This window comes from Bradyrhizobium sp. LB11.1 (assembly GCF_040549385.1).
Classification (GTDB): domain Bacteria; phylum Pseudomonadota; class Alphaproteobacteria; order Rhizobiales; family Xanthobacteraceae; genus Bradyrhizobium.
The window spans coordinates 1-57,671 of record NZ_JBEPTH010000019.1; the positions used below are offsets into that span (position 1 = coordinate 1).

At 62.4% G+C, this 57,671-nt stretch carries 40 protein-coding genes and 2 pseudogenes (1 of these 42 running past the window's edge); 17 read left to right on the top strand and 25 right to left on the bottom strand.

The window, feature by feature from the left end; translation table 11 throughout:
- Nucleotides 1–332: 332 nt before the first annotated feature.
- Both ABIA96_RS32405 and ABIA96_RS32410 read left to right on the top strand, forming a co-directional pair.
- Nucleotides 333–629: a hypothetical protein gene (locus tag ABIA96_RS32405; protein ID WP_354140983.1), complete on the top strand. Its 297-nt coding sequence runs from the start codon at nucleotides 333–335 to the stop codon at nucleotides 627–629.
- Between the two features lie 421 nt (nucleotides 630–1,050).
- Nucleotides 1,051–7,590, top strand: a complete 6,540-nt coding sequence (locus ABIA96_RS32410) for a beta strand repeat-containing protein (RefSeq protein ID WP_354140984.1) — start codon at nucleotides 1,051–1,053, stop codon at nucleotides 7,588–7,590.
- A gap of 846 nt (nucleotides 7,591–8,436) precedes the next feature.
- On the opposite strand, the gene ABIA96_RS32415 is transcribed toward ABIA96_RS32410, so the two are convergent.
- The 4 genes and pseudogenes from ABIA96_RS32415 to ABIA96_RS32430 all read right to left on the bottom strand — a co-directional run bounded on the left by ABIA96_RS32415 (nucleotide 8,437) and on the right by ABIA96_RS32430 (nucleotide 15,301).
- Nucleotides 8,437–9,592, bottom strand: a protein-coding gene (locus ABIA96_RS32415; RefSeq protein WP_502918868.1) for an IS3 family transposase whose coding sequence is annotated in 2 segments (ribosomal slippage) — nucleotides 8,437–9,375 and nucleotides 9,377–9,592 — 1,155 coding nt in all. Because the reading frame shifts where the segments join, the coding sequence is not laid out codon by codon here.
- Nucleotides 9,593–9,656: 64 nt separating this feature from the next.
- Nucleotides 9,657–10,328, bottom strand: a pseudogene (locus ABIA96_RS32420) (IS3 family transposase); the annotation flags it as partial.
- Between the two features lie 2,879 nt (nucleotides 10,329–13,207).
- Nucleotides 13,208–13,789, bottom strand: coding sequence for a TetR/AcrR family transcriptional regulator (locus tag ABIA96_RS32425; protein WP_354140985.1), 582 nt, complete (start codon nucleotides 13,787–13,789; stop codon nucleotides 13,208–13,210).
- Between the two features lie 45 nt (nucleotides 13,790–13,834).
- Nucleotides 13,835–15,301: an amidase family protein gene (locus tag ABIA96_RS32430; protein ID WP_354140986.1), complete on the bottom strand. Its 1,467-nt coding sequence runs from the start codon at nucleotides 15,299–15,301 to the stop codon at nucleotides 13,835–13,837.
- A 482-nt stretch (nucleotides 15,302–15,783) separates the two neighbouring features.
- On the opposite strand from ABIA96_RS32430, the gene ABIA96_RS32435 reads away from it, so the two are divergent.
- Nucleotides 15,784–16,116, top strand: coding sequence for a hypothetical protein (locus ABIA96_RS32435; protein ID WP_354140987.1), 333 nt, complete (start codon nucleotides 15,784–15,786; stop codon nucleotides 16,114–16,116).
- 434 nt (nucleotides 16,117–16,550) lie between these two features.
- On the opposite strand, the gene ABIA96_RS32440 is transcribed toward ABIA96_RS32435, so the two are convergent.
- Both ABIA96_RS32440 and ABIA96_RS32445 read right to left on the bottom strand, forming a co-directional pair.
- Entirely contained in the window at nucleotides 16,551–16,913 is a 363-nt protein-coding gene (locus ABIA96_RS32440) for a hypothetical protein (protein ID WP_354140988.1), read from the bottom strand.
- A 199-nt stretch (nucleotides 16,914–17,112) separates the two neighbouring features.
- The gene (locus tag ABIA96_RS32445; RefSeq protein WP_354140989.1) at nucleotides 17,113–17,301 is read right to left on the bottom strand and encodes a hypothetical protein; all 189 of its coding nucleotides are present in this window, start codon (nucleotides 17,299–17,301) and stop codon (nucleotides 17,113–17,115) included.
- Nucleotides 17,302–17,971: 670 nt separating this feature from the next.
- Between ABIA96_RS32445 and ABIA96_RS32450 the strand changes: the two genes are divergently transcribed.
- Nucleotides 17,972–19,261, top strand: a complete 1,290-nt coding sequence (locus ABIA96_RS32450; RefSeq protein WP_354140990.1) for a hypothetical protein — start codon at nucleotides 17,972–17,974, stop codon at nucleotides 19,259–19,261.
- A gap of 366 nt (nucleotides 19,262–19,627) precedes the next feature.
- Nucleotides 19,628–19,819, top strand: coding sequence for a hypothetical protein (locus tag ABIA96_RS32455; RefSeq protein ID WP_354140991.1), 192 nt, complete (start codon nucleotides 19,628–19,630; stop codon nucleotides 19,817–19,819).
- 75 nt (nucleotides 19,820–19,894) lie between these two features.
- Here ABIA96_RS32455 and ABIA96_RS32460 read toward each other — a convergent pair whose 3' ends face one another.
- Nucleotides 19,895–20,473, bottom strand: a complete 579-nt coding sequence (locus ABIA96_RS32460; RefSeq protein ID WP_354140992.1) for a TIGR00645 family protein — start codon at nucleotides 20,471–20,473, stop codon at nucleotides 19,895–19,897.
- Between the two features lie 108 nt (nucleotides 20,474–20,581).
- On the opposite strand from ABIA96_RS32460, the gene ABIA96_RS32465 reads away from it, so the two are divergent.
- Both ABIA96_RS32465 and ABIA96_RS32470 read left to right on the top strand, forming a co-directional pair.
- Nucleotides 20,582–20,869: a hypothetical protein gene (locus tag ABIA96_RS32465; RefSeq protein ID WP_354140993.1), complete on the top strand. Its 288-nt coding sequence runs from the start codon at nucleotides 20,582–20,584 to the stop codon at nucleotides 20,867–20,869.
- A gap of 834 nt (nucleotides 20,870–21,703) precedes the next feature.
- Nucleotides 21,704–22,627, top strand: coding sequence for a septal ring lytic transglycosylase RlpA family protein (locus ABIA96_RS32470; RefSeq protein ID WP_354140994.1), 924 nt, complete (start codon nucleotides 21,704–21,706; stop codon nucleotides 22,625–22,627).
- 21 nt (nucleotides 22,628–22,648) lie between these two features.
- Here ABIA96_RS32470 and ABIA96_RS32475 read toward each other — a convergent pair whose 3' ends face one another.
- Nucleotides 22,649–23,605: an alpha/beta fold hydrolase gene (locus tag ABIA96_RS32475; protein WP_354140995.1), complete on the bottom strand. Its 957-nt coding sequence runs from the start codon at nucleotides 23,603–23,605 to the stop codon at nucleotides 22,649–22,651.
- Nucleotides 23,606–23,757: 152 nt separating this feature from the next.
- Here ABIA96_RS32475 and ABIA96_RS32480 point away from each other — a divergent pair, with 152 nt between their 5' ends.
- The 6 genes from ABIA96_RS32480 to ABIA96_RS32505 all read left to right on the top strand — a co-directional run bounded on the left by ABIA96_RS32480 (nucleotide 23,758) and on the right by ABIA96_RS32505 (nucleotide 30,429).
- Nucleotides 23,758–25,020: a D-alanyl-D-alanine carboxypeptidase family protein gene (locus ABIA96_RS32480; RefSeq protein WP_354140996.1), complete on the top strand. Its 1,263-nt coding sequence runs from the start codon at nucleotides 23,758–23,760 to the stop codon at nucleotides 25,018–25,020.
- Nucleotides 25,021–25,022: 2 nt separating this feature from the next.
- Nucleotides 25,023–25,709 (top strand): dTMP kinase, encoded by a 687-nt coding sequence (gene tmk / locus ABIA96_RS32485; RefSeq protein ID WP_354140997.1) that lies wholly within the window; start codon nucleotides 25,023–25,025, stop codon nucleotides 25,707–25,709.
- The gene (locus tag ABIA96_RS32490) at nucleotides 25,706–26,752 is read left to right on the top strand and encodes a DNA polymerase III subunit delta' (protein WP_354140998.1); all 1,047 of its coding nucleotides are present in this window, start codon (nucleotides 25,706–25,708) and stop codon (nucleotides 26,750–26,752) included. Before tmk ends, ABIA96_RS32490 begins: the two co-directional genes overlap by 4 nt.
- A 109-nt stretch (nucleotides 26,753–26,861) precedes the next feature.
- The gene (gene metG, locus ABIA96_RS32495) at nucleotides 26,862–28,829 is read left to right on the top strand and encodes a methionine--tRNA ligase (RefSeq protein ID WP_354140999.1); all 1,968 of its coding nucleotides are present in this window, start codon (nucleotides 26,862–26,864) and stop codon (nucleotides 28,827–28,829) included.
- A 12-nt stretch (nucleotides 28,830–28,841) separates the two neighbouring features.
- Nucleotides 28,842–29,618: a TatD family hydrolase gene (locus ABIA96_RS32500; RefSeq protein WP_354141000.1), complete on the top strand. Its 777-nt coding sequence runs from the start codon at nucleotides 28,842–28,844 to the stop codon at nucleotides 29,616–29,618.
- A 13-nt stretch (nucleotides 29,619–29,631) separates the two neighbouring features.
- Nucleotides 29,632–30,429 carry an MBL fold metallo-hydrolase gene (locus ABIA96_RS32505; RefSeq protein WP_354141001.1) on the top strand — a complete coding sequence of 266 codons (798 nt, stop codon included), beginning with the start codon at nucleotides 29,632–29,634 and terminating at the stop codon, nucleotides 30,427–30,429.
- 86 nt (nucleotides 30,430–30,515) lie between these two features.
- On the opposite strand, the gene ABIA96_RS32510 is transcribed toward ABIA96_RS32505, so the two are convergent.
- The 13 genes from ABIA96_RS32510 to ABIA96_RS32570 all read right to left on the bottom strand — a co-directional run bounded on the left by ABIA96_RS32510 (nucleotide 30,516) and on the right by ABIA96_RS32570 (nucleotide 47,808).
- A complete protein-coding gene (locus tag ABIA96_RS32510) occupies nucleotides 30,516–32,162 on the bottom strand; it encodes an acyl-CoA synthetase (RefSeq protein WP_354141002.1) in 1,647 nt (548 codons plus the stop codon).
- A 21-nt stretch (nucleotides 32,163–32,183) separates the two neighbouring features.
- Entirely contained in the window at nucleotides 32,184–34,067 is a 1,884-nt protein-coding gene (locus ABIA96_RS32515) for a TRAP transporter large permease (RefSeq protein ID WP_354141003.1), read from the bottom strand.
- 24 nt (nucleotides 34,068–34,091) lie between these two features.
- Nucleotides 34,092–35,111: a TRAP transporter substrate-binding protein gene (locus ABIA96_RS32520; RefSeq protein WP_354141004.1), complete on the bottom strand. Its 1,020-nt coding sequence runs from the start codon at nucleotides 35,109–35,111 to the stop codon at nucleotides 34,092–34,094.
- Nucleotides 35,112–35,585: 474 nt separating this feature from the next.
- The gene (locus tag ABIA96_RS32525) at nucleotides 35,586–37,784 is read right to left on the bottom strand and encodes a Nal1-like putative serine protease (RefSeq protein WP_354141005.1); all 2,199 of its coding nucleotides are present in this window, start codon (nucleotides 37,782–37,784) and stop codon (nucleotides 35,586–35,588) included.
- Nucleotides 37,785–38,336: 552 nt separating this feature from the next.
- Nucleotides 38,337–38,795: a hypothetical protein gene (locus ABIA96_RS32530; protein ID WP_354141006.1), complete on the bottom strand. Its 459-nt coding sequence runs from the start codon at nucleotides 38,793–38,795 to the stop codon at nucleotides 38,337–38,339.
- Nucleotides 38,779–39,696, bottom strand: a complete 918-nt coding sequence (locus ABIA96_RS32535; RefSeq protein WP_354141007.1) for a DUF2950 domain-containing protein — start codon at nucleotides 39,694–39,696, stop codon at nucleotides 38,779–38,781. Before ABIA96_RS32535 ends, ABIA96_RS32530 begins: the two co-directional genes overlap by 17 nt.
- Complete coding sequence (locus tag ABIA96_RS32540; protein ID WP_354141008.1) at nucleotides 39,693–41,378, bottom strand: DUF3300 domain-containing protein; 1,686 nt, start codon at nucleotides 41,376–41,378, stop codon at nucleotides 39,693–39,695. Before ABIA96_RS32540 ends, ABIA96_RS32535 begins: the two co-directional genes overlap by 4 nt.
- A 106-nt stretch (nucleotides 41,379–41,484) precedes the next feature.
- Nucleotides 41,485–42,477: an ABC transporter substrate-binding protein gene (locus tag ABIA96_RS32545; protein WP_354141009.1), complete on the bottom strand. Its 993-nt coding sequence runs from the start codon at nucleotides 42,475–42,477 to the stop codon at nucleotides 41,485–41,487.
- Nucleotides 42,478–42,588: 111 nt separating this feature from the next.
- Nucleotides 42,589–44,499 (bottom strand): sensor histidine kinase, encoded by a 1,911-nt coding sequence (locus ABIA96_RS32550; protein ID WP_354141010.1) that lies wholly within the window; start codon nucleotides 44,497–44,499, stop codon nucleotides 42,589–42,591.
- A gap of 86 nt (nucleotides 44,500–44,585) precedes the next feature.
- A complete protein-coding gene (locus ABIA96_RS32555; RefSeq protein ID WP_502918866.1) occupies nucleotides 44,586–44,870 on the bottom strand; it encodes a hypothetical protein in 285 nt (94 codons plus the stop codon).
- Nucleotides 44,867–45,667, bottom strand: a complete 801-nt coding sequence (locus ABIA96_RS32560) for a DUF2092 domain-containing protein (RefSeq protein WP_354141011.1) — start codon at nucleotides 45,665–45,667, stop codon at nucleotides 44,867–44,869. The genes ABIA96_RS32555 and ABIA96_RS32560 overlap by 4 nt, the downstream gene beginning before the upstream one ends.
- Nucleotides 45,668–46,169: 502 nt before the next feature.
- Nucleotides 46,170–47,402: an HlyD family secretion protein gene (locus tag ABIA96_RS32565; RefSeq protein WP_354141012.1), complete on the bottom strand. Its 1,233-nt coding sequence runs from the start codon at nucleotides 47,400–47,402 to the stop codon at nucleotides 46,170–46,172.
- Nucleotides 47,395–47,808 carry a hypothetical protein gene (locus ABIA96_RS32570; RefSeq protein WP_354141058.1) on the bottom strand — a complete coding sequence of 138 codons (414 nt, stop codon included), beginning with the start codon at nucleotides 47,806–47,808 and terminating at the stop codon, nucleotides 47,395–47,397. The genes ABIA96_RS32565 and ABIA96_RS32570 overlap by 8 nt, the downstream gene beginning before the upstream one ends.
- A gap of 163 nt (nucleotides 47,809–47,971) precedes the next feature.
- On the opposite strand from ABIA96_RS32570, the gene ABIA96_RS32575 reads away from it, so the two are divergent.
- The gene (locus tag ABIA96_RS32575; protein WP_354141013.1) at nucleotides 47,972–48,424 is read left to right on the top strand and encodes a hypothetical protein; all 453 of its coding nucleotides are present in this window, start codon (nucleotides 47,972–47,974) and stop codon (nucleotides 48,422–48,424) included.
- Between the two features lie 25 nt (nucleotides 48,425–48,449).
- On the top strand, nucleotides 48,450–49,250 hold the full coding sequence (ppk2, locus tag ABIA96_RS32580; protein ID WP_354141014.1) for a polyphosphate kinase 2: 801 nt from the start codon (nucleotides 48,450–48,452) through the stop codon (nucleotides 49,248–49,250).
- Between the two features lie 70 nt (nucleotides 49,251–49,320).
- Here ppk2 and ABIA96_RS32585 read toward each other — a convergent pair whose 3' ends face one another.
- Both ABIA96_RS32585 and aspD read right to left on the bottom strand, forming a co-directional pair.
- On the bottom strand, nucleotides 49,321–49,755 hold the full coding sequence (locus tag ABIA96_RS32585; protein ID WP_354141015.1) for a hypothetical protein: 435 nt from the start codon (nucleotides 49,753–49,755) through the stop codon (nucleotides 49,321–49,323).
- A 61-nt stretch (nucleotides 49,756–49,816) separates the two neighbouring features.
- The gene (gene aspD, locus ABIA96_RS32590; RefSeq protein WP_354141016.1) at nucleotides 49,817–51,436 is read right to left on the bottom strand and encodes an aspartate 4-decarboxylase; all 1,620 of its coding nucleotides are present in this window, start codon (nucleotides 51,434–51,436) and stop codon (nucleotides 49,817–49,819) included.
- Between the two features lie 307 nt (nucleotides 51,437–51,743).
- Here aspD and aspT point away from each other — a divergent pair, with 307 nt between their 5' ends.
- Nucleotides 51,744–53,432, top strand: coding sequence for an aspartate-alanine antiporter (aspT, locus tag ABIA96_RS32595; RefSeq protein ID WP_502918867.1), 1,689 nt, complete (start codon nucleotides 51,744–51,746; stop codon nucleotides 53,430–53,432).
- 42 nt (nucleotides 53,433–53,474) lie between these two features.
- Nucleotides 53,475–53,858 (top strand): aspartate-alanine antiporter-like transporter, encoded by a 384-nt coding sequence (locus ABIA96_RS32600; RefSeq protein ID WP_354141059.1) that lies wholly within the window; start codon nucleotides 53,475–53,477, stop codon nucleotides 53,856–53,858.
- Nucleotide 53,859: 1 nt separating this feature from the next.
- On the opposite strand, the pseudogene ABIA96_RS32605 reads toward ABIA96_RS32600, so the two are convergent.
- Nucleotides 53,860–56,551: pseudogene (locus tag ABIA96_RS32605) on the bottom strand (decarboxylase).
- Between the two features lie 136 nt (nucleotides 56,552–56,687).
- A protein-coding gene (locus tag ABIA96_RS32610) for a SulP family inorganic anion transporter (protein WP_354141018.1) crosses the window boundary here: on the bottom strand, nucleotides 56,688–57,671 show its 3' portion. The gene runs 720 nt beyond the window's last position; 984 of the gene's 1,704 nt are visible here — the last part of the coding sequence; its start codon lies off the right edge, out of view — the gene reads right to left on this strand; it ends in the stop codon at nucleotides 56,688–56,690.

Below are 57,671 nucleotides of genomic sequence, written 5' to 3' on the forward strand. Positions count from 1 at the left end.
ATTCCGTACCCACCGGAGATCCTCCAATGCAGCAAGGAACCCGATATGGAACGACTACGCACTCTCGGAAAGTCGTGCAGGATTCGGACGCTTACCAATTATCGAAAGTCAGAGGATATCCACTCCTCCGTGCCATCCGTCGCAAGATACTGTGAAGGCGACACTTCTTGGCGGTTTAACGAAGCGGCGCGCAGATAGCTACGGTGGTAAGCTACGAATCTGGGTGCTGATTAGGGTCTGTACTCAATAGGGATTCCATCTGAAATTAGCTTGTGCTTTAAGCTTCTCAGCGAAGGAGGCTTGAATGGCAAAGCAGGTCTACTGGCTCAGCGATGTGGAATGGTGTACGCATCCGGCCAGCACCCCGGCCAGGCGCGCCGGTCTGCCGTAGCGCTCAGGCGGCAGCCGCTTTGGACCTTCGGTCCGCCTTCCAAATCCACGGGAGGGGGTATTATTGGCTGACGATCATGGCGGTGAGGGCGGCGCGAACGGCCGCGGGAGATTTCCTGGCAGGCCGTCACGTACTGGGACTTGCGACGAGTACGCTCGTCACGGGCATTTCGTTCGCCGCGTTGCTCACGGCGTGGAAAGAACCGGCTGAGCCGCAGCGGGCGCGGACAGGCTCTTGACCGGCCACTTAGCGGCAGCGGCCGAGTATGCCCAAACTCGACTTCCGCTTCGGGGCAATTTGCGCCAATCCATCCTTGGAATCGCTGTCTTTCGGGCAGGCTCACCCAAGGTGCGGCTGTTCTGCTCCAGGATGGCGAGAGATCTAGCACGGCGCGGCAAAGTTGGCGTCGAGCGGACACTCGGATCCGGTAGGGGTACCCCCATTGAGGCCGCAAAATGCTCCGCCGTGCTGCTACAAATCCTCTGCGACACATTGTCCGATGTCCAGGATCCGTCGGACGTTAGCGCCACGGCTGGCAAGATCATTTGTCTTGCGACCGACATGGGCATTCGTGGTGCGAGGGCAACGTTCGATGCAAAGCCTGATGTAGACGTCGACATCTGAGCCGCAGCGAAATCTTGGACAGAGGGAAAGTGAGCATGAGCTATTCCTCGCAGGTCCAGACATCGTTCTCCGGGCCATCGGACACGAGCACTTATCCTCCGGATAGCGGCCTCGCCATCGGGCCCAACTACGTCGTGATGATCGACGGGTCGCAGATTGAATGGACGAACCTGACCGGCGGATCACCGACCGTGCAATCGGTCTACAGCTTCTTCTCGCCGCTATCGCCGACCGGCGGCCTCTATGATCAACACGTCATATACGACAGCGTCAATCAGCGCTTCGTCGCGATCATGCAGTACCTGGCGCCGGACGGCACCACCACTGATATCGATGTGGCGGTCTCCAAGGACTCCAACCCGAACGACGGCTGGACCTTCTCGCAGCTCAATACCACCGTCACAATCGGCGGTCAGTTGACCGACTCTGACCGCCCGATGTTGGCGGTCGACGGTTCGAACGTCTACATTTCGGCAGCGCAGTACAACATCAACGTGTCCGGTTACGCCGGCACGGAAAACTGGGTGATCGGTGATACGGCCGGCTTGGGCGGGGGCATCTATGGCGGCGGCACGTTGAGCGTGACCGCAAGCGAAGTCGCGCCGTCGACCCTGGGAATCTTCGCGGTCGCGGCCGGCAACAATGGCAAGACGTACTACGCGAGCGACTCCTCCAGCGGGGGACAGATCGTCATCTCGCTGCAGACCTACGACAAGACCACCAATACATTCAGCGCCACCAGCACCGTCGCCCTCGGCAATATCGACCAGGGCGGCAGCTACACCGCCCAGCAGCAGGGGACGAACCTCCTGCTCGACGCCGGCGGCGACAACCGCATTGCCAACATGGTCTATGCCAACGGCTTCCTCTATGGAGTGGCCGAGATGAAGCCGGTCGGCTCGAGCGTGCCGCTGGTTCATTGGTTCAAGATCGACGTCAGCAATCCCAGTCCTCCGTCCCTCGTGGCGCAGGGCGACGTCTCCGGGACCGCAATCGGCACCAGTGTAGCGACGTTCAATCCTTCGATCGCGGTGGATGCGGCGGGCGATGTCCTCATCAATTTCACCGCCAGCGGCCCGAATATGTACCCGGCGGATTACTATGTCTTCCAGGGCGGCAGCGATCCCGTGGGCTCGTTCAGCGCGCCGGTGCTGTACCAGGCGAGCACCGGTTTCTTCAATTCAGGCGATGGATCCAGCGTTCAGAGCTGGGGTCTCAACTCGTCGGCCACCGTCGACCCGAACAATCCGAACTCATTCTGGATATCGAACGAATATGTCTCCAGCGGCTGGTGGCAGACGGCGGTCGCGCGGGTTGCAATCCAGAGCTCCACATCGGGCGCGACGGTCTCCTCGATCGCAAGCTCCGGAACTGGCATCACCAGCGGCGCCGGCGATCTCAATGCCGGCCAGGTGGTCACGCTGACCGTCAATTTCGCCGCGGCCGTGACGGTCAACACCACGGGCGGCGCACCGTCGCTGACCTTCAACGATGGCGGCGCGGCGAGCTACACCGGCGGCTCGGGAGGCACTGCGCTCACCTTCAGCTACACGGTGGCGGCAGGCCAGAACACCGCCGATCTCATTATCTCGGCGCTCAACCTCAACGGCGCGACCATCACCGGTGGCGGCAATGCTGCCAACCTGACGGGGGCGACCAACTACAATCCGGCCGGCACCCTGCAGATCGACACGACGGCGCCGACGATTGCCTCGATCGTCGCGACCGGCACCGGCATTACCAACGGCACCGGCAGTGTGAGCACCGGCGGGGTCGTCACATTGACGGTCAATCTGAGCGAGGCCGTGACGGTCAACACCGGCGGTGGCACGCCGACGCTTACCCTGAACGATGGCGGCACGGCGAGCTACACCAGCGGCACAGGCAGCACCGCGCTCACCTTCAGCTACGCGGTGGCCGCAGGCCAGACCACGTCCGATCTCGCCATCTCGGCGCTCAACCTCAACGGCGCCGTCGTCAGAGACGGAGCCGGAAATGCGGCCAATCTGGCCGGTGCGGCCAATAACAATCCCGCCGGCACATTGCAAGTCAACTCGACGGCGACGACGGTTGCCTCGATAGCGGCCTCGGGCACCGGCATCGCCAGCGGTACCGGCGATCTCAACGACGGCAAGGTGGTCACGCTGACGGTCAATTTCAGCGCGGCCGTGACGGTCAACACCACCGGCGGCGCGCCGACGCTGACCCTCAACGATGGCGGCGCGGCAAGCTACACCGGCGGTTCGGGGAGCACTGCGCTCACCTTCAGCTACACGGTGGCGGCAGGCCAGAACACCGCCGATCTCATCGTTTCATCGCTCAACCTCAACGGCGCGACCATCACCGATGGCATCGGCAACGCCGCCAATTTGTCGGCGGCCACCAACTACAATCCGACCGGCACCTTGCAGATCGACACGACGGCGCCGACGATTGCCTCGATCGCGGCCTCGGGCACCGGCATCACCAGCGGCAGCGGAGATCTCAATGCCGGCAAGCTGGCCACACTGACTGTCAATTTCAGCGAGGCCGTGACGGTCAACACCACCGGCGGAACACCGGCGGTGACCCTCAGTGATGGCGGCAGGGCGAGCTACACCGGCGGCTCTGGAAGTACCGCGCTCACCTTCAGCTATACCGTGGCTGCAGGCCAGAATTCCGCCGATCTCATCGTCTCCGCACTCAACCTCAATGGTGCGACCATCACCGATGGCGGCGGCAACGCCGCCAATTTGTCGGCCGCCACCAACTACAATCCGGCAGGCACGCTACAGATCGACACGACAGTGCCGACGATTGCCTCGATCGTCGTTTCCGGCACCGGCATCACCAATGGCAGCGGCAGTGTGAGCACTGGCCAGATTGTCACATTGACGGTGAATCTCAGCGAGGCGGTGACGGTCAACACCACGGGCGGCGCACCGACGCTGACCCTCAACGACGGCGGCACGGCGAGCTTCACCGGCGGCTCGGGGAGCACCGCGCTCACCTTCAGCTACACGGTGGCCGCTGGCCAGACCACGTCCGATCTCGCCATCTCGGCGCTCAACCTCAATGGCGCGGTCATCAGCGACGGCGCGGGCAACGGCGCCAACTTGGCCGGCGCGACGAACTACAATCCCGCCGGCACTCTGCAGGTCAATGTGGTCAACACCCCCACTTCGAGCATTCAGACGCTGTTCTCCGGGCCATCGACCACCAGCAACTATCCGCCGCACAACGGTCTTGCCGTCGGGTCGAACTTCGTTGTGATGATCGAGGGATCGCTGATCGAATGGACAAACCTGGCCGGCGGGTCGCCGACCCAGCAGTCGGTCTACAGCTTCTTCTCATCGCTGTCGCCGACCGGCGGCCTTTTCGATCAGCGCGTCGTCTACGACCGCGTCAATCAGCGCTTTGTCGCGATGATGGAGTACCTGGCGCCAGACGGCGCCACCACCGCCATGGATATTGCAGTTTCCAAGGACTCCAATCCGAACGATGGCTGGACCTTCTCACAGCTCAATACGACGGTCACAATCAACGGTCAGTTGACCGATTCTGACCGCCCGACGTTGGCGGCCGATGGTTCGAACGTCTACATTGCGGCGGCGCAGTACAACATCAACGTGTCCGGTTACGCCGGCACGGAAAACTGGGTGATCGGGGATACGGCCGGTGCGGGCGGGGGCATCTATGGTGGCGGCGCGTTGAGCGTGACCGCAAGCGAGGCCATGCCGTCGACGCAGCGTATCTTCGCCGTTGCATCCGGCAACAATGGCAAGACCTACTACGCGAGCGACTTCTCCAGCGGAGGTCAGATCGTCGTCGCCCTGCAGACCTACGACAAGGCCACCAAAACGTTCAGTACCACCAGCACCATCGCGCTCGGCAATATCGACCAAGGCGGCAGCTACACTGTGCAGCAGAAGGGAACGAGCCTTCTGCTCGACGCCGTCGATAACCGGATTGCCAGCATGGTCTATGCCAACGGCTATCTCTACGCCGTGGCCGAGATGAAGCCGAGCGGGTCGAGTGTGCCGCTGGTCCACTGGTTCAAGATCGACGTCAGCAATGCCAGTGCTCCGTCCCTCGTGGCGCAAGGCGACATCTCCGGCGCCTCACTCGGAACCAGCGTGGGGACGTTCGATCCCTCCATCGCGGTCGACGCATCGGGCGATGTTATCATCAATTTCACGGCGAGTGGTCCGAATTTGTATCCGTCGGACTATTATGTGTTCCAGAGCGGCAGCAATCCCGGTGGTTCTTTCAGCGCGCCGATCCTGTATCAGGCGAGCACCGGTTTCTTCAACTCGGGCGATGGAAACAGCGTGCAGCGCTGGGGCCTCAATTCATCGGCGATCGTCGACCCCAACAACCCGAACTCGTTCTGGATCTCGAGTGAATATATAGCCAACGGCTGGTGGCAGACGTCGGTCGCCCAGATCGCCATCCAGAACCCCACGTCGACGGGGCCGGCCATTTCCTCGATCGCGGCTTCCGGGACAGGAATCACCAACGGCGTCGGCGATCTCAACGCCGGCAAGGTGGTCACGCTGACGGTCAATTTCGGTGCGACCGTGACGGTCAACACCGCCGGCGGTACGCCGACGCTCGCCCTCAACGATGGCGGCATGGCGAGCTACACCGGCGGTTCGGGCGGCACCGCGCTCACCTTCAGCTATACGGTCGCGGCAGGCCAGAATGCCGCCGATCTCATCATCTCCTCGTTCAACCTCAACGGCGCGACCATCACCGGTGGTAACGGCATTGCGGCCAACCTGACGGGTGCGACCAACTACAATCCGGCTGGCACCCTGCAGATCGACACGACGGCGCCGACGATCGCCTCGATCGTCGCGACCGGCACCGGCATCACCAATGGCACCGGCAGTGTGAGCACGGGCCAGGTCGTCACCTTGACCGTCAATCTCAGCGAGGCCGTGACGGTCAACACCACCGGTGGCGCGCCGACGCTCACCCTCAACGATGGCGGCACGGCGAGCTATACCGGCGGCACAGGCAGCACCGCGCTCACCTTCAGCTACACGGTGGCCGCAGGCCAGACCACGTCCGATCTCGCCATCTCGGCGCTCAACCTCAACGGCGCCGTCGTCAGAGACGGAGCCGGAAATGCGGCCAATCTGGCCGGTGCGGCCAATAACAATCCCGCCGGCACCCTCCAGGTCAACTCGACCACGACCACCACCGGCGTACCGAAGTACAGCCACATCGTCGTCGTCGTCGAAGAAAATCACAACTATGACCAGATCGCCGGCAATAGCCAGGCACCTTATATCAACAGTCTCATGGCCGGCGGCGCATCGCTAACCAACATGACGGCGGAGGCTCATCCGAGCCAAGCGAACTATTTCGCCCTCTATGGCGGCTCGACATTCGGCGTCACCGATGACAACTCCTACAGTCTTCCGGATCCAACGTTATCCATGGTGCTGAAAAGCGGGGGTTACTCGTTCACGGGCTATGTCGACGAGACCAACGGGGGCAGTGACTTCAACCATGACCCCTGGGTTTCATTCCCGGAGGGTTACACGGTCCAAACGGATTTCACCAGCTTCCCAGCGCTTTTTGCCAACGGCAATTATTCCAGCCTGCCGACCGTCTCGTACGTCATTCCCAGCGTCGGCAACGACATGCATAACGGGACGATCGCGCAGGGTGACACATGGCTTCAGCAAAACCTGAGCGCCTATGCTCAGTGGGCGGTCAACAACAATTCGCTGCTGATCGTGACTTGGGACGAAAATGACGATTCGACCTCCGAGGCCGCTGCCAACCAGGTTCCAACTCTCTTGTATGGCGCCAACGTGGTCCCGGGAAACTACAGCACCGCCTACAATCACTACAATCTTCTGAGCACGATCACGGCTTCCTTGGGCTTGACCGCTCCCAACAACGCCGCGACGGCGGCGCCCATTCAGGTGTTTGGGACGGCCGCTGCGGGGGCGGCTGCGCTGGCGGTGGATCAGGATGGGGTGGCCGAGAGTCCGGCACTAACCATCAGCAGCAATTCGCTGACGGTGCAGGCCGGAGGATCAGTGCCGTTGGGCATCACCGCGACGCCCGTCGACTCCGACGATCAACTGTCGCTGAGCATCAGCGGCTTGCCCAGTTACGAGTCGATCACGGCTCCGGCCGGAAACACCGTCACGAGCAGCCTTCAATCCAACGGAACCTACACCTGGACCATTACCGAGGGCTCCTCCACGACAGGCCAACCGCTCACCGGGCTGACGCTGTCGTCGAGCTATACGGGCACCGACCATCCGGTCGCGACGTTCACGGTGACCGCGAGCAACACAACGTCGGGCGAAGCCGCGACATCGGCGTCACAGACCATGGCGGTGACCGATCCTCCAGTTGACACTTCTGGTGGAGCAATGTCTTCACCGGCCGGCGGCACCGCCATCGATTGGCCCCAAGGGCATGTCGATCGCCTTGCAGCGCTGATGAATCAATTCGCCGCGGCTGGCTTGGGCGGAAACAGCTTTGGCCCGTCTCCCTCGACTCCGAATCCGAACGTCGGTTGGGACAATCCGGCCTTCCTGGCCGCTGCCCATTCTCACACAGGATGAGCGGACCAGCCACGCTGTTCGCTCATTTCGTGATGTGGACTTTCCTCCCGCGCGAACGGGGCACGGCTCGCATATCACGCGGGCTCCAGCTTCCAGATCGGCGTTGATGCGCGCAGCGCCACCCGGGAGACGTTGGCACCGATTGCATTTGGCCTCATAGCCGGCATTAAGCACCTTTGGCTTGCGGCTCTCCGGGCAGACGGCTTCGCTGGACCGCCTGCCCACATGATTGCGTTCCATGCACCAACACTCCAGTCGGCCGGCTTCGCGAATGCTGGCCCTCGCAGCTGAGCGGATCAGGACGGACTCGCGGTAATAGCTCCCGTGTTGACCGTGCGCCTGTTATACCCTTCTCCTGCGCCTTTCGGTCGCCGCCTGATAGCAGAATCTGGATGATGCGAGGGACATTGCCGATGATCGCTTTGAATCTACCCGAAGAACATCGCTAAGGGTTGATGCTGCCTCGGCTGCCGCACCATCCGTTCGTCAAGCAAAACATTTGATGGCTCTAGGTGACTTTGTCGGTCGTTCTCACGTACTGCGCGAGGGTGTGCAAGAACAGTGATCCCCCAATTATCGCGAGCCAGAGGACATCCACTCCTTCACACCAAGAGTGACAAGAATTTATAGAATCGCCACTTTTCTTGAAGGTCTATGGCAGGAGGCACAAATATCTACGGTGACGAGCTACGAGAATGCTGGTCGCTCAGTCCATCCCAAATTTGAATCTTCGCACTCGCGTGTCCCCTTTTTAGAAGGGCAAATCCTGTGGGACTAGCGTCGCCATTTGGGTGTTCTCGCTGTCTGCACTTATTTCTTGTGTATCTGTGACCTGCCCCTGAAGTTTCACCCAGTAGCGGTTAGAGTCTCGGCGGATGTTACGCCGTTTGGCGCGGTGTGAGCAACGTGCGATCGGCGGAGCTGGTTGGGGTTGCGCAGCCGATCGCACGTTGCGGTGAGGGAGGCGGCATAGGCCGCAGGGGTCAGATAGCCGAGCGAGGAATGCGGGCGTTGGCCGTTGTAGTCGCCGACCCAATCCGCAATCTTGGCGCGGGCGTGATCGAGGCCGAAGAACAAGTTTTCGTTGAGAAGCTCGTCCCGCATCCGGCCGTTGAAGCTTTCACAGAAGCCGTTCTGCATCGGCTTGCCCGGCGCAATGAAGTGCCAGTCGATCTTGTTCTCCTCCGACCAGGCCAGCATGGCATTGCAGGTGAACTCGGTGCCGTTGTCGGAGACGATCATGCCCGGCTTGCCGCGCTGATTGATCAGCGCCGTCAGTTCGCGTGCCACCCGCCGCCCCGGGATCGAGGTGTCGGGGATGGCCGCCAGACATTCCCGGGTCACGTCATCGACGGTATTCAGGACCCGGAAGCGACGGCCGCTGGCGAACTGGTCGTGAACATAATCCAGCGACCAGCGGGCGTTCGGCCGAGCCTCGACCAGTATCGGCGCTCGGGTGCCCACGGCGCGGCGGCGGGCCCGGCGCTTGCGCACGCTGAGGCCTTCCTCTCGATACAGACGGTAGATCCGGTTCCGCCCGGACGGCTCGCCCTGCTGGCGAAGCAGCACGAACAGCCGGCGGTAGCCGAACCGCCGACGGGCATTAGCAAGCTCGCGCAAGTGGCCGCGTAGTTCGGTGTCCGGCGGTCGGCACGATCGGTACCGAACCATCTTGCGGTCAGCGCCGACGATGCCGCAGGCCCGCCGCTCCGACAGACCCATGACGGCCTGCAGGTGCGCGACGGCTTCGCGCTGGGCGACGGGCCCTACCATTTTTTTGACAAAAGCCGCGTAGCGCTGCAGCATCCAGCATCTGCTCGGCCAGCAGCTTCTTCAGCTTGGCATTCTCCTCCTCAAGCTGCTTCAGCCGCTTGGCCTCGGAAACGTCCATGCCGCCATATTTGGCCTTCCAATTATACAGTGTGGCTTCCGAGACGCAGTGCTTGCGCGCGAGATCGGCGGTCTTCGCACCAGCCTCATGTTCCCGCAGCACGCCGATAATCTGAGAGCTGGTCCCGGTTGTCTGAACAGAATCTCCGCGCGGATAAGTGGAGCGTCTGCCGGGGTTAGGCCGCCATGCGGATTGGCAGCGGGTTGGAGTAGGCTTGATCCGGGGTGCCGCCGTCAAGGCTCGAGTGGGGACGCCGGCGGTTATAGAAATCGAGATAACGGTCGATCGAACTGCGCGCGTCGCTGACGCTGTCGTAGGCCCGCAGGTAAACCTCCTCGTATTTGACGCTGCGCCACAACCGCTCGACGAACACGTTGTCCCGCCAAGCTCCTTTGCCGTCCATGCTGATGGCGATGCCGTTGCTGGCGAGCACACCGGTGAACGCTGCGCCCGTGAACTGCGACCCCTGGTCCGTGTTGAAGATTTCGGGCCTGCCGTGACGGGCCAGAGCATCCTCCAATGTCTCGACGCAGAACGCCGCCTCCATCGTGATCGAGAGCCGCCACGACAGAACCCGGCGGGTCGCCCAGTCCAGCACGACAGCGAGATACACGAAGCCACGCGCCATCGGGATATACGTGATGTCCATCGCCCAGACCTGGTTCGGGCGCGTGATCTCCATGCCGCGTAGCAGATACGGATAGATCTTGTGGCCGGGCTCAGGTTTGGTGGTGCGCGGACGCCGGTACAGCGCCTCTATCCCCATCCGCCGCATCAACGTTTTGACATGCCGGCGGCCGATCTTGCACCCCTCGGCAGCCAGCAGGCCTCGCAACATCAGTAAACCTGGCTCGCTTCATCTATCCGTCCTTCAGAAGGCCGGACTCTAACTTCAACTGGAGGAAATCGGCAGGGGCAGGTCAGCCTAGTTTGATTTTCGCAGTGGCCTGATTTGAAGTCTTGAGAAAGATCAAGTTGTAGCTTTTTGACCATGCCAAATTAATGCAATGGGCCGTCAAATTTGTTCAGATGCCCCAGCACCGGGATGGATGTGCAGCATTGGCTGGCGGACGTGCCAGATGATGCAATAGACCGCCATTCGACCGTCGTCTGCATAGCCTGCACCAAAATTCACTTCATCCATAATTCGACAGGCAAGATGCTCGGCGAAAAGTAAAGCCGCCGTTTGGCGCGGGTCTCTGCTGAGTGAGCAATTTTGCTCAGACCTCGCGAGGCGAATATGCAATTTATGCCGCTACCGGGGTTTTGCATCATCCCCCTCGGGGCTGGGAAGCCGCTGCCCGCGACACATATTAAGCGGGCGGCGCTTTTTCTATGAAGTAGGGCCGCCTCAGTTGGCGGTCCAGCCGCTGGTAAGGATCAGGCTGGCGGGCCTATCACGTCGTACTCGAACGTCACTCCCTCCGGGTCGTGCAGAACTACTCGACCTCAGCTTGGTGCGTGCAAATCGCCTTGCAGCCAACGGCCAAGGGCGTTGGAATGCATAGGATCTTCGTAGGCGGCAAGGATCGTAAGTAGGTCATTGCAGACAGCGCACCGGAACCTGTGCAAGTCCACGCCTGGGCGGTCTGCCTCGATGCTGACGAGCATCATCGAAGCCTTGCACCTCGGGCACGGGGGGCGCCGAAACGGGATCGGTGGAATGGGCGACCGGTGTTGAGATTTTGTCACGATACATACCTCCCTACGCATAGGCGGGAGCGCAATACTCTCAGTCACCGATAGATGCCAAAGGCGGTTCGGTGATCGGCTGACGGTACTCCCTACCTGCCCGGTAAACCACTCCATTCCGCAGGCGAAGCAAACCGGCCCTAAAATACCGCGCCGGCACGAGTCTCTGATCCCGCGCATCAGCACCGCATCGACGATGAGCGCGACCCGCAGCGGCTGATGACGCATCGTCGTCGGATGAGGCGGTAACGACGAAGGGCCCGCTCCTGATGACAAGACACCGCCCGGGTGTACCGTTGCCCCTGGGCGGAGCCTGCTTCGTCATGTTGGAAGCCATTCTCGTTTTGCTGGGGATCGGGGCCGCAGCACTTCTGCTGATCGCGTTCTGGGGACTGCGCGCGAGGGCATAAGGCTAAACAGTCTTGCCACAAGGAATATGCCGCCGGGCTCGAAAATACGCAGTCCCGGCGGCAGTAACTTTAGTCCAGCCCCGAGAGGGATTACAAAATCCCGGATATTGATCTGTCTGCACGGCGCGCGCAAAGGTTCGCTGATTGTTTTATTGCCCACGAACTAAGGCCGCCGGTTCACGCTGGCATGCTCTGCAAATGCGAAAGGGCCGCAGCGGGAGGTTAAATCGCTGCGGCCCGCGCGTGGTCAAATGAAGCCGGGTTAAAAAAAATAGGTAAAGTATGGACCAGCCCCGGCATCCGCGATGCTATGCCTCTGTGTTCTCGGAGCAACGCAAATCGTTGTTCCGATTAGCGGAACCGGGCTGACTGTTGCAGAATGGATGGCAGCTCATTTGACATGGACAGCATGTGCGCCCTGTCTCCTGACGAAGGCGGTTGCTGTCCCAATAGCAGCACCGAATCATTTGAATTAGGACACATTCACAGAAGCTAATGCGCAAGAGCCATTGCGGCTTTAGCGCTCTTCCCAGCCCCGGAGCGCTACGTTGGATGCAATCGCCGCCCGCGCTCAAGCGAGCGGCGGCTTCCAGCGCCGGGAGGCCGCTCAGTTGGCGGCCTCTTTCATTCGTCATCCGCACTTGTGATTCTTGACGTGCAGCGTCGTCCGGTCTCCGGTCAACTCTTCCGCCTAATCATCGATCGCGCTCATCAGCTTCTCGCGGTTGCCGCTTCGGCGGGCCTGCCTCCCTAAAATGAGGTAGCGGCGAAGTCGGTCGAGCTTTCCATCTGCTTCCTAGACTGCACTGACAAGCTTAAAAGCAATCCTGACAGTCCTTCAGCCTCGCGCTGCGGATAGATGCGGACCCCAATGGCGCGCGGCCGAACGGGCCGTCGGGGCCTTGGTCACTTCGGACCCTTCCGTCGAGATCCTGGAGGCTGATCCGACGACTTAAAGATGCGGATGTTGTAGATGCAAACCGCGTGGGCTCGGTAACTCCGAGCGCAGACAATGCTTCCGATCAAAGGTCGCAACCGGTGAGCTCGCGTCGAGGAGATAGGGTGCCCGGCGAGGCTGGCGCGGTGTTCAAGCGGGGCGAAAACTACGGTCGCGATGCTGCGAGGAGGACCGTGGTCAGGACCGTAGATCGGTCGTGGCGCAGACCAAAAAACGCGAACAATTTCAGGAGGGTTGACCGGACACCCCTTCCGCCAGTCAAGGCCAAAAACTGAATATTTTCAATGCTTGGCGGTTTTCGCTCACCAAAGGCGACTAACCAAGTTGGATCATGCTTGGTCTAGTTCGATGATTGTAAGGCCTTGTCCGCGCAGTATCCCTGCCAGCCAATCGGCGTCAGGCTCTACATAGCGGACCGCGATCGATAGCGCCGTGCCCGGAAAGGACTTGCTATAGCGCCGCAATTGGCCGGCCGCCTGATCCAACGATGGGCCGGTACCGATCAGCTTGCACTCGAGGCGGATGATGTTTCCGCCGCTCGTCCACTTCAGGGCGTTTACCAGACATCGCCGCGCCCCGCGCGAAGGTCAGCCACGGCCCAGAAGCTGACGTCGGAGATCTGAGCCTATAAGAGTCGCCGGCCTGAGCCGCTCCGTCCTTTCGGATTTAGGATGATGGAGCTCGCGCCAAGTGCAACGCGGCTTCAATGCCGGCATCCAGAATTTGCTGCGCTTCGGCAGCGCCGGGTACGGCCCGCGCGAACTGTAGCGAGCCCACCATGAGGCCGAAGATGGCCCTCGCCCGACGATGCTTCGATGCTGAATCTGCACCGGGGAGCAAGGACGCCAAAGTCGCAACATAGCTTCCAAGCGCCTTCTCGTAATCTTGCCTGGTGTTCTCCGGCTGGCGCGCGATTTCCGGGAGCAACGCCGCGGAGGGGCAACCTTCCGCGGGCGCTTCGAGGTGCGCGCGGTTCAAGTACCGCCGGATCGCGCCTTCAAGGTCCAGGCCCTTGAGCTGATCTTCATCAAGGCAACGCTGCTGGTCACCAAGCGCGCGCGCCAGCGCCTCGCGAACAAGCGCATCCTTGGACTCAAAGTGCGGAGAGAATGCCCCTTTGGTCAAGCCGGCCTCGCCCATAATCCCGGCAATCCCGGTGGCGGAGATGCCGTCCCGGCGCATGCATTTCGATGCCACATCGACGATGTGGCGTCGTGTCGCCAACTTATGACCTTTCTCGAACCGCATCTTATCTCGAGTCCCTCATGTCTCCACACGCCAAAAGCTACGCGTTCAGATCGCGGTCGGCTCGTCTACCAGAACGCCTTCGATCTTGCGGGCGAGGGCTAAAAGCGTCCGGTCGCTTCCTAAAGGGGCGTCAAGTTCAAGGCCAATCGGCAGCCCGGCGCGAGATAGCCCAACGGGAAGACTGATACCCGGCAGTCCCACACTGCTCGCTGAGACGGTGTGGTTCGCCAAGGCGAGATAGCTGACGTCCTGCCCCGCAATACGGACGGTCGCCTGCTCCTCGATTAAGGGCGCGGTGCATGGTGTGGTTGGTTGCAGAATGATCTGCGCTCCGTCGGTGGCGAACGCCTTGTCGAGACGGCGCTGGATTTCAGGCCGGCTTACGTTGAGCGTAGTCTGATATGCCTCTGCCGACACGGCACCCGCACCGCCCGGCAGAACGATGTGCCCCCATGCTTGCCGAAGTTGGGGCTTGAGCCCGTCGTAGATCGCCTGAAACGTGGTCGGAATGTCGTGGTGTCGAAGGAATTCCGAAATTTCGCCCATCGTCTCGTAAGCGAAGATGCCCCAAGTCGCGGTCTGGACGAGGGCGTTGAAGTCGTCGCCAAGGTCGACCTCAACGACCTCGGCGCCGGCGTCCTGCAGCCGCCTAACCACCTCGCGGAACCGGGTCTCGACCTCCGAGTCCACCAGATCGAGGAACTGTCGGGGCGCGAAGGCCAGTCGAGCCCCCTTGAGGCCGTAGCCGTCGTCGGAGAGATCGACTGCCGCCTGTTCACCCGTCACGACCCGATCCAACAAAATGCAGTCCTCGACGCTTCGGGCAAATGCACCCGTCGTGTCGAGCGTATGGGAGATCGGAGCAACGCCGTTGCGCGGCCAACGTCCGGTCGTTGGCTTGAATCCCACGACCCCACAGAAGGATGCGGGCACGCGGATCGACCCGACGGTGTCACCGCCCAACGACGCGGGAACAAGGCCCGCTGCCACAGCTGCGGCGGAGCCGCTCGAGGAGCCGCCCGAGACGCGATCTCGTGCATGCGGATTCTTGACCTGACCGTAGCGTGCGTTGTGACCGGTCAAGCCGTAAGACATCTCGACGAGGTTGTTTTTCCCAAAGACGAAGGCACCGGCACCCTTGATGGCGCGGACAGCGTCCGCATCTTCGCGCGGCACGAAGTGAGCGAGGCTATCCAGACCTAGGCTCGTAGGCAGCCCTTTCGTCAAATAACTGTCTTTCACCCCAAGCGGAACGCCCAGCAGCGGAGCCAGCGATCCGGCGGTATGTGCCTTGTCAGCCTCCCTCGCGGCCTCCAACACGGCCGCTTCATCGATGGTGATGAAGGCGTTGAGTTCGTCAAGCGTTCGGGCGCGAAGCAGAAGCGCGGCAGCGTAGGCTTCGGATGTGAGGGTGCCTTCACGAATGGCTGCTGCAGCCTCTGCGAGCCCCAGCGAGGGGTCTAAGAATTCTTGCGGTGCGCTACGACTTGAAATGATGCTGCCGTCGTTCATGGAGTCCTCGCAAAGGGCCTGTGGGCGGCATTCTGCAGCCGCCCAACAGCGGCTCGGCTCGATGCCATTACGCTCATAATATAAACTTACGATCGTAATTCAATGGGCGTCTGTGTTCGCCGGGACACAGAAGCGTGAATAGAATGGGCCGGCGGATAGCAGCCAAGCGTCGGAAGACAACGTCCGCTTGGGGTCATAGCCGCCGATGATCGACCGAACCGACACTTCCGCTTTAGAACCGAAAGCCGTTATGAGTACTCGCCACTATTAGCCCTGCGTGAACGATGCGATCTGCGTGTCCGACGCTGTGACAATCTGAGCCGGCCAGTCTTGCTTTAAGCCGGGCGCGAACTCGGCGTGTTGCAGGAGCCGCACAAGCGCTCAGCGTCGTTCAGAGAATTTTTTTCTTTTCGAGGATCAATCGCGAGTTCTGCGGCGCGTCGAACGAGTGGTCCGGTGTGGTCAAGATGTGCTGACGTACGATGCGAAGGAACGTTTCGCAGTTCTATAGTGGCCGCGTCAAACTTGAGTTCATCGGGAACGCCTCCAATACTAACTCAGTGGTGCAGGATTTCATTTCGCGTCGCTACGGGACAGGTACGGCGCCGTTGAATGGAGTGGCGCTCACCGGGTTCGTGCTCGGAACGACGGTCAACGTCTACTTTGCCACGGGAGGCGAGGGCACCACGTTTGCCAACAGCGGGATCATCACAGGCCTCACGCCGGGCACGATCTATTGGTTCAATCTCGGATTAGGAGGCACTTCGGGTCCGGCCTCGGTCAACAACATCGACTGCAGCGCGATGGAGTTTTGACGCGCGTTCACCCGGCCGGAATTTGAAAGTAGATGTACAGCGCCACGGCAAAAAGCGCGCCGACAGTCATATAAAGCTTCTCTCGGTACAACATGGGACGATCATTAGAAGCCGTCCCAAGGTTCCTCAACCAACACTGAGTTGAGCGCAATTGACCTCACGACGGAGATAAAGGGTCATAGCCCAAGCCTCGAATGAGGGCGGCTGCCTGTCCTTGACCTTGATCACGTCTTTTTTCCGGCGCTCGCCGAGTTTTTCCGCGATCGCGCGATCATCGCGGTCTTGGCGCTTACGTGAGACGTTGAAGGGAACCAATCGGATGAACGATGAAATTCTCCGAGGTGATTGATCCAGCTCTCACCTGCTCGATGCCGGCGAGGCCAATGTATTGGACGCCTGCGGCAGCCGGCCTTCCAGCTCTCCTTCGCGGAACATCATGCTGCCCCCTGTAACGGCAGCGCGAGCTGTACATCAAAGCGTCTTGTGGCCTTGGCGGCGATGAAGTCCTGCAGAGCGGCCGGGACGTCGTAGTCGATGCCGGCCGCGCGCTGGGCCAGAGCATTGGCGACGTCGGAAGTGGCGTCGCGCGACCATCCTTCGCTCGCGTTGAAGCACACGATCCGAACCGGATAGGCGTATTGGCCGGAGAGCAGGCCTTGCAGTACGGTTTCGAGATCGGTGTCGGCTTCATCCGTCTCGCGCCAGGCGCAGCCAGCGCGCGCTCCGAAGTCCTCAAGCACCAGATAGACGTCGCGATCCAGACGATCGGCCAGCGCAATTGAAGGCGAGAAACGCATACGCTCACTCCGAAACAGCCGTGCGAAGAGGCGGCCCCGGCGCGCAGGGGGCAAGGGGTATGGGCCGGGGCCGCTCCGCCAGCTCGGGCGGCGAGCCGGCAAGACTCAGACGCTGATACGGCGACCTTGGTTCCTCGCGGCTCCACTCCGTGAAATTGACGGGTGGTCAGCCTGGAAGACTCCGAGGCGCGTCATCGGCTCACTCAGAGGGGCCAAGCGCCAAAGACAGCAGCGATGCCGCCGCCTCAAACAGGAAGTATACCCAAGCCGCCGTCGTCACGAGGATCAATCCGATGAGGAGCGCGGCCGTCACGTTCACCGCCAGGCCGGCCTTGGCTGTCTTACCTGCCGAGATGTCATCCTCGGTCCGCATCCCAAAACCGCTCATAAAATCCCCCGTGGCGAGCGCATGCTCACGGCGGGATAACTCGGCAAACCTGGAAAGTTCCTATCGCCCATGACACTTCGCGCTATTGTGCGTCGCGGGTGTGGAAAAGCAGACTTTCAAAAGTCGCGTCGCAGTCGCGCGTCAGATGCGCGAGCCGGCAGGGCGAGGGCAACAGGGATGGCCGCCCCGACGATCAGGCGTGCGGTCGTCATGGGCGAGGGTCCTGTTGCTTCGTGACCGTCTGAATGAATCACGAGGACTCGCCGAAAATCACCGCTCGTTCGGCCTCTCGTGCATGGTATCCCGCCGGAGCGCCGCCCCTTCCGATAAACTTGCCACGACGGTCCAGCCAGCGCTATAGAGCCCGCCATGGCTCCTTTCGCGCCCAGCCCCGGCTCCGCCAAGAGCGCGTGCTGTTCTCAATCCCGGTTTCCAAGCCCAGCGGACAGTGCACCGCTGAGTTGGTTAGAAATCCACCGCTTTGGGGGAGGTGCTTGCGCGCGTCTTGGGTTGCCATCGCCCTCCGGTTGCACTTGGATGGGCGCCGGGGGCAGGGGGATTTGATGAACGTTGCGCTTTGGACGCTGCTTGCGCTCGTTGTCGCGGGCGGCGCATCGATCCTGGGTTACAGCATCTTCCTCAACAGCCGCTTTGCGGACGGCGACGAGCAATGATGCGAGCGCTGCTGTTCGTCGCAACGGCCGTCACGGTTTGCATTTCTCTGATCTGCGTCGGTGAGGCGTTCCACTACCTCGATATAGTCCCGCGCTTTCACCTGGCTGGCCTCGCGGTCGCACTCGCCGGAACGATTTCGTTCGGCGCGATAGCCTTTGTGATCTTGCGCAAAGCACCGTTCTCGTTTGGCTACGCAGTGTCGTTCGGCTTCTTTTGCGTGATCCTGGGCTATCTGTGGATATCGCCGTTCTCTCGTCTCCAGTACGACCACGCATCGGCGATTGCGTCGGCCTTTACGTCTGGCCTTTTCTTCATATTCGCAGCCAATGCGCGGGCCGTGAAATTGCCGAGGATTGTACTGCCCCTCAAGGTGGCTTCCTGGTTGCCGATCGTCTTCCTTGGTGTCGCTGCGTTGACGATTGCCGCAGGAGCCCGGTACAATTTCCGGCCCGTCTGGATCTCGGATATCTACCAGTTCCGCGATGAACTCGGTTTCCCGGCGCCGGTCCGATACGCTAACGGCATCGTGCTCACGGCGCTGCTACCGTTCTCATTTGCGTGGTTCGTCGAGCGTCGGCGATACGTCCTTGCAGGATTATCTCTGCTGCTGATGGCAGCGTTTTATCCCGTCACGCTGACCAAGTTTTCGATCTTCGCGCCGCTGTGGTTGTGCTTTTTGTTCGCATTGTCGCGTTTCGTCGAAGCGCGGATTGCCGTAATTCTGTCCATCCTTCTGCCGATGAGCGCCGGGCTTGTCTTTCTTGCCATCGATGCCTACCGGGTCGTCCCCGTCTACCACGTCTTCGGCCTTGTGAACTTCAGGATGATTGCCATCCCGTCCATCTCTTTGGACATTTACAATGCCTTCTTTGCCGATCACCCGCACACTTACTTCTGCCAGATCAACATCATTCGCGCGTTTTACGGCTGCCACTATGGGCCGCAACTTGGCGTCGAGATCGCGAATGCTTATCATCTCGGCAACTTCAATGCCTCGCTTTTCTCAATAGAAGGCATCGCATCTGTTGGACTGGCGTGGGCGCCGATTGTCGCTCTTGTATGCGGCATCATAATTGCTGTCGGCACTTCCTCTGGAAGTCATCTTCCCGATAGATTCATTCTTCTTTCGTCCTGCATTGTGGTGCAGGCACTGATCAATGTGCCGCTAGCAACAGTGCTGCTGTCACATGGGCTGGGGCTGCTTTTCGTTCTTTGGTATCTGACCCCCGCAGCCGGGCTTGCAACGGCCGACTCACCGACGGTCCTCAAAACTCCATCGCCGTGAAGGTCGGGGGGTGAACTCCGCCGGACGCGTCACCCGGAAAGCGCTCCCCGTCAGATGGTTGACTGAGAGTCGTTTCGGAATAGTAGCATTGTGCCACTGTTTTGCCCGACGTGTCAAAGGCATTGTGCAGCCGCCGATAGCATTGAGCTCTTAACGCATTGAGCTCTTCAAGCATTGAGCTCTTGGGGGCCTGCCTACTGTGCATGGGGTTGTTTTCGATCTTTTGGCGGGCACATGCAGCCGGAACGGCCGCGACCGTCTGCGCCGCGCTGCCAAGAGCCTGAACAGGCGAGCATTTCGGTTTGACCCGATCTGCTCGACTGGAACGCCGGTGGAACCTTTTCCTCTCCGCCGTGTTATCTCGCCATGACAGAAGATCTTTCCTTCCGACGTAAGCCCTTGACCACTGAACAGCGCCAGGCGCGCGATGCTGGACGCCGCATCGAGGCGGAAAAAGCCATGCGCGACCACGAGGCCGCGCAGAAGGCGTTTTATGAGAATCGAGAACGGCTGAGGGCCGAGCGGCTGGCCCGTGAGGCGGCCGCGGCCAAAGTCTGACGTTCAACAGGACCGACCGGTCAGGCCTGACCGGTCGGGCTAGGCCGCATCGCGCCAAGCCAGCGATTGATCACTTCACTCGGTCTGCTTGCGCGAGGCTGCGTCGCTGAACCTGTCGACGAACACGATCCCGATCGCCGAGGCCACGAAGGTGATGTGGATCAGAACCTGCCACATCACGCCGCTCTCGGTGAAGCTGGCGCGGCCCGAGCCGAGATTGCCGGCCTCGATGAAGGTGCGCAGCAGCGCGATCGAGGAGATGCCGATGATCGCCATCGCGAGCTTGATCTTGAGCACACTGGCGTTGACGTGGCCGAGCCATTCCGGTTCGTCGGGATGGCCCTGGAGGTCGAGCCGCGAGACGAAGGTCTCGTAGCCGCCGACGATCACCATCACCAGCAGGTTGGAGATCATCACGACGTCGATCAGCGCCAGCACGCTCATCATGATCTCCTGCTCGGTGAAGTCGAGCGCATGCGATGCGAGGTGCCAGAGCTCCTTGAGAAACAGCACGATGTAAACGCATTGCGCCACGATCAGGCCGAGATAGAGCGGCAGCTGCAGCCAACGCGAACCGAAGATGATCATCGGCAACAAGCCGAGCCGCGGCACGGGCGGGCGGGGTCCGGTCGTGGTTTCTGGCTCAATTGACATGCAGATCGCATCCACGCATCGAGTTGTCTCGCTATCCTGTAACCCGGCCAGATGGCCGGCGGAAGACGTGACCGTGCTATCGTGCGGCTTGATTGGGGGGGCTGGCAGATGTCTCGCAGCTTTGGCTGGGCGCTTGGGACGATTGTGATCGCGGCCGCGATGGTGCTGGACGCCGGCGCGGCCCAGGTGTCCGCGACGCCGCTGACGCCGTTCTGCTATGAGGCGCAGGCCCAGCGCCATTGCCCCGGTGACAAGGTGGTGTGGCTGGATTTCAGGAAGGGCGTCTACTATCGCAAGGGCCAGAAGCTCTATGGCCAGGGCTTTGATGGCAGCTTCGTCTGCCAGACTGAAGCGCGCGACAGCCTCTATCGCAGATCGCCGCTGGGCTTGCGCTGAGCGGCGTGGGCTAGACGGCCAGTCCGCTAGTTCTGGTTCGGCAGCTTCCTCGTTGGTGATGGCCTCGTGAAAATGAGTCGAGGCGCCGACGCGGAAATTCAATCAACTAAAGGGGAGCGAGTTCACCCTGCATGCTGCGCCGCGGCAGCGGAGCGCTCTGAAGATACGAAGTGATGATTAGCCGAAGGCCAGGGCAACGAGGCCCGAGCAGAGCAGGACCAGACCGCCTGCGGTCAGTGCCAGAAAGCCGTCGGATACGAGGTCATGTTTGCGCATGGGACACCTGCTGCTCTCGTCTTCGATGCTCGACCGGATTGATTAAAATTGTCCGAACGTGCCGTCATGAAGAGGTGATGCAATGTCGCCCGCGCGAGCGCCTTCAGGCTCTCGTGCGGTAGCCTTCAAACGCATGGGCCAGGAAGATCCCCGCGCTTACCAGACCCATCAGTGCCGAAACCGTCTCGATCATCGTTAAATTCCAATCCCGCCCCTGCACGCGAGACAACGCGGGCGGCCTTGCACAGTCAAAAGAATTCCGGTGAAGCCGGCGACAATGGGGGTGGAGTGAGCTTTTGGCGCAACAGCTTGTGCAGGACTGGCACAGAGGAGGCGGAGCCGACACCCTCGCGCCCCGAAGATCAACGGAGAATGCCAAACGTCCTGTTTACCATCCCAGCGCGAACGTTGTGGGCTCCCCATTTCCGCCGTGTTCGGGTTGCGTTATCGTTACCGCCTCTGAGACGGTGGTGGGCCGCCTCGGAGCTTAAGGTCCGGAAGGCGCCCCCGTAGGCAAGCGGGTTGGGTCCGTCTCCGGCGAAATGGTATTTGGGGCGAATGGGGATCCGACGGTCAGATTCGGTGGTGCGGGCCGCGCGGTGCGTGGCGGCGGTCGCCACTTGCCTAGCGCTCGCCAATTGCGCCTCGTCCAACAAGTTCGCCAGCCGGCTCGATCCCAAATACGGCGTGTCCTCGAGTCCGCGAGTCGTGGCCTTCGGTGATCCGGTCCCCAAGGGCGGCGGCACCTATCGCGTCGGCAAGCCCTATGTGGTTGCGGGCCGGACCTACGTGCCGGAGGAGGACGTCAACTACCGCGCCGAGGGCATGGCGTCCTGGTACGGCGACGATTTCCATGGCCGGCAGACCGCCAATGGCGAAGTGTTCGACATGGGCTCGCTGACAGCGGCGCATCCGACCCTGCCGATGCCGTCCTATGCGCGGGTGACCAACCTGTCCAACGGCAAGTCGCTGATCGTCCGCGTCAACGATCGCGGGCCCTATCACGGCAACCGCCTGATCGACGTCTCGAACAAGGCCGCTGAACTGCTCGAATTCAAAGGCAATGGCGTCGCCAGGGTCCGCGTCGAATATGTCGGCCGGGCGCCGCTCGAAGGCTCCGACGACCGTCAGTTGATGGCGACCTTGCGCACCGGCGTTCCGGCGCCGTCGCCCTCGATGGTCCGGGTCGCCTCGGCGAGGCCTTTCGTGCCCGAGCTGTCATCGAGCCGTGGCGCCATCCGTGGCGAAGTCCCGATGCCGGAAGGGCGCCCCTACAGCCTCGGCAACACCTCAGCCGATGTTGCTTCGATCAACGCCACCTCGGAGATGTCGGCCTCGAGCCGCAGCCGGGGCCGAGCGCTCCAGAACGTCCGGCAAGTGTCCTATGGCGCGGATGGGCGCTACGCCGCTGATAGCGCTCCCGAGGCCTCCGACGGCGCAGCCGAGGCCCGCAGCATCCTGACCGGCCGCGGCCTTTATTGATCCCGAGATAATTGGCGCCGCCTAGCGCGACGCCGCCTCGCGCAGGAATTTCACCAGCGCGGCGTTGACCTCGTCGGGCCGCTCCTGCTGCACCCAATGGCCAGCGCCATCGATGATCAGTTTGCGCCTGAGATTGGGCAGCACGCGCTCCAGTTCGTTGACGCGCTTGGCGCCGATCAGGCCAGTGATGACGGCATCCTGCGCACCGGCGATGAAGAGGGAGGGTTGGTGGATCTGCGCGTCCTGCCAAGGCGCGGTCAGCTCCCAATTGCGATCGAGGTTGCGATACCAGTTCAGCCCGCCGCGGAAGCCGGATTTGCGGAAGCTTTCGGTGAAATGTGCGAGATCGTCCTCGCTCAGCCACGCCGGCAGAGGCTCCTCGTCGGTGGCATGGCCGAGAAAGCCCTTGCCCTCCTGAACGAACATCGCGGCGCTTGGATCGGCAAGTCCGCGCCCGCCAAGCACGATGCGCATGGTGCGGGCGACGTCATGTTCGAACTCGGCTTCTGCGACACCATGCGCCTGGAAATACTGCCAGTAGAAATTGGTGATGCCGCCCTGCCGCAAGAGTTCGAGTGGCCTGCCGCGCCCGCGAAATGGCGGCGGCACGCTCAGGCCCGCAACGGCCGTGAAGATATCCGGACGGAACAGCGCAGCATGCCATGCGACCGGTGCGCCCCAGTCGTGGCCGACCACCATCGCCTTGGTCGCGCCGAGCGCCTTCACCAGGCCGACGACGTCGCCGACAAGATCGAAGATCGAATAGGCGACCGCGTCAGACGGCGCTGTGCTCTGGCCGTAGCCGCGCATGTCGGGGGCCACGACGCGAAAGCCGGCAGCCGCGAGCGCCGGGATCTGGTGCCGCCAGGAATAGGATAGTTCCGGCCAACCATGGCACAGCACCACCAGCGGCCCCTGACCGGCCTCGCGGATGAAGAGGTCGATCCCGTTGGCCTTGATCACGCGGGTGCTGGACATCGCTTTTCCGCCTTGTTTCAGGGGTTTGGTCGAGAAACATGAGGAGCCACGATAGGGACGCGACGAGAATCGTGCAATCTCCGGGGCAGCACCGATCCTCGTGTTGTTCGCACCGGTTCCAACTGTTAGAACGCCGCTCTCAGGGCTTCGCCATGGCATTTCGTCTCATCTCGCTCCGTCATACCGGATTCTCGGCCGGAGCACTGGCGCGCGGGCTGGGCGCGGTGGCGCTCGCCGTGAGCCTCAGCTGGGGCGGGGTGATCTACGCCGCCAACCAGAGCGTCCAGGGCGCCAAGAAGACCGAGGATGTCGGCTTCGACGGCGACGCCCCCACCGCGATTCTGATCGAGGCCTCCAGCGGCAGCGTGCTGTTCGAGAAGAACGCTGACGAACTGCGTGCGCCCTCCAGCATGATGAAGCTCGTGACCGCCGAAGTCGTGTTCAGCGCGATCAAGAAGGGCGACGTCAAGCTGACTGACGAATACCGGATCAGCGAGAACGCCTGGCGCAAAGGCGGCGCGCCCTCCGGTGGCTCGACTATGTTCGCGGCCATCAACAGCAAGGTCTCGGTCGATGACCTCCTGCACGGCGCAATCATCCAGAGCGGCAATGACGCCTGCATCGCGCTCGCCGAAGGCATCGCCGGCAATGAGCGGATCTTTGCATCCGACTTCATGACCAAGCGCGCCCGCGAGCTCGGTATGACCAAATCGACCTTCGGCAATTCCAACGGCTTGCCCGATCCCGGTAACAAGATGACGGTGCGCGAGCTCGGCATCCTTGCCCGGCATATCGTCCTGGACTTCCCCGAATTCTACAAACTGTTCGGCGAGAAGGAGTTCACCTGGAACAAGATCCGCCAGCCCAACCGCAATCCTCTGCTCAATTCGATGGAAGGCGCTGACGGCCTGAAGACCGGCTACACCAAGGAAGGCGGCTACGGCATGGTCGGCTCGGCCGTGCAGAACGGCACGCGACTGATCGTCGTCGTCAACGGGCTCGAAGATGTTGAGGACCGCGCCACGGAAGCCAAGAAGATGCTCGAATGGGGTTTTCGCAATTTCGAGACCCGCACGCTGATCGCGGCCGACCAGCCGGTCGGCTACGCCAAGGTGTTTGGCGGCGATAGCCGCTCGGTGAAGCTCGTTGCGAAAGAGCCGGTGAAGGTGATGGTGCACAAGAGCGGCGGCGACAAGCTGATCGCGCGCGTCGTCTATAGCGGTCCGGTGCGTGCGCCGATCGTGGCCGGCCAGCAGGTTGGCGTTGTCAAGGTCTGGCGCGGCGGCAATATCGCGGTGGAAACGCCGGTCTATGCGGCCGAGGCGATCGGCACCGGCTCGACTGTGCGGCGCGCGGTCGACGGCGCCAGTGAGCTCGTGATCGGCATGTTCCGCGCAGGCGCCGAGAAGCTCTGATCATGAGTGAGACCACGGGACAGCGGCCGTCCGGACGCGGACGCTTCATCACCTTTGAAGGCGGCGAGGGGACGGGCAAATCGACCCAGATCAAGAAGCTGGCCGACCGTCTTGGTGCAGCCAAGCTGCGGACCCTTGTCACGCGTGAGCCCGGCGGCTCGCCGGGTGCCGAGATCATGCGCCATCTGGTGCTGTCGGGGATGGGCAAGCTGTTGGGGCCTGAAGCGGAGACGTTGCTATTTGCCGCCGCGCGCGACGACCATGTCCGCACCGTGATCGCGCCCGCGCTCGATCAGGGCACTTGGGTCCTCTGCGATCGTTTCGCCGACTCCACGCGCGCCTATCAGGGCAGCCTCGGCAGCGTGCCCGCCGGGCTGATCAACGCGATGCAACGGGTCACGATCGGCGATCTCAAGCCGGACCTCACCATCATACTCGACCTGCCGGTCGAGATCGGCTTGGCACGCGCGGCGGCGCGGCGCGGCAGCGGCACGCCTGACAGGTTCGAAGGCGAGAAGCTCGCCTTCCATCAGGGCCTGCGGGAGGCCTATCGCAAAATCGCGGCGGATGATCCCGCGCGCTGCGTGCTGATCGACGCCAATTCCGATCCTGATACGGTGGCCGGCCGCGTCTGGACCGTGCTGCGCGACCGTCTCCTACCGACGCCAGCCTCGGTGGTCTCAGCATGAGCCCGCGTCAGGTCGAGCGTGAATCCGCCATGCCGCATCCACGCGAGACGAGCCTTCTGTTCGGCCATCGCGAGGCCGAGACCGCGTTGCTCGCGGCCTATCGGAGCGGGCGGATCCCGCATGCTTGGCTGATCGGGGGGCCGCAGGGCATCGGCAAGGCGACGCTGGCCTATCGCATGGCGCGGTTCGTGCTCGCTCACGGCCAGCCGTTGGCGCCATCGGTGCAGAGTGCCGAGAACCTCGCGATTGATCCTGATGACGGCGTGGCGCGGCAGGTGGCGGCGAGCTCGCATGGCGGCCTGCTGACGCTGGAGCGCACTGCCAACGACCGCGGCGTGATGCGCACCGTCATCACCGTGGACGAGACACGCGAGACAATCGCGTTCTTCGGATCCACGGCCGCCGCCGAAGGTTGGCGCGTTTGCATCGTCGACACAGTCGACGAACTCAATCCAAATGCGGCTAACGCGCTGCTGAAAATTCTCGAGGAACCGCCGCAGAAATCACTGTTCCTCCTGGTGAGCCACGCACCCGCACGCGTACTCGCCACGATTCAGTCGCGTTGCCGCAAGCTGCGCTTGCGCTCGCTCACGACCGACGAGGTGATTGCCGCAGCCGCCACAGCCGCCGACCTTGCTCCGACGGACCTGGCACTGCGCGAGGCGGCGGAAGCCTCCGAGGGCAGCGTTGCACGGGCACTGACGCTGCTTGGCGGCGACGCGCTCAAACTTCAGCAGCGCACGGCAGCACTGCTGGCCCGCTTGCCGCAGGTCGATCCACGCGAATTGCACACGCTCGGTGAATCCCTCGGCACCAGCGACCGCGTCGCGCTCGCAGCCTTCATCGACGGCATCGATCGCTGGATCGCCGAACGCCTGCATGCGGACGAGGCCAATGCCAACCAGAACCTGCTGCGCCTTGCGCGCCTAGCTGAGGTATGGGAAAAGATCGTCCGCGCCGCGCGCGACACCGAAACCTACAATCTGGAGCGAAAGCCCTTGGTTTTCTCGGTGTTCGGCTGGCTGGCGGACGCAACACGCTAGAGCATGATCCGGAAAAGTGCGGAGCGGTTTTCCGAAAAGATCATGCTTAAAACGATAACCTAACGCAAATTCGTTTCCAAATTTCGAGAAGCCGGTAAAGGAATTCGTCGTGGCAACACGAGCTAAGAAGACCACGAAGGGTAAGAGCAGCAAGAAGAAGGCTGCCAAGAAGGCCGCGAAGAAGGCTGTGAAGGCGCTCGCGCGCAAAGGGGCCAAGAAGGTCAAGAAGACCAGAAAGGCGGCCGGCAAGAAAAGCGTAAAGAAGAGCGCTGCGAAGACGACCAAGAAGGCTGCGAAGAAGCAGGTTGTCGCGAAGAAAGCCGCGGCGAAGAAGACCGCCAGAAAAACTGCTAAGCCTCCGGCGAAGAAGGTGGCCAAGAAGGCGAGGGTGATCGCGCCCGCCGTGATCGCCACACCCGCGCCTGTCGTCGTTCCGCCGAAGGCTGTGAAGCCCAAGGTCTCGAAACCCACGGCGTCGCCTGCGCCGAAGCCGGTGGCTGCATCAAAGGCCACGGAGTCCGCTGCCGTGCCTGCGCGCGACAACGTCTTCTACATCACGACCGCGATCGCCTATCCCAACGGTGTCCCGCATATCGGCCACGCCTATGAGGCGATCGCGACCGACGTGCTGGCGCGCTTCGCGCGGCTCGATGGCAAGGACGTGTTCTTCCTGACCGGCACCGACGAGCACGGTTTGAAGATGGTCCAGACCGCACAAAACGAGGGCCTGACACCCGCCGCACTCGCAACCCGCAACGCTGCGCGCTTCAAGGAGATGGACGAGCGGCTGAACGTGTCGTTCGACCGTTTCATCCGTACTACCGAGGAGCAGCACCATCGTTCGACCCAGGAAATCTGGCGGCGCATGGAAGCGAACGGCGACATCTACGCCGACACCTACGCCGGCTGGTATTCCGTACGTGATGAGGCCTATTACGCCGAAGACGAGACGCGCCTGAACGATGATGGCGTGCGGCTGGGACCGCAGGGCACGCCGGTCGAATGGGTCGAGGAGAAGAGCTATTTCTTCCGCCTCTCGGCCTATCAGGACAAACTGCTCAAGCTCTACACGGATCGTCCCGATTTCATCGGGCCTGACTCCCGCAGGAACGAGGTGGTGAGCTTCGTCAAGGGCGGCCTGCGCGATCTCTCGATCTCGCGCACCACGTTCGACTGGGGCGTCAAGGTGCCCGGCGACGAAGAGCACGTGATGTATGTCTGGGTCGACGCGCTGACCAACTACATCACCGGCGTCGGCTTCCCCGACGAGAGCGACAACAACTGGCGCTACTGGCCGGCCGACGTGCACATCATCGGCAAGGACATCATCCGTTTTCACGCGGTGTACTGGCCGGCGTTCCTGATGTCGGCCGGAATTCCCGTGCAGAAGCGGGTCTATGCCCACGGCTTCCTGTTCAACAGGGGCGAGAAGATGTCGAAGTCAGTCGGCAATGTTGTTGATCCCTTCAATCTCGCCGACCAGTATGGCGTCGACCAGATGCGCTATTTCTTCCTGCGCGAGGTGCCATTCGGCCAGGACGGCAACTACAACCACGAGGCCATCGTCGCGCGCATCAACGCCGATCTCGCCAACGATCTCGGCAATCTCGCGCAGCGCTCGCTGTCGATGATCGCCAAACAGCTCGGCGGCGTCCTGCCGGAGCCCGGCGCGTTCAGCGACAACGACAAGGCGATCATGGCGATGGCCGACGGCATGATTGCCGCGTCGCGCGAGGCCATGGCGACGCAGCAGATCCATCACTGGCTCAACGCCGTGTGGGCCGTGGTCGCGGAGGCCAACCGCTATTTCGCGGGCGAGGCGCCGTGGGCGTTGGCCAAGACCGATCCTGCGCGGCAGAAGACGGTGCTCTACGTCACCGCCGAGGTCGTGCGCCAGATCGCGATCCTGGCCCAGCCGGCGATGCCGATCGCATCAAGCTTGCTGCTCGACAGCCTCGGCGTTCCCGCAGACGAGCGCAACTTCGCCGTGCTCGGCGGCGACAGGCGGATTGCGCCGGGCTCGACGCTGCCGGCGCCGACGCCGGCGTTCCCGCGCTACATTGAGCCCGTGACCTGAGGCGTTTGCACGATGCTGGTCGACAGTCACTGTCATCTGGATTTTCCTGATTTTGCGGAAGATCTCGACGGGATCGTGTGGCGTGCACGCGCGGCCGGGATCGGCCGCATGGTCACGATCTCGACGCGGGTGCGAAGGCTCGATCAGCTGCTCGCCATCGCGGAGCGCTTCGACGACGTCTATTGCTCGGTGGGCACTCATCCGCACAACGCGGATGAGGAAGACGGCATCTCGCCGGATGAGCTGATCGCGCTGACGCAGCATCCCAAGGTCGTCGCGCTCGGCGAAGCCGGGCTCGACTATTTCTACGACGACGGCTCGCCGGAGGCGCAGGCGAGGGGCTTTCGTGCCCACATCGGGGCGGCCCGTGCGACCGGCCTTCCGCTGGTGATCCACACCCGTGACGCCGACGAGGATTGCGCCCGCATCCTGGAAGAGGAGGCGGCCAAGGGATCGTTCCGCGCCGTGCTGCATTGTTACACCGGCGGACGCGAGCTGGCGCTTAAGGCGGTGTCGCTCGGGCTCCATATCGGCTTCACGGGCATCCTGACCTTCAAGAAGTCGGATGCCTTGCGCGCGCTCGCGGCCGAACTGCCGTCCGATCGTATTCTGGTTGAAACAGACTCGCCCTACCTTGCGCCGGGCAAGTTCCGGGGCAAGCGCAACGAGCCGGCCTATGTGGTCGAGGTCGCCAAGGTGCTGGCCGAGACGCGCGGCGTGTCGCTTGAGGAGATCTCACGCCAGACGAGCGAAAACTTCTTCCGCCTGTTCTCGAAGGTGAAAGCTTAGGACTGGGAGCCGCATGACGCTGACGCTGACGATCCTGGGCTGCGGCTCCTCCGCCGGCGTGCCGCGCCCGGCGCTCGGCTGGGGCGCCTGCGATCCCAACAACCCGAAGAACCGCCGCCGCCGGTGCTCCCTGCTGGTCGAACAGACTTCGCACCACGGCACGACGCGCATCGTGATCGATACTTCGCCGGATCTGCGCGAGCAATTGATCTCGACCGACGTCGGCCACATCGACGCCGTGTTCCTCACGCACGAACATGCCGACCAGACCCACGGCATGGACGATCTGCGCTCGGTCGTGATCCATATGCGCAAGCGCATTCCGGTCTACTTCAACCAGTCGACCGCCAAGGACATCATGGCGCGGTTCTCCTATTGCTTCATCTCGCCGGAGGGCAGCGACTATCCGCCGATCCTGACTCGGCATTCGATCGAGGCCGGCGGGAGCCAAATCATCAGCGGCAAGGGCGGGGACGTGACCATGACCGCCTTCCTGGTCCAGCACGGCAACATCCCCGCGCTCGGCTATCGCATCGGCAATGCTGCCTACACGCCCGATCTCAACGACATCCCGCCCGAGAGTTTTGGCGCCCTGGAGAACCTCGATCTTTGGATCGTCGATGGCCTGCGCTACACCGGCCATCCCAGCCATTTCAGCATCAACGACGCGCTGTCCTGGATCGAGCGGTTCAAGCCGAAGCGCGCGGTCATCACCAACATGACGGCCGACGTCGATTACGAGGTGATTCGGCAATCGCTGCCCGCCAGTGTAGTGCCGGCCTATGACAACCTGCGCATCGAGACATACTGAGCGCGCCTACCAAGCGTAGCGCACCGCGGCTTTGCCGATGTAGGCGCGCACCAAGCTCGACAGCTCGTGTCTGAAATCGGAGCCACTCAGGCCGAAATCGCCTTGGCCGAGCCGACCTCGTTGCGCAGCAGGAATTTCTGGATCTTTCCCGTCGACGTCTTCGGGATCGGCCCGAACACCACCGCCTTCGGGGTCTTGAAGCCGCTCATATGCGTGCGGCAGAAGGCGATGATGTCGGCCTCGGTCGCGCTGGCGCCATCCTTCAGTTCAACGAAGGCGCAGGGCACTTCGCCCCATTTCGAATCGGGCTTGGCGACCACGGCGGCGAACAGTACGGCCGGGTGCTTGTAGAGGATGTCTTCGACCTCGACGGAGGAAACGTTCTCGCCGCCCGAGATGATGATGTCCTTGGAGCGATCCTTGATGGTGACGTAGCCATGTTCGTCGAGCACGCCGAGATCGCCGGTGTGAAACCAGCCGCCTTGGAAAGCTTCCTTCGTCGCCTTCTGGTTCTTGAGATAGCCCTTCATCACGATGTTGCCGCGGAACATGACTTCGCCAATGGTCTCGTTGTCGCGCGGCACCTCCTGCATGGTCTGCGGATCGATGACGGTGACGCCTTCCTCGAGCGGATACGGCACGCCCTGCCGGCGTTTCATGCGCGCGCGCTCGGCGGCAGGAAGCTCGTCCCAACCAGGCTGCTCGGCGCAGACGGAGGCGGGGCCGTAGACTTCGGTCAGGCCGTAAACATGCGTCAGCTTGATGCCGATGTTCTCCGCGCCTTCCAGCACCGCGACCGGCGGCGCGGCGCCCGCGATCAGGCCAACGACACGGCGGGCCGCGCTGCCTTTGGGGGCATCGGGGGCATTGATCAGCGTGTTGTAGACGATCGGCGCGCCGCACATGTGGGTGACGCCGTGCTGCCTGATCAGCTCGAAGATTTTCGTCGGCTCGACCTTGCGCAGGCAGACATTGATGCCGGCGGCCGCCGCGATCGTCCACGGAAAGCACCAGCCGTTGCAGTGAAACATCGGCAGCGTCCAGAGATAGACTGGATGCTGGCCGAGTTGGCCTGCGAGGATATTGCTGACGGCGTTGAGGTAGGCGCCGCGATGATGAGTGACGACGCCCTTGGGATTGCCCGTGGTGCCCGACGTGTAGCTCAGCGCGATCGCATCCCACTCGTCGCTCGGTGCGATCGCCGCAAAATTCGGATCGCCTTGCGCGAGGGCCGCTTCATATTCGATCTCGCCGATGCGCTTGCCGCCTTTGAAAGCGGCATCGTCGACGTCGATCACGAACGGTTTTGGCCCGGTCATTTGCGCGAGCGCGTCGGTGATGACGCCCGAAAATTCCGGATCGACCAGAATGATCCTGGCGCCGCCATGGTCGAGCTGGAATGCGATGGAAGGCGCATCGAGGCGGATGTTGAGCGCATTGAGCACGGCGCCTGTCATAGGCACAGCGAAGTGCGCCTCGTTCATCGCCGCAATGTTCGGCAGCATTGCCGCGATGGTATCGCCTACGCCGATGCCCTTGCCGACAAGATAGGAGGCAAAGCGCTTGCAGCGCTCATGCGTCTGGGCCCATGTGAAGCTGCGGCCTTCGTAGACCGTGCTGACGTGATCCGGATATACGGCCGCGCTGCGCGCGAGGAAGCTCAGCGGCGACAGCGGCACGTAGTTGGCGGGGGTCTTGTCGAGGCCGACGTTGTACTGGTTCTGTCCACTCATCGACACACTCCTCAAAGCGCCTCAGAGAAATCCGATCGAGATCCAGGGGAAGACGGCGACGATGATCAATCCCACCAGAAGCGCCAGCAGATAGCCCCAGATCGGCCTGATGCCCTCGGCCGGATCGACCTTTCCGATGGCGCAGGCGGCATAATAGCCGACGCCGAATGGCGGGGCGAATAGCCCGATACCCATCGCCAGAATGATGATCATGGCGTAGTGCACCTCGTGCACGCCGACGAGATGCGCGATCGGAAACATCAGGGGCCCGAACAGCACGATCGCCGGAATGCCTTCCAGCACGCTGCCGAGGACCACGAAGGCCAGGATCGAGACCGCGATGAAGGTCGCGGCGCCGCCGGGCAGGCCGGTCATGGAGGCCGCCAGCGCGCGCGAGAAGCCGGATTGGGTCAGGCCCCAGGCCATACCGGTCGCAGTCCCGATGATCAGCAGGATCGCGCCAGACAGGCACGCGGTCTCGATCAGCATCGGCAACAGCCGCCGCCAGTTGAACTGGCGGTAGATCAGGAGGCCGATCAGCAGCGCATAGACGATGCCGATCGTGGAGACTTCAGTGGCGGTGGCGATGCCTTCGACCACGGCGTAGCGAATGACAAAGGGCAGCGCCAGGGCAGGGATGGACACGACGAACGCGCGCGCGATCTCGCCTGAGGTCGCGCGCTGGACGTGGCTCAAATCCTCACCGCGATAGCGCCACCACACCAGTCCCGAGAGCGTCAGCGCGAGCACCACGCCGGGCAAGAGGCCGCCGGTGAACAGTGCCGAGATCGACACGCCGGTGACCGAGCCGATCGTGATCAGCACGAGGCTTGGTGGGATGGTTTCGGTCTGGGCGCCGGTGGCTGCCAACAGCGCGACGAGATCGCCGGGGCGGGCGCCGCGCTGCTTCATCTCCGGAAACAACACGGGCGCAACGGCCGCCATGTCGGCCGCCTTGGCGCCGGAGATCCCGGAGACGAGATACATCGCGCCGACCAGCACGTAATGCAGGCCGCCGCGGACATGGCCGAGCAGGCTCGCCAGGAACGTCACCATGGCCCGCGCCATACCGGTCATCTCGATCAGGAGTCCCAGGAACACGAACAGCGGCACGGCGAGCAGAATGAGGTGGCTCATGCCCTCGTCCATCCGCCCGACCAGCACCATCAAGGGCGTGCGCGTGGTCAGCGCCAGATAGCCGAGGATCGCCAATCCAAACGCGAATGCGATCGGCACGCCCGCGAACACGCAGAAGCCGACCACGCCGACGAAGAAGATGAGGAGGTTGATATTCCCGAGCGGCTTCAGCAGCGGCTGCGCGAACCAGAACAAGGCGATCAGGATGACGACCGTCGCCACAGCCGCCAGAGACGTCTTGAGGTCGCCGACGCGGATCAGCCGCAGCAGCGCGAACAGTGCCATCAGGCAGATGCCGACGGGCAATGCCGCGGCGCGCCAGGTGTTGGAAATCTGGAGCGCCGGCGTGGTGATGAAACTTTCCTCGTAGGCGTATTCATAGGCCGGGTGCACGATCAGCAGCAGGAACGCTAGGGCCGCGCAGGTTGCGACCACGTCGAGATAGGCCCGGAGCCGCGGACCTGCGCTTGCGACCAGCGCCGTCATCCGCATGTGCTCGCTACGGCGGAACGCGACCGCCGATCCCAGCATCGCCAGCCACAGGAACAGCATCGAGGCCAGTTCGTCCGACCACACCAGCGGCGCATGCAGCACGTAGCGCGAGACCACGCCGGCAAACAGGATGACGACCTCGGCGACGACCAGGATCGCCGCCGGGATCTCGACCAGCCATTTCAGCCCAAGTTCGATGGAACCGAGCGCAGGCCGGCGGCGAGGGGGTGTTGCCACCTCGCCGGCCACGGCTGGCGTCATGTCGACATGAGCCATGGCACGGCCCCTATTGCTTGCGCGTTACGACAGCTTGCCGACGGACTTTTCGAGCAGCTCCCAGGCCTTCTCGCCGTACTTGCCCTTCCACTCGTTGTAGAAGCCGGCCGCGCGCAGCTTATCCCGGAACGGCCCGACCTCGGGCTGGTTGAACAGCAGGCCTTTGCCGGAAAGCTCCTGCTTGACGGTCGCATTGAGCTTCTCGGTGTCCTCGCGTTCCTTGACGGCGGCCGCGTTGACGTTCTTGGCGACGATCGTCTTGATGTCGTCCGGCAGCGTCTGCCAGGCGCGGCGGTTCATCAGGAACCAGAAGCCGTCCCACATGTGGTTGGTCATCGAGCAGTATTTCTGGACCTCGTAGAGCTTCGCCGTCGAGATCAGCGCCAGCGGGTTTTCCTGGCCCTCGACGATCTTGGTCTGAAGCGCCGAATAGACCTCGGCGAAGTTGATCGAGGCGGGCGAGGCATCGAACGCCTTGAACATCGAGGTCCACAGCGGCGACACCGGCACGCGGATCTTGAAGCCCTTGAAGTCGTCCGGGCCGTTGATCGGCTTGGTCGACGACGTGGTCTGCCGGAAGCCGTTGTCCCAGATCTTGTCCATGACCTCGAGGCCGGCCTTGTTGATCTCGCCGCGAACATAGGCGCCGAGATCGCCGTCCATGGCCTTCCAGACCGTTGGATAGTCCGGGAACGCGAAGCCGATGCCGTTGATCGAGGCCGCCGGCACCAGGGTCGCCAGGATCAGGCCGGACAGCGTGAAGAATTCGACGCCGCCGGAGCGCACCTGGCTCAGCATGTCGGTGTCGGAGCCGAGCTGGCTGTTCGGGAACACTTGCAGGTCGAACCGGCCGTTGGTTTCGGTCTTGATGGCTGCGGCCATCTCACGGGCGCGCGTCACGAACGGATGCGACTCAGGCAGGTTGTTGGCGAACTTGTAGGAGAACTCGGCGGCCTGGGCACGGGCCACATAGGGCGCGCTGACGCCGCCAAAGACGGCGGTCGCGGCGGAGGCCTTGAGAAGCGTGCGGCGGGAAAAACTCATGGGTCTGCTTCCTCGGAAGTTTGTTCTTGTTGTGAGACGCAAACCTATACGGACGGTCTGGTCGGCAGTCATCTGCGATCTCGCGAAGCTCGCTTATTGCAGCCGGACAAGGTCGCGGCAATATCGGCTTTCGGCAGAGGGGTCTGATTCAAAAACTGAAAAACAACCCCATGCACAGTAGCCGTCAAGAGCTGAGGCAACGGGCGATGGCCGGGCCGGAAATCGGCTGGAAGCGAAGGCTTCGTGGCAGGAAGTCGGGCTAAATATTTGATCCAATTAGATCTAAATATATTCCATAATATACCTTATGCGAATTACGGATATGGATGCGCGAGGCAAAACGCCCACTCACTGATGCTCACTTTTGATTCCTGCACTATCGGACGAGACCAGTCCCTCAGGCGAAGAGTCCGCAGAGAACAGCCCGCGGGCGGTCGTCCGCGGGAGCCCGAAAAGATCCGGTCGAACGTCAGTTTACCCCCGCGCGGTCGAAGTCCTCTTCTTCCTCGGCGTCTTCGTCGCGTGGGCCGTCTTTTCGTGGAAGACGGACCCGTCGGCGCCTCCGTTACCCGTATCCAGCACCGGCTTGATAGAATTCAGCGTTTCCGATTGCAGGAAGCTGAAGGGTTGATAGATCGCAGCGAGGGTGTCTTCCGGGATCTTGCCCAGAGCCTTGATCGTCCGATCTCCGCCGCCGGCGTTCCATGCGCCCTGCCACAGGCGCGCAAGACAATCCGATCCGGCCGCGATGACGGCTTCCGTATCCTTGCCGAACTCGTCCCAGAGTATCTGCGCCATGGGCTTTGGCGTCTCGCCCTCGTTCGCCTTGTAGAGTTCGACGATATCCATCGGCTTGATCTTGGCAAAGGTCTTCTGCATCAGGGTGACGACCTCCCAGCCGGCCGCCTTTCCATTGGCAGGCAGCTTTCCGGCCGGCATCTTTTCGAGAGCGGTCTCAACGGCGGGCCACAGCTTGTCGACGTGGTAGTCGAGCATGTCGTCCTCGTATGCCCCGTGCACGCCCGCCCCGTACGAGATCATCCCGTCCACCATCTCTCCCGTGGTGCGGCTGCGGACCTTGCCCTTCTTCGCGCGATCCGGATCCCCGTTGAAGAGATAGGAGATGTGGAGCGGCTGGCATGCGTCCCCGACGTAGTGCGAGAGGATGCCGGCAACGCAGACGAACCGTTCGGCGTCCCCCTGCTTTACGTAGTAGACCATCGCGTCGAAGATCTGCCAGCACCGGAACGGCAGAAGACCCCGGCTCTCGTCGAGCGTCGGGTGCTCCTTCTTCACCGCGTCGTAGTATCGCTGCCAGATGGCAACGTCGAGCTTGGCGGGCTTGTCGCAGATATCGAGAAGCGTCGACCCTTCGGGCAGCGGCTTCTTGAGCTTGCGGTCCATGTCCGCGAAATGGTTGGCGTGCTCCGGAGCCTTGGGTCCGCCGCGCTTGTACGGCCCGATCTTCCACACGAGGTCCGGAACGTCGGCGAGAGGCACGAAGTCCTTCTTGCTCAATCCCGACGTCGCCTTCTTCGTCACGGCGTCGATGTCGAAGGTGATCCGCTCGAGGTTGGCCGTCATCAGCTTCGCGAGATGCCCGTCGGAAAGATGTCCGATCGCCATGTTGGCGATGCCATAGTGTCCTACCGTTCCCCAGTAGTCGGGCTGATCCGCGTTCCAATCGCGGATGAGGTCGACCTCGAGACGGGCACAGACGTTGCTGAGGGACGTCGCCAGGGCGTACGAACTGCCGGCGGCGTCGGCCCCGTCGACGAACACCTGCCCTCCCCACTGTAGGGCCAGAGGCAGCGGTGGCTTGCCGGCGTCGACTTCAATCAACCAGACCGTTCCTGAATCGCCGGGGTGTGTACCGAGCGAGGTCGACGGTGCGCGCGGCCCGATCAGAAAGTCCGAGACGAATTCGAAGCCGCCGACCGACTTGAACCGGTAGAACATCGCCGCGATCTCGCCGTGCATCTCGCGCGAGGCGGCTCCGAAGGCCCGGACCGGGCAGCCGATCAGCTTGAGCGAAAGGTTGTCCGTGGCGAGATCCGCGAGTTTTCCGATCTGCCCGACGCCGTAGACCTGCGTCGTCCACCGATGGACGTCGTGGATCTCCACGAGCGCGGCATCGAGATCGACGTAGACGTTCTTGCCGGGCCATCCGTCGTACAGCGCGGGGAAGAGCTCGCGGGAAAGCGATTTGGCCGATGCCGTCCCGATCTCGACCCTGTTGCCGCCGATCACGGTGTAGATCGGGGTTCCGGGCGCGCCAGCGACGTGCCGGTTCGTAAGTGCGTACGTCGTATGGCCGTCGGTGACGAGGCAACCGACCGAGGCGATGTGCTCCTGCCCCTGGACGTCGACGACGAGAGGATAGCCTCCGCCCACCAGGTTCGTCGGAAACGTGTAGTTCGCCTCCCATTGGTGTCTGACGTCGTCCAGTTCGGCCTTGATCACGCAGATCGGCGCCTTCCGCCCGTCCGACATGTAGACGGCAGGCGGAATGAAGTCCGCGGGCTTCACGCTTCCGCCGGGCGCGAAATGATGCTCGTCCAGCCATTCCCGGACGAAGACGAGGATGGCCGGCCACGAGTAGTAGCGGACTTCCGAGTTCTCGAGGGTTCTGACACCCTTCGCCCCGCCGGTTTCGCCGCCCTTGCCCGGCAACGGATCGGTCTTCCGGATGCGATACCTCCCGATAGCCGTTCCGACGACGTTTGCCTTGTGGACAAGATGAAGGTGGAATTCATCGCGCGCCTTCAGGAGATCGGTAATCGAAAGCATTCCAAAGTCGTCGTCGCGGGAAAGGTAATCGGTCATGCAACCTCCCTGCTCCGCCCGGACGGCGGTAGCGCAATGGATTTGATCGATAAAGTCCGAACCGCCGGGTTACGCGGTCTTTGATGCGGTAGTATGAAATCTAGTCGGCAATCTCAGTATGTATGGCGGAATCTCCGCATGCTGTCAAAGCCGGCGGAACCGGTGGTCCGATCGCGGGCGATGTCCGGCCCGAGATGACCGCCTTCCCGATCGCTCTCCGAACTTTTTACCGAGCGCTTTAGAGGGCGGCCGCCAATGCAAGAATTACCTTTGATTATACCAACCGGTGCAGGAATCAGCCGGATTCCATGTAGAAATTGATCACGCGGTTACTTAGCAATACGCTCCTGTGCAGGAATCAATAGTGAGCGCCACTCACCGATCCGTGCACGACCCAGCCTACTTCAGCGAAATCGTGACTTGGCTGATATTGGCCGCGAGCTCGACGCCTGCCTTCGGGCCTTGCAGCACGATCGTGACGCCCTTCTCGTTGCGGAGGTGAGCGCCAGTAACTCCGCCGACCAGCGCAAAGCCGCCGCCGACGGAGCTGTAGGTACCGGCGAAGTCACCGACCTCGCGGATATCAGAGGCCCAGCCGTCGAGACGGCCGATCGTGGCGCCGGCCGTGATGCCGAAGCTGAGACCGGTGATCTTGAACGGATAGGTCTTGCCGCGATAGGCCAGCGTTCCGCGGCCGACGCCGCCGCCGACGAGAAGGCCGGCCTTGACGATCTTGACGTGGACATGACCGGCCGCCTGCGCGAAGGATGGTGTCGAGGGTATCGCGAGCCCGAGCGCCAGCAGGAGCATGACAGCCAGGCGGAACACGCCCACCCACCGTTCAGGGTTTTGCGGCATCGACCTTCTTCCAGGTCTCGTCGGGGTCGAACAGCGTGGTGCGCTCGGCGATGAACTCGGTGCGCTTGCCGAGATCCTTCTGGTAGACGGTGCCGTCGTGATTGACGAGGAAGGTCATCACGCCGGAATTGCCGTATTCGGCAGGCCAGGCGATCAAGCCGAAGCCACCGATCATCTTGCCCTTGACGACATAGTTGAGCGCGCCGCCCGTCGCATTCCGGCCCTGCCCCTTGAGAATGTGGAAGTAGTAGCCGTGATAAGGCGCAGGCCCGACATCGCTTGCCCTATAGCCCTCCTTGGAAGCGTCGGCGGCCATCGCGCCGAGCGGACTCGGATCGCTGTCGTCGCGCCAGAACAGGCCGTCCTTCTTGCCCGGGGACGAGACGATCCGCTGGGCATAGACGCCGGCGCCCTCGCCGCGGTCCTTGTCGGCATATTCGTTCTGCGCGTCGACATAGGCGAGTGCGGTCTGAATCGCGTCGAGCTCGTTGCGGCCGATGCGGCGGCGAAGCACCTCGATCCGGCCCTCGTCGGTGTCGAACTCCCAGCCGTTCCTGGCGTTGACCAGAGGAATCGGGAACGGGAAATCATCCGGGCCCAGCATCAAGGTCGCGGTCTTGTTGCCCTCTGCCTTGATGCCGTGCTTGGCATCGTACATCGACGTGAACCGCGCGCGGATGTCGTTGTCGGCGACCTCGTCTCCGGACGAAACGATGTCCTCGGCGGCCCTGCCGAGCACTTTCAGGATGTCTTTCGAACCAGCCCTGACCGCAGCGGCGAGCGCGGCGGCAGCGTCCTCCGGCGACTTGTATGATTGCTGCGCGAGCGACGGCGAGCCGAACAACGTGAGCGCCACCAAGCCGGGCAGGATCGCACGATGGAACGAATTCAGACCGATCATGGCACCACCTCTGCAGGGATCTTCGCGCCGCCGGCGAGCCAGTCGCGGTAGGTACCGAATGTCAACCCGAGCTTGTCGTAATAGACGCGCAGATATCCATCGGCGCCGCGGGTCACCGCATCAGGCATCACCTGCTCGACCTCCTGCGCCATCACGCCGACATAGGCCTTGTCGCTGCCGATATAGCTGAAGCGATAGTAGCCGAGACCGTTGGCGAGATGACCGAGCAGGACGATGTCGTGCTTCAGCGCGATATCGGAACGCCGGCCACCGCCGCCTCCGCGACCACCACCTCCGCCACCCCCGCCGTGAAATCCACCACCTCCGCCGCCACGTCCTGCCATGCTCGGCGCGCCGCCACCTCCACCGCGCGGCATGCTCCCCATGCTCGATCGCCCCCGCGCCGATGCCGCGGCCGCTGACCGGCCAGAGGAGACGTTCATCGCTCCGCCGCGATTGCCGCCACCGGAACGGTTTCCTGCGCCACCGCCGCTGCCGCGGTTCACAGCCTTGGCGCGATCACCGCCGCCCTTGCCAGCATTCTTGGCCCTGTCGCCGCCGCCCTTGGCGCGATCGCCTGCACCGGCTCGATCACCACCGCCTGGCCGATCGCCACGATTGCCGGCACGGTCACCCGCTCGATCTCCTGCGCGATCTCCTGGGGCGCCGCGATCACCAGCACGATCGCCTGCGCGGTCGCGCGCTCCCTGATCCGGACGCAGCACCTGGTTGCCGTCACGGCCGCGGAAATCCATCCGGTCGGATGCGCCTGCCCTGATGTTGTTGTTGCCGAAGCGCTGCTGGACGTTGGCGTTGTTGTAGCGCACGCCTCCCCGATGCGCCGCGTTGTGTTGCCAGCCGGTGTTGATGTTGGTGGTGCGATGATTGACATAGACGTTGCGGTTGCCCCAGTTGGCGCCGCCGCCCCAGTAATTACCCCATCGCCCGATCGCCCAGGCCGTGCCGAACGCGATTCCGGCCGCGACCACGCCCGCGCCGATATAGGAGGGATAGCCAAAATAATACGGCGGATAGGATGCATAGGGCCAGGCGCCGTAAACCGTCGCCGGATCGTAATAAGGCACGTAGACCGCCTGCGGATCGGCCTGCTGGATCACAACGACCTGCTTGCCTTCCTGGGACTGCACGCTGACCTTCTGCTGCTTGGTGGTGACCAGCTTCTTGTTGTCATAGGCCTTGTTGCGCAGGCGCTGGATCGCATCCATCACGTCGGGTTGCTGCGCGAGAAAGGCGTCACCGAGTTGCTCGGTCCATTCGAGCTTGTCGCTCATCATGGCCAGGACGTCGGCGGTGCTGACGAGTGCCTTGACGCTGTCGTCCCAGGCCTGCTTATCGACCTCCGTCTTCAGCGCATCGCCCTTCAGCGTCTTGCGCTCCTTTAGCCAGCGGTCGGCCTGCACCAGTTCAAGTGGATAGGTCGAAGCCGCCAGCACATTGGCAAGGAGCTCGTCGGGATAGAGCGCGATCGGGGCCACCAGAGCTTCGAGCTGCTCCGGCTTCAAGAGCTCGGCTGACGGTGCCGGCGGAGCTGCCGGCTGTGCCTGGGTGCTCGGGGCCGCCGTCGTTGTCGGAGCCGCCGGCGTCGCAGCCTCAGCCATTGCAGCGGCGGGGACCGCCACCACCAGCGCAAGCGCCATCAGGGTCCTGCCGCAGCGAAACATCACGACCTCCACAAGACTTTCCGTCTGCGACCATCGGACCGGGGCACAAGCATTTGTTGATCGAGATCAACGAAACCGTGCGGTCGCCCTGCTGCAACGCAAGAGCTCACTCGATCAGCTCGGCCTCCATCAGGAGCCTACCGGGCACTGTGAGGCCGAGTGCATTGGCCGCCTTCGCGTTGATCACCAATTCGAACTTGGTTGCAAACTGTACCGGCAGAGTACGAATCTCCGCACCACGCAGGATGCGGTCGACATAACCAGCTCCGTCGCGAAACTGCTGGGTGAGATCTGCGCCATATGACATCAGGCCGCCGTTCATCGTGTAGAAGCGGACGGCGTAGATCGCCGGCACGCGACGCTGCGCCAGCAGCGGAATGGCCATCCCGCTCTGTGCCGCGAAGAAGCCGCCGTCCGGCAGCACAACGATGCCGCTGCCGCTGCGCGCGGCTGCTTCGATCGCCGCCGCGATCTCGGCGCTGCTGCGGACGCTGGCACCTGTCACCTTCATGCCGAGACGATTTTCCATCTGGCGCGCGGCCTGGAGATAAAATGGCGCGTAAGGCGCTGACTCCGGATTGAACAGAACGGTGGCATGACTCAAATCAGGCACCATGTCCTTCAGCAGGCTCAACCACTTCCCGCTCATCGAATGCTCATAGAGCGAGAAGCCGGTCAGATTGTTGGTCGGTCGCGCCAGATTGTTGACCAGGCCGGTCCCGACGGGATCGGACAGCCCCACGAAAACGATCGGAATCGTTTGCGTCGCATTGCGCAACGCCCGGGTTGTCCCCGTGCTGGTCGCAAGCAGCACGTCCGGCCGGGAGGCAACAAGCTCAAGCGCGTCTGTTTGCTGCCGCGCCGGATCAGGATGCCATCGGTCATTGTTCTGACCGGCAATGTGCCCGGCGATCCCGGCGCGCAGATGCGTGTCGGTGCCTTTCAGCAGGGGCTGGCCGATCTCGGCTGGATCGCCAACCAGAACTATCGGTTCGAGGTGCGCTGGCCCGGTCCTGTCCTGCGCCAGATCCTGGGCTCTCGCCAGAACCGGGAACGCAGTCGCTGCGCCGACCAGCGACATGAATTCACGGCGTTTCATCGCACTCCACCACTCCCCGACTGCGCCGCGCCCGTCCCGGCCACAACGCAACTGCGAAAGGAAACGATCCCGCCGACCCCCAAGGCTTGATCAAGATCAAGATACCGATCCTTATCGGACGATCGGGAGACTGACCGTGAACAGCGCACCGCCGGCTGGCAGGTTCGCGGCAGCCATCGTGCCGTGATGGGCCTCGATGATGGTTTTCGCGATCGCGAGCCCCATCCCCATGCCCTGCGGCTTGGTCGTAAAGAACGGATTGAAGACGTTTGCGAGATCGTCGGCCGCGATGCCGGGACCGGTATCGGCGATCCTGATCTCGGCCTGGTTGCCGACGCGGAACGTCGCCACACTCACCTCTCGCTTCTTCGTGTCCGCATCGGAGATCGCGTCCATCGCGTTGATGATGAGGTTGAGAATGACTTGCTGGACCTGGATGGGATCGCCCTTGATGGGCAGATCAGCGATGGCAGGGACATAGCTCAGCGAAATGCGGCGCCCGTCGGCAACGGCCGCTACCAGCCCGATCGCCTCCCACACGGTGTCGTTGAGCTTGAGGTTCCTGATCTCGAACGGTGTCTTCTTCAGGACGCTGCGCAGACGGCGGATCACCTCGCTCGCCCGCTGGTCGTCGCGCCTGATGTCGGCAAGAATGTGCCGGATCTCTTCGAGATCTGGCGAGGCGGCCTTGAGCATCAGCTCTGCGGTCTCGGCGTTGGTCAGGATCGAGCCGAGCGGCTGGTTCAGCTCGTGGGCAATCGACGTCGTCAACTCTCCGACGGCCGAATAGCGATTGGCATGAGCGAGTTCGGCAAAGCGCTGGCGCGACTCGACCTCAGCAAGCCGCCGGCGACGGCGTTCATGAAGGAGACCGCTGATCAGGCCCCCCTGCACCAGGAACACGGCCGTAATCATCAACATCTGCCAACGGAAACGTTCCCAGATGTTAGGCTCACGAAACAGAATTTCGCTCCCGGCAGGTAGACTGCTTTCGTCGATGCCCCAGCGCTGCAGCTCGTGCCAGTCATATTTCGGCACCCCAAACCCGATCGGCTCGTATTTGATGCTGGACGGCTTCTCCCCGCGGAGGACGCGAATGGCGGCATCAACGGTCTTCCGGGTCGTCTCCGCAGTCGAATGCATCGGGCCACCGACAGTGCTGCCGCCGAAGAACGGCTCCTGGTAGGAAAAGATCGGTGCGTTCGCGACCGCATGCAGGCTGCGTAGCGCGATATCGCCTTCATGGACGATTCCAGCGGCATCGACCGACATCAGGCCCCAGAACAGCGCCGTATGCGGCGGAAGCTTCGCCGCGCGTTGCAGAATCTCCTCGAACGACAGGTCCGAATACCAGACGATTGCGAGCCGGTCTCCAAGCGGCTTCAGCTCGCGCGCGACCTCGTCCACCCAGAATTTCTCCAGCGGCGAGGCACCAATCACCACGGCGACGGTCTTGGTATCCGGCTTCACCTGGAGGATGTTCTCGAAGGCCGCCACGAAGTCGTTCCGGACTGACACGACGACGTCCTTGTCGGTGAGGTCGAAACGGTTCACTAGCCGCTGCTCCACCACCGTCAGCACCGTCAGCACCGTCGGCGTGTCGGGAAACAGCTTCTGGCGGTATCTCTGCACGAACCGCGCCGCAGGCGCGCCGATGCTCAATACGATGTCCGGTGGCGCACCCTGATAGACCGAGCCGAGATACTCCACGAAGGGCGCCTCCGGGCCGGGATTGTTGAAGCGCGCGGAGAGCAACGTGTGCTCCTGGATATCGAGCGGCCATGGCGATTGCCGCTCGAGCTCGGCCTTGATGCTGCGCGCATACTCGCTCCAGGGACGGAATTCCCGTCCGAAGGAATCCAAAACCAGCACGCGCTTGAGCTCGCGATAGCGAGGCTCGCCAAGCTCGACGGCGCCGGCCGGTCTGGACGGCATGCAGGCAGCGAGCAACAGGCCGAGACCCAGCAACGCGACCGCGACAGGCCACGATTTGTCCGACGCTTTGGAGCTGCCGCCGCTCATCTGCCTCCCCGACGGCGTTCTCCGCTCATCGCTGGCTGCAATCCTAGCGGGAACCGTGCGACTTCGACAGACCTGGAAACCGACCCTCAACAGCGGGTGACGACCCGGCCATAAGCATCAACCGCCTGCACGCAAGAGGATCCATAGTACGCGCCGGCCGCACCGGCCGCCGCGCCTACGGCCACCGCGCGGCGCGTCGTCCGCCGGGCGACTCCGGCATAGCTCATGGGCGTGAGCGGCCTTCCGACCCGGGCCTCCGCTTCGGAGAAGAAGCCGCTCTCGGCCACACGACCCGCGCCATTCCACGACATCCCGGCGGCGAAGGTAGCGACGGCGACGGCACACATGAAGATCGTTCGTGATCTGCTCATTTCGTGACTCCTGTCGGTGTACCGGGGGGAAGTTCGTCGAAATCCGCCACCGCGGCGGCATCCAGATCGATCTTGGTGGCGCCGGCTGGGGCCTTGAACACGAAGGTGTCGGCGTCGGTGAAGGCGTCAGTCTTCCAGTCCCTGATCCGCAGCGTGTATTGCGGCGCACCCGTGAGCGTCTTACTGGTGATCACGTATTTTCGCGGCACGGGCTTTGCGCCGGGCTCGATCCAGATCTGCCAGTCGGTGTCCGGCGTGCGAAATGCGAGATGCTCGCATTCAACGCCGTCGATCACGCCCTGACCGATGTGCTTGCCCTCGGTGGTCGTGGCCATCAGTTCGTCGAACGCGTTGGCGAGGATGAGGTCGGTGCCCGGCATGCCGAGACCGGAGTGGGACTGCATGCCAGCGATCATCTGATCCACGGTGCCCGGCGCATCGGCCTGCATGTAGGATTTGGCATCGTTGCCGTAGAGCGAAATGGTCTTGCCGTCATAGACCAACTCGACGTCGGAATAGCCGCCGGTGCGGTTGACGCGCAACTTGTCGGGCCGGCTCAGCTTGATCTGGCCGGAACTCGCGAACTGGATCTTCTGGAGCTCCGGCGTGATGATCTCGATGTCGCTCTCGAAGGATGCGGACAGCGTGGTCTGGCTGCCGAGATAGTCGGTCATCGCCTTCAGAATTTTGGCCGGATCATCGGCGCTCGCCGGTGAGGTCGCTGCAAGCAGCAACACGGCCGCTGCAGCGCCCCACATCACGCGGAAGCGTACGTGAAGGAATGCTTCTTGTTTCATATCGATCCTCCTGAGATAGGGGGCTATTCAGCGCGAGTTCGAACCCGCTTCTTTGATATGTATCAAGCTTCGCGTCGGGCTATATCGCGCGGGGCAGCGATAGCTAGTTTCCTGACCTCGATCCCCCCGGGGAACGGGCGGACCAGGCTGTCGGCATCGAGTTCCTTCAGGTTGGACTGAACACTGGACAGCACGATGTCGGTCGCGCAGGCCACCATCAGATTGACATTCGGACCGTTGTCCTTCCTTGCCTTGATCCTGCAGCGAGCAAACTGCCGACGATCTGATCGCCATCAATGATAAAGCCGCCGCCATAGACGTCCAAGATATCAATGAAACCGAGCTTGCCGCCTGGCGCGCGAACACTTTGTCGCAACGATCCGCACCCGTGGCCCAGGCACCGTTCAGGTCGACGCACCGGCGCCGCCGGATGTTACAAGGAGCGAGCCGATCAACGACGCAGCCGAGGCGAACGACTTGCGTAAAGCGATCATGATTCTGTTCAATGACCGCTCAACACCAGTGTCTTGATCGGCAACAGGAGTGCCTGGATACGCAGCAGCAGCGCGTGCACGAGGCCCACGCCGTCAACGACGTGCAGCGCAATGGCACGGCCGGTCGAGGTGTCCTTGGCAGAGATCTCCTCATGATTACTGGTATAGGCGTTGACGATGCAACTGCTGCCCGGCGTTACGCCCTCGAGCCCGCCCTTGTAGAGCGGCTCCAGGAACGCGAGAATGGTACCGGGTCTCGCGGCATTCTGCGCCTCGACCAGTTGTTGTCCCCCCGAGACCTGTCCGGCCGCGATGTAGTCCTGAACGGACGTCACGACCATCGGGATGATCACCCAGGGTTTGGAGATGCAGCTCGCTTCAGCCACCATCCCTTCCTTGATCACGTTCGACTCGATCTGCCCAAAACCTGCCTGCAAGCTCTTCCTGCCCGCTCCCTCCGGGATCAAAATCCCGGCCGGCCGCATGATTTGGGCGACAAGGTCTCCCCTCCGAAGGAAGAACTGCTCGACGCGCCCATCGACGCCGGCGCGAACGATGGTCTTGTCGAGATCAACCTGAGCTTGCGCGAGCGCAGCTTCAGCGCTGGCCTTCTGCGCCGGCAGAAGCGTCGAGACCTGCAGGGCCGCGGATTGACCCACGGCAGTCGCCGCGTCGATGCCGGCCTGGCGATGATCGACCATGACCTGCAGCTTGTCGATGTCGCGTTGCGCAACGATGCCGGGATTGCGACGTTGCAGCTCCGCTTTCGTATCAAGCTCATCCTTGGCCTGCTGGTAGTTGGCCTTGGCTTCCTGAGTCTGCGCCTCAGCCTTGACCACGTCGGATTTCGCCGCCACCAGCGACGCATCAATCTCGGCAATCTTCCGTTTGGCGGTTTCGAACGCGGCCTGCTGCTTGGAACTGTCCAGTGTAAAAAGCACGTCGCCCTGCTTCACCTGCGCGCTGAATCCGACCTTGACCTCCTCGACGCGTCCCGAGCCCTCAGGCAGGATCGGCACTGTACGGAAATACAGCGTCGCCGACTCTGCGGTGGGATGGAAATAGAAGATCATGGTGATCAGCGCGACCGTGAGCATCAGGCAGCCCGTGATGCCCCATCGCAGCTCGTACCAGACGGAAAAGAACGTGATCTCCTTGCCGAACCGCTTTCCCTGGGCATAACGCCGATAGAGATAATCCGGCACGATCGTCAGCAGGGAGCAGAACATGAGTTCAAACATGATTGTGCTCCCTTTCCTTCGCCGGTCCGGTTGGTTGCGATGGCGGCGGGCCGGGTTGCCCGTCCTCGCTCACCTCACCCGGCGTCGTGTCGGCGATCTTCTCGACGGAATCGGCGATGCTGCGCAGCGGCGTGCCGAAATCCGGAAGATCGATCAGCGCCAGCAGCAGGCCCGCGACCCAGAAGATGTGCATGTGCGTGAACAGCGAGATCAGGCCGAGCACGGCGACGAACTCGAATTGCAGCTTCTGCGACTTGTGCGCCATCCGCTCCGGCAGGCTGTGCAGTTTCCAATAGAGCGTGCCAACCCACAGGATGACGCCGATCAGAAACACGCCCATCACCACCATCAGCGTATCGGTGCCGCTCCCGGGCGCGAGATAGAACGGCAGATGATGTGGCGCCATCGGATGCAACTGCTCGTTCAATTGTCTCTCCCCGTCAAACGTGCTCTGGCGACACTGTGTTCAGGCAGTCTGTCGGTTTGCTTGATTTGAATCAAGGGAATGTTCCCCGCCGAATATAGCGTTTCGCGAATGCTGGTTGAATAATCACTGGGAGTCGCCTGTCATGCCCGGCCTCGACGATCTCATTCCCAACGCCACCCAGATCCGGAAAGAAGCCGCCCGCAAGGAAGCGGAGAAGGCCGAGGAATATGTTCGCCGCGCCGCAGCCGCTGACGCCGAGAAGCGCGCGCTGATCGACCGTCTGGGCAAGCCCTCCGGCAAGAGCGAGGAAGAGAAGATCAAGCTCGCGGCGACCATCATCCAGCGAGCCGTGAGAAACGGTCTGACCGAGGTGCTCGTCTATCGCTTCCCCAACTCGCTCTGTACCGACAAGGGGCGTGCCATCAATCAGATGGAAACAGGCTGGCAGAACACGTTGACCGGAATCCCCAAGGAGATCTTCCAGCTCTGGGCCGACTACCTCCAGCCGCGAGGTTATCGCATCGCCTACCAGGTCATCGATTTCCCGGGCGGCATGCCGGGCGATATTGGCGTCACTATTTCCTGGGACCATTGACGAGCGCAACAACGAAAGGACCGGCATGGCCAAGCACGCGCCCGCAGAACGCATGAAGCGGAAGGACTACGAGAAGGAGCTCGAAAAGCTCCAGGTCGAGCTGTGTCACCTCCAGGAGTGGGTCAAGGCCCAGAAATCGAAGGTGATCATCATCTTCGAGGGCCGCGACGCCGCCGGCAAGGGCGGGACCATCAAGGCATTGACCGAAAAGGTGAGCCCGCGGGTCTTCCGTATCTGCGCCCTGCCCGCGCCATCCGACCGCCAAAAATCCCAGATGTTCCTGCAGCGCTATATCCAGCAATTCCCGGCCGGCGGTGAGATCGTGATCTTCGACCGGAGCTGGTACAACCGCGCCGGCGTCGAATATGTCATGGGCTTCTGCTCGGCGGCCGAACACAAACGATTCCTGGAACTGTGTCCGCAGGTCGAGAAGTTCGCGGTCGAGGCCGGCATCCTCCTGATCAAGCTTTGGCTTGAGGTCGGCATGGAGGAGCAGGAGCTGCGCTTCAAGGCGCGTATCGAGGATCCGCTAAGGCAATGGAAGCTGAGCCCGATGGACACCGAGTCGTTCGGACGCTGGTATGATTACTCCCGCGCGCGCGACATGATGTTCGAGGCGACCGACACCAAGCACGCGCCGTGGCGGCTGATCCGCTCGAACGATAAGCGACGCGCGCGGCTCAACGTCATCTCACACATCCTGCAGACGATCCCCTACAAGAAGGTCAAGCGCGAGAAGGTCAAGCTGCCACCGCGCTCCCACAAGGGACGCTACAACGACCAGGCCAGCCTGCGCGGCCTGAAATTCGTTGAGGAACGTTACTGAAGCGCCCTCAATCATGAAAACGAAAAACGGGCTGCGATGCGGCAGCCCGTCTTGTCGTGAGCCTCGTGGACTATTTCAGCCGGATCGTGACGCCGCCGACCGCGGCCGATACTTCCGCGCCGACCTTCGGTCCGCTGAGCTGAAGGATCACGCCATTGCCGTTCTGCAGCTGCACGGCGCCAGCGCCGGCGGCAATCGCGCCACCTGCTCCGCCCGCCGCGTAGGAGCCTTCAATCGACTGCGGTCCCTTCAGATTGAGCGCGCGACCGACCAGCCTGCTGGTCGAGGCGCCAACGGTGAAGCCCACGCTCATACCGGAGACGGTGAAGGGATATTTGTGCCCTCGATATAGCAGCACGCCGTCCCCGCCGCCCACGCCGACGATGAAGCCGCCCTTGGTGAAGACGACGGCGACCTGGCCGGTGTCGGCACGCGAGGGCGTAGTGAAGCCGGCGACAGTTACGAGCGAGGTGACCAGGGCAGCGTAGATGGCAGTCTGTTTCATAGTTCTGTTCCCCCTTTTGGTAATGATGCAGAAGCGCTTTGGATTGACCGGGAGCTCTCCGTTACTTTGTGCCGCCTTTGGCCGCCTCGTAAGCGTCCCGATAACCTCGCGCGATGGCACGCACGCCTCGCCCGATATCGTCGTAGACATCGTCGGGGAGATTTGCCAGCGACACCCGAAGCGACCATTCGGGCGCGTCGAAACCGCCGCCATTCAGCAACACGATGCCATGGGCTTCGGCCAGCCGAAACGCGAGATCGAGCGGATGAACATTCTTTTTCAGGTAATCGACGGCCTCGTCGCCGATGTTCTTACGAGCCCAGAATTCAAAATCGATCAGGCCGTAGTACGCATCATAATTGGGATTAGGCGTAAGCTTGTCAGCAAGACCGAGGCCGTCAAGCAGCGACCACAGTCGCTTGTTGACGATTTCCATGCAGGCGGCCTGATAGGCCTTCTTTTCATCGAGCATCTCCGAAAGGGAGAAAAGGCTCATCATGACCTGCTGCGGCAAAGACAGGCCTGCAGTGTGATTGAGCGCCACGTCCCGACTATCGGCGACGATCCGATCGATCAGCTTCAGCTTGCGTGGCTCCAGCGTCAGCGGACCGTAGCGCTTGTCGAGGGCCTTCACGGCGGCATCGGGCAGCTTGGCGATCATCTTGTCGAAGATGTTGTCCTCGTGAATGGCAATCGCGCCGAGCCGCCAGCCGGTGCAACCGAAGTACTTTGAATAGGAATACACGCCGATCGTGTTGTGCGGCAGCTCGCCGAGCAACGATCGGAAACCGTGCACGAAGGTGCCATAGACGTCGTCGGTCAGGAGCATGAGGTCGGGGCGCTTGGTCTTGACCAGATTCGCGAGCTTGGCGATCGTCTCCTTGCTCAGCGCCATCCCGGGAGGATTGGACGGATTGACGACGAAGAAGGCCTTGACCTTCGGATCTTCCAGCTTCTTGATTTCCTCGTCGGTGAACTGGAATCTGTTTTCCTGCGGAGCTCTGATCTGAACGACCTTGAGGTCGTAGTCCTCCAGATGTGTCATCTCGATGTAGGGCGTGAAGATCGGCGTCGCCAGCGCGATGGTGTCGCCGGGAACCAGCAGACGATTGGCCTTCAGTGACTTGAAGAGGTAGCACATCGCCGCCGTGCCGCCCTCGACGGCATAGATGTCAAATTTGCCCGCCGGCTTCGGCTCGCCGCATACGGCCCACATCAGATATTCGTGCACGATCCTTTCGTTGTGCACGAGCATGCGGTCCGGCACCGGATAATTGTCGCCGATGATGGAATCGACGAGCTCGTGGACGAAGGCATCCGGATCGAACCCGAATTTTTTGACCGCAAAGGGCAGCATCTCCTTGAGGAAGCTCGCTCCCGGCATGTCGGAATGGCTGGCGAGCCATGACTCAAATCGTGCCGCGATGCCCTTCGCCTGAGGCATTCCTCCCACGCCGGCGGGATGCTCCATCACCCGCTTGCTTTCGCCGATGGCGAATTGCCCGAGCAGGAAGAAGCCTTCACGCGGGGTGGTCGCGATCCAGTTCGGGTTGCCCCGGCCGGCGTTCAAAAACGCGCTCTGCGTTCGCTTCGAGGTCGCCTTCGCCAGGTTGATCAGTTCGTCCTTGATCTCGAAGGGGCTCAATGCCTCGAATTTCTTCAGAGTTAAAAGGTCGGCCATGTGAAACTCCCGAGCTGTGCAACCTGCTAAGGCGGAGCGGACAGGCGTCATCGCCTGTGCGATCACCGCAGGATGATCGGTGGCCGACGACGATCCTTGATCTATCTCAACGGTTCGGCCGCGACGAATGACGCCGAAGCGCTGCAACGCAGCGAAGATGCGACCGCGACGGCATCGGGTGCAAGTCGGCGCATACGGTTGACATAGATCAACATCGGAAGGTGAGCCGTCGATTGCTATTAGCTGACTCGACCTGAGCCCTTCGCCGGCTCTTCAGCGCTTTCACACAGCATGAACGGGGGACGTGATGAATTGGTTCTTCCAGACACTCAAGAGCTATCCGGAAATCGCGATCTTCCTCTCGCTGGCTCTGGGCTATTACTTTGGCTCCTTCACCTACAAAGGCCTCGGCCTCGGCGCGGTGACAGCGACGCTGATCGCAGCCGTCATCATCGGCCAGATCGGGATTACGATTACGGGCCCGCTCAAGCCGTTCTTCTTCCTGATGTTCCTGTTTGCCATCGGCTACGGCGTCGGGCCGCAATTCGTGCGCGGCATCGCGCAGGACGGCGTGCCCCAGGCGATCTTCGCAGCCGTCGTGTGCGTGTTCTGCCTCGCAGCCGCCTATCTCGGCGCCAAGGTCGCCGGCTACGACGTCGGATCTGCCGTGGGGCTCTATGCCGGCTCGCAGACCATCTCGGCGTCCATGGGCCTTGCGACCGACGCGATCAACCGCCTCGGCCTGCCTGCGGAGGAAGCGAAGAGGTTGCTCGACGGGATGCCGGTCGCTTACGCGGTCACCTATATCTTTGGCACGGTCGGGTCTGCGATTGTCCTGGCTCTGTTGGGCCCGGCCCTGCTCGGCATCGACCTGGAGGCGGCGTGCAAGAAATATGAGGAGGAGCACGGCGGCAAGAAGCAGTTGGGTGGTCCCGGCACCGCGTGGCACCAGTTCGAGGTCCGTGCATTCCGCGTTCGCGAGCGCGGCCCGGCGGTCGGGAGGACAGTGCAGGAAGCCGAGGCGCTGGTTCCGGATCAGCGGGTGTTCATTCTGCGGCTGCGACAGGACGGGAAGATCATCGATGCCATCGCGGATGCCGTGATTCACGCGGGTGATGTCGTGGCCGTGGCGGGCCGGCGCGATGTGCTTGTCCAATTGATCGGTGAACAGGCGGAGGAAATCGACGATCGCGAGCTGCTTGCCATGCCGATCGAAGGCCTCGAGGTCTACGTGACCAGCAAGGACGTCGACGGCAAGACCCTGGAGGAGCTAGCGAAGAGACCGGCATCGCGCGGCATATTCCTGCGCAAGATCACGAGGGGCGCGATTGCGGTTGAGATCCCCATTCTTCCCAACACAAAGCTGAACCGGGGCGACATCGTCACCATCGTTGGACGCACGCCCGATGTTGCGGCGGCCACAAAGATGCTGGGCCGGCCGGATCGAGCAACCGATACTGCTGACGTTGCCTTTATCGGTGCCGCCATTGCCATCGGCGCGCTGGTCGGCGCGATCGTCTACAAGATTGGCAGCGTGCCGCTCACGTTGTCCACCTCGGGCGGAGCACTGATCTCAGGGCTGCTCTTCGGCTGGCTGCGTTCCGTGCATCCGACTTTCGGCCGGATTCCCTCACCGACCGTCTGGTTCATGAACTCCGTCGGTCTGAACGTCTTCATTGCCATCGTCGGTATCTCGTCGGGACCGGGCTTCGTTGCCGGCCTGAAGGCGCTTGGCATTGGCCTGTTCCTCTGGGGCATCGTGGTGACCACCGTGCCGCTGATCCTCGCAATGTATGTCGGCAAGTACGTGTTCCGCTTCCATGACGCCATCTTGCTCGGATGCTGTTCCGGCGCACGGACCACCACTGCCTCGCTCGGCATGGTCAACGATCGCGCCAAGAGTCAGATTCCGGGGCTGGGATATACCGTGACATACGCGGTCGGAAACACGCTGCTGACAATCTGGGGAATGGTCCTTGTCATGCTGATGACTTAGCCAGGCCGGCCGCGAGTACGAGCGTCGCGCACGCGTTACCCCCTGTTCGGACAAATTCCCGACGGCGCCATCAGCCTGATGACCTCGCTTGGGCTCGCAGCTTTCGTCGGGCTGACCGGCATCCACGCCGGGCCGATCTTCCTGTCGGCCCTGCGTGAAGCCGGCATCGGCCTTCTGCTGGGAGGCATGGCCGTCACGCTGCTGCCGCAGATCGTCGGATTCTGCTTTGGCCATTTCGTGTTGCGGATGAACCCGATCCTGCTGCTCGGCGGATTGACCGGATCGCAAACGGTAACGGCCGCGATGGCCGCGCTCCAGGAACGCGCCGGCAGCCCCGTCCCGGTTCTGGGCTACACGCCAGCCTACCCGGTCGCCAACATCCTGTTGACGACCTGGGGCTCCATCATCGTGGCCGTCTTCGCCTGAACTATGAGGCGGCCTTCAGCTTCGGCTGCGCACCAGGCTTCGGCCGCCCGAGCTTCGCCAGGGCTTCGGTGCGCACGAGCTTCAGGCCCTCCTTGGCGTCGTAGCCGTGGATCTCCTTCACATCGAGCTTGCGCATGAAGTCGATGGTCTCCTGGGTGATGACCTGGCCCGGAACCATGATCGGGAAGCCCGGCGGATACGGGATCACGAAATTGGCAGATACGAGTTCGGGGCCGGCCTTCAGCCGCCGATCGATCTCGGGATCATTGAGGCGAAGGTGCTCGCATCCCGCAGCGTCATAGGCGGAATAGAAGCCGCTGCGGATGTCGCCTTCATTGGTCTTGGTGCCCGCATCACCGCGGAAGCTCGGGTGGAAGTGCGAGAAGTTCGGCAGATCAGGCACGTCCGTCATCAGGCTCTTGACCCGCGCCTCGAAGGTCTGGCGCGCGTTGGCGCCGCCTTGTGCGAGCCCGCGGTCCACCTCGCCCGCGATCTCAGCGAGGACGCGGATGAGATGAGCGACGTCGCTGCGGGTATTGTTGATGTTGGACTGGACCAGCACCGAATTGCGCGATGTCTTGTTGACCTGGATGTTGTACTCGTTGGCCAGAATGCCCTTGAACTGGGTGCCGTCGAAGCCGGCCGTGCCGCACACGAGCGTCATGCGGGTCGGGTCGAGGCAGAATTCGTCGTCGTCCAGGCTCTTGAGCGTATTGGCCCAGTTCACGCCGGCCGCGAGATAATCGGTGAAACCGCTCTGGCGATATTGCGCCGGCACCATGGCGTCGGCGCCGAGGACGCGGAAGTATTTCGAGAGCAGCGGATTGTTGTTCACCGCCTGGCCGCCGCGAAATATCGAGGCTGGCGATGAGCTGCTGGTTCGGGCTGGTGGAGGCGTGGGTGAACACGGCTTCCTTGAACTGCTGCTCGACCGTGTGGAATTCGACATCCTTGACCGACAGCATCGAGCCCTGCCGGATCGCAGACATCGATTTATGGGTCGAGTTGGTCTGGTAGACGCGTAGGCGAATCTGGCGCGGATCGGGAATGAGCCGGGTCTTGAGCAGCACCTCGTTCGTCGGATTCTTGCCGAGCTCGGCCTGCTGTTTCTCATAGGCCGCGACCGACTTCGGGTCGTGCATCCACGCCTCGATCTCGTTGGCGGCGCCGAGGCCAGTGCGGCGGCGCAGGAACGGCGAGAACCGCGCGAAGCCGAACCAGGCCTCGTCCCACAGGAAGATCAGGTCCGGCTTGATGGCGAGACATTCTTCCATCACCCGGCGGGTGTTGTAGATGTGGCCGTCGAAGGTGCAGTTGGTGAGGTCGAGCAATTTGACGCGGTCGAGCCGGCCGTCGGCCTTGGCGTTGAGCAGCGCCTGCTTGATCGTCTTCAGCGGCACCGCGCCGTACATCGAATATTCCGTCATCGGGAACGCTTCGACATAGAGCGGCTGGGCGCCAGCGAGCACCATGCCGTAATGATGCGACTTGTGGCAGTTGCGGTCGACGATCGCGATGTCGCCCGGTGCGAGCAACGCCTGCACCGCCATCTTGTTCGAGGTCGAGGTGCCGTTGGTGACGAAGAAGACGCGATCGGCGCCGAGCGCCCTCGCCGCCTTCTCCTGCGCCTTCTTGATGGTGCCGGTCGGCTCCAGCATGCTGTCGAGGCCGCCGGTGGTGGCGCTGCTCTCGGCCAGGAACAGGTTCGGGCCGTAGAACTCGCCCATGTCGCGAATCCAGTCGGACTTGAAGATCGACTTGCCACGGGCGATCGGCAGCGCGTGGAACGTCCCGATCGGGCGCTGCGCGTATTTCTTGAGATTGTCGAAGAACGGCGTGTCGTAGCGATCCTGGATGCCTTCGAGGATCGACAGATGCAGCTCCAGAAGCTCTTCGACCGAATAGAAGATGCGGCGGACGACATCGGCCTCGGGATTGCCGGCCAACTCTTCGACGTCGCGGTTCGAGATCATGTAGAGATCGAGCTCGGGCCTGACCCGCTTGATGATCTGGGCGAGCCGCAACGCAGACGCATCGGCTTCCTCGTTGAGGCTCGCCGCCGCGGTAATCGAACGCAGCACCGGCGCATTGTGACGGGACCGCAGTCCGAACCCCTCATTGATGATGACCGCACCGAGGTTGGGATTGAGCATGGTTGCGCAGAAGGCGTCTTCGAGACTGCCGACGATGACAGGCTCATAGAGGAAGCCGTCTTCCGGACGGCGCAACTTCCGCCATTCGGCTGCGAGCGCGGGCCATTGGCTGGATGATACGCCGGTAACAATCAGCGTCTCAAAATAAGGCCGGCGAGCTGAATGTGCGCCCAGGACGGGTGACACCAGTTCAGGCGCATCGCCATTGCCGTCGTCCTTGGCATTCCAGTCGCCAGCGTGCTGGCGGAACGATCGCGTCGCGAGGGCCTGGGTAATCCTGCTCGCAAGCGACCGTGACGCGGCCGCATCGCCGGCGGACGCGGCTTCGCGCATCGCTGCCATCAATTGCAGACCGGGATAGCCGTGGAATTCCTCGGTCACCGAGAGCTCGGCCAGCGCCGCGTCGTAAGCGGCGCGATCGCCGCCGCGAGCCCATACCTTCGCCGCCTCCACCAGATCACGCCAGTCGTCCGCCCGCGCACCAGGACCGGAGAAGAACTGATCGATGCGCTTCTGCGCGGCCTGGGTTTCCTTGGACATATGCCTCTCCCGATCCCTTGAAGCGAAAGGTGATACGGGATCATGCTTTGGGCGCCGGTCGCTCCATTGATCCAAGTCAACAGTCGCGTGTATTCTCAGCGTGCCACGCGATGCTACTCGCATCGCAACAAGCTCGTCACGCCGTTCGCTGAGCCTGATCGCCCTTGGCGTCACCGAGAACGCTGTCGAGCGAGCGCAGCCACTGGCCGCTGTCGGTCTTCTCCCCCAGCCCTTCAGCGCGCAGGAGGTCGCGGAGCTGCGCATGCGCGCCGACGATACACAGCGTGACGCGCCGTGACGCAAGCTCGTCATGCAGATCGTGCAGCATGCGCGCGCCGGCCAGATCGATATAGGGCGATGCTGACAAGTCGCAGGCGACCAGATGGATGCCCGGCGAACTCTTGAGTGCGGCCAGCACCGTGTCCAGAATCGTCTCGGCATTGATGTAGAGCAGTGAGGCTTCGGGGCGGAATGCGATGACCCCGACCAGCGGCTCGACGTCCGCGTGCCGTGCGCTGTCCGAATAGCGGCCGCTGCCGGGCAAACGGCCAAGGAACGCGACGTTTGGCCGCGACGCCCGCGCCAGCAGCAGGAAGATCGACGCAATCGACGCCAGCAGGACGCCTTGGAGGATGCCGAGCAGCAGCACGGAGATCAGGGCGATCGATGCCGCGCAGAAGTCGATCCGGCTGACGTGCCACATCCGCACGAGCGCACGGACGTCGACCAGCTTGTAAACCGCGGCAAAAACGATGGCCGACAGCACTGCCTTCGGCAGATTGGTGAGCAGCCCGGTAAAGAACAGAAGACACAGCCCGAGCGTCACGGAGCAGATCACCAGAGCCAGAGGAGTTCGCGCACCGGCGCTGTCATTGACCGCCGACTGCGACAGGCCGCCGGCAACGGGATAGCCATGACCGAAGGCTGCCGCGAGGTTGGCGGCGCCCAGTCCCAAAAATTCCTGTCGGACGTCGAGGGGGTAGCCGTGCTTGGCGGCAAAGCTCCGGGCCGCCGAGACACCTTCAATGTAGGCCAGCAGCACGCAGCCGGCGGCGAGCGGAAACAGATCGTCGAACTCCAGGAGGCCGAAGGTCGGCATTCCCAGCGCCGGCAACCCCTC

Bases quoted from the DNA above. Each gene is read 5' to 3' on its own strand.
- ABIA96_RS32500 (WP_354141000.1), top strand. From the start codon at position 28,842: ATGCTGGTCGACAGTCACTGTCATCTGGATTTTCCTGATTTTGCGGAA.
- ABIA96_RS32550 (WP_354141010.1), bottom strand. From the start codon at position 44,499: ATGAGCGGCGGCAGCTCCAAAGCGTCGGACAAATCGTGGCCTGTCGCG.
- ABIA96_RS32510 (WP_354141002.1), bottom strand. From the start codon at position 32,162: ATGAGTGGACAGAACCAGTACAACGTCGGCCTCGACAAGACCCCCGCC.
- tmk (WP_354140997.1), top strand. From the start codon at position 25,023: ATGAGTGAGACCACGGGACAGCGGCCGTCCGGACGCGGACGCTTCATC.
- ABIA96_RS32535 (WP_354141007.1), bottom strand. From the start codon at position 39,696: ATGATCGGTCTGAATTCGTTCCATCGTGCGATCCTGCCCGGCTTGGTG.
- ABIA96_RS32465 (WP_354140993.1), top strand. From the start codon at position 20,582: ATGTCTCGCAGCTTTGGCTGGGCGCTTGGGACGATTGTGATCGCGGCC.
- ABIA96_RS32490 (WP_354140998.1), top strand. From the start codon at position 25,706: ATGAGCCCGCGTCAGGTCGAGCGTGAATCCGCCATGCCGCATCCACGC.
- ABIA96_RS32570 (WP_354141058.1), bottom strand. From the start codon at position 47,808: ATGGCGCCACATCATCTGCCGTTCTATCTCGCGCCCGGGAGCGGCACC.
- aspD (WP_354141016.1), bottom strand. From the start codon at position 51,436: ATGGCCGACCTTTTAACTCTGAAGAAATTCGAGGCATTGAGCCCCTTC.
- aspT (WP_502918867.1), top strand. From the start codon at position 51,744: ATGAATTGGTTCTTCCAGACACTCAAGAGCTATCCGGAAATCGCGATC.
- ABIA96_RS32460 (WP_354140992.1), bottom strand. From the start codon at position 20,473: ATGTCAATTGAGCCAGAAACCACGACCGGACCCCGCCCGCCCGTGCCG.
- ABIA96_RS32555 (WP_502918866.1), bottom strand. From the start codon at position 44,870: ATGAGCAGATCACGAACGATCTTCATGTGTGCCGTCGCCGTCGCTACC.
- ABIA96_RS32470 (WP_354140994.1), top strand. From the start codon at position 21,704: ATGGGGATCCGACGGTCAGATTCGGTGGTGCGGGCCGCGCGGTGCGTG.
- ABIA96_RS32575 (WP_354141013.1), top strand. From the start codon at position 47,972: ATGCCCGGCCTCGACGATCTCATTCCCAACGCCACCCAGATCCGGAAA.
- ABIA96_RS32520 (WP_354141004.1), bottom strand. From the start codon at position 35,111: ATGAGTTTTTCCCGCCGCACGCTTCTCAAGGCCTCCGCCGCGACCGCC.
- ABIA96_RS32455 (WP_354140991.1), top strand. From the start codon at position 19,628: ATGACAGAAGATCTTTCCTTCCGACGTAAGCCCTTGACCACTGAACAG.
- ABIA96_RS32505 (WP_354141001.1), top strand. From the start codon at position 29,632: ATGACGCTGACGCTGACGATCCTGGGCTGCGGCTCCTCCGCCGGCGTG.
- ABIA96_RS32545 (WP_354141009.1), bottom strand. From the start codon at position 42,477: ATGAAACGCCGTGAATTCATGTCGCTGGTCGGCGCAGCGACTGCGTTC.
- ABIA96_RS32405 (WP_354140983.1), top strand. From the start codon at position 333: ATGTGGAATGGTGTACGCATCCGGCCAGCACCCCGGCCAGGCGCGCCG.
- ABIA96_RS32530 (WP_354141006.1), bottom strand. From the start codon at position 38,795: ATGCCGCAAAACCCTGAACGGTGGGTGGGCGTGTTCCGCCTGGCTGTC.
- ABIA96_RS32515 (WP_354141003.1), bottom strand. From the start codon at position 34,067: ATGGCTCATGTCGACATGACGCCAGCCGTGGCCGGCGAGGTGGCAACA.
- ABIA96_RS32560 (WP_354141011.1), bottom strand. From the start codon at position 45,667: ATGAAACAAGAAGCATTCCTTCACGTACGCTTCCGCGTGATGTGGGGC.
- ABIA96_RS32475 (WP_354140995.1), bottom strand. From the start codon at position 23,605: ATGTCCAGCACCCGCGTGATCAAGGCCAACGGGATCGACCTCTTCATC.
- ABIA96_RS32450 (WP_354140990.1), top strand. From the start codon at position 17,972: ATGATGCGAGCGCTGCTGTTCGTCGCAACGGCCGTCACGGTTTGCATT.
- ABIA96_RS32565 (WP_354141012.1), bottom strand. From the start codon at position 47,402: ATGTTTGAACTCATGTTCTGCTCCCTGCTGACGATCGTGCCGGATTAT.
- ABIA96_RS32440 (WP_354140988.1), bottom strand. From the start codon at position 16,913: ATGCGTTTCTCGCCTTCAATTGCGCTGGCCGATCGTCTGGATCGCGAC.
- ABIA96_RS32445 (WP_354140989.1), bottom strand. From the start codon at position 17,301: ATGAGCGGTTTTGGGATGCGGACCGAGGATGACATCTCGGCAGGTAAG.
- ABIA96_RS32425 (WP_354140985.1), bottom strand. From the start codon at position 13,789: ATGCGGTTCGAGAAAGGTCATAAGTTGGCGACACGACGCCACATCGTC.
- ABIA96_RS32430 (WP_354140986.1), bottom strand. From the start codon at position 15,301: ATGAACGACGGCAGCATCATTTCAAGTCGTAGCGCACCGCAAGAATTC.
- ABIA96_RS32410 (WP_354140984.1), top strand. From the start codon at position 1,051: ATGAGCTATTCCTCGCAGGTCCAGACATCGTTCTCCGGGCCATCGGAC.
- ABIA96_RS32480 (WP_354140996.1), top strand. From the start codon at position 23,758: ATGGCATTTCGTCTCATCTCGCTCCGTCATACCGGATTCTCGGCCGGA.
- ABIA96_RS32435 (WP_354140987.1), top strand. From the start codon at position 15,784: ATGCGAAGGAACGTTTCGCAGTTCTATAGTGGCCGCGTCAAACTTGAG.
- ABIA96_RS32540 (WP_354141008.1), bottom strand. From the start codon at position 41,378: ATGTTTCGCTGCGGCAGGACCCTGATGGCGCTTGCGCTGGTGGTGGCG.
- ABIA96_RS32585 (WP_354141015.1), bottom strand. From the start codon at position 49,755: ATGAAACAGACTGCCATCTACGCTGCCCTGGTCACCTCGCTCGTAACT.
- ppk2 (WP_354141014.1), top strand. From the start codon at position 48,450: ATGGCCAAGCACGCGCCCGCAGAACGCATGAAGCGGAAGGACTACGAG.